Annotated in this window: 62 protein-coding genes (1 of these 62 only partly in view); 17 read left to right on the top strand and 45 right to left on the bottom strand. The window is 54.7% G+C overall.

Features of this window, described 5'->3' with window-relative positions:
* Nucleotides 1–239: 239 nt before the first annotated feature.
* From V5T82_RS15630 to V5T82_RS15640, 3 genes are read right to left on the bottom strand one after another with little or no spacing between them, the layout of a single operon-like run.
* A complete protein-coding gene (locus V5T82_RS15630; RefSeq protein ID WP_332896600.1) occupies nt 240–3707 on the bottom strand; it encodes a hybrid sensor histidine kinase/response regulator in 3468 nt (1155 codons plus the stop codon).
* 48 nt (nt 3708–3755) lie between these two features.
* The gene (gene arsJ, locus V5T82_RS15635; protein ID WP_332896601.1) at nt 3756–4976 is read right to left on the bottom strand and encodes an organoarsenical effux MFS transporter ArsJ; all 1221 of its coding nucleotides are present in this window, start codon (nt 4974–4976) and stop codon (nt 3756–3758) included.
* Between the two features lie 40 nt (nt 4977–5016).
* A complete protein-coding gene (locus tag V5T82_RS15640) occupies nt 5017–5940 on the bottom strand; it encodes an MBL fold metallo-hydrolase (RefSeq protein ID WP_332896602.1) in 924 nt (307 codons plus the stop codon).
* Between the two features lie 188 nt (nt 5941–6128).
* Between V5T82_RS15640 and ggt the strand changes: the two genes are divergently transcribed.
* A complete protein-coding gene (ggt, locus tag V5T82_RS15645) occupies nt 6129–7844 on the top strand; it encodes a gamma-glutamyltransferase (protein ID WP_332896603.1) in 1716 nt (571 codons plus the stop codon).
* Between the two features lie 29 nt (nt 7845–7873).
* On the opposite strand, the gene V5T82_RS15650 is transcribed toward ggt, so the two are convergent.
* Complete coding sequence (locus tag V5T82_RS15650; protein WP_332896604.1) at nt 7874–8398, bottom strand: hypothetical protein; 525 nt, start codon at nt 8396–8398, stop codon at nt 7874–7876.
* 201 nt (nt 8399–8599) lie between these two features.
* Here V5T82_RS15650 and V5T82_RS15655 point away from each other — a divergent pair, with 201 nt between their 5' ends.
* Nucleotides 8600–10723, top strand: a complete 2124-nt coding sequence (locus V5T82_RS15655) for a putative bifunctional diguanylate cyclase/phosphodiesterase (protein ID WP_332896605.1) — start codon at nt 8600–8602, stop codon at nt 10721–10723.
* A gap of 29 nt (nt 10724–10752) precedes the next feature.
* Complete coding sequence (locus tag V5T82_RS15660) at nt 10753–11184, top strand: bacteriohemerythrin (protein WP_332896606.1); 432 nt, start codon at nt 10753–10755, stop codon at nt 11182–11184.
* 11 nt (nt 11185–11195) lie between these two features.
* Here V5T82_RS15660 and V5T82_RS15665 read toward each other — a convergent pair whose 3' ends face one another.
* Nucleotides 11196–11795, bottom strand: a complete 600-nt coding sequence (locus V5T82_RS15665; protein WP_332896607.1) for a TetR/AcrR family transcriptional regulator — start codon at nt 11793–11795, stop codon at nt 11196–11198.
* Nucleotides 11796–11877: 82 nt separating this feature from the next.
* Between V5T82_RS15665 and V5T82_RS15670 the strand changes: the two genes are divergently transcribed.
* Nucleotides 11878–12177, top strand: a complete 300-nt coding sequence (locus V5T82_RS15670) for a DUF1330 domain-containing protein (RefSeq protein ID WP_332896608.1) — start codon at nt 11878–11880, stop codon at nt 12175–12177.
* 10 nt (nt 12178–12187) lie between these two features.
* The gene (locus V5T82_RS15675; protein WP_332896609.1) at nt 12188–12517 is read left to right on the top strand and encodes a TfoX/Sxy family protein; all 330 of its coding nucleotides are present in this window, start codon (nt 12188–12190) and stop codon (nt 12515–12517) included.
* Here V5T82_RS15675 and V5T82_RS15680 read toward each other — a convergent pair.
* Complete coding sequence (locus tag V5T82_RS15680) at nt 12514–14610, bottom strand: YgiQ family radical SAM protein (RefSeq protein WP_332896610.1); 2097 nt, start codon at nt 14608–14610, stop codon at nt 12514–12516. The two genes, V5T82_RS15675 and V5T82_RS15680, sit on opposite strands and share 4 nt — an antisense overlap.
* A 64-nt stretch (nt 14611–14674) precedes the next feature.
* On the opposite strand from V5T82_RS15680, the gene V5T82_RS15685 reads away from it, so the two are divergent.
* On the top strand, nt 14675–15895 hold the full coding sequence (locus tag V5T82_RS15685; RefSeq protein ID WP_332896611.1) for a TIGR03862 family flavoprotein: 1221 nt from the start codon (nt 14675–14677) through the stop codon (nt 15893–15895).
* Here the strand turns inward: V5T82_RS15685 and V5T82_RS15690 are convergent.
* The 30 genes from V5T82_RS15690 to nifH all read right to left on the bottom strand — a co-directional run bounded on the left by V5T82_RS15690 (nt 15885) and on the right by nifH (nt 38091).
* Nucleotides 15885–16679: a hypothetical protein gene (locus V5T82_RS15690; protein WP_332896612.1), complete on the bottom strand. Its 795-nt coding sequence runs from the start codon at nt 16677–16679 to the stop codon at nt 15885–15887. The genes V5T82_RS15685 and V5T82_RS15690 overlap by 11 nt on opposite strands.
* A gap of 84 nt (nt 16680–16763) precedes the next feature.
* The gene (gene greB, locus V5T82_RS15695; protein WP_332896613.1) at nt 16764–17246 is read right to left on the bottom strand and encodes a transcription elongation factor GreB; all 483 of its coding nucleotides are present in this window, start codon (nt 17244–17246) and stop codon (nt 16764–16766) included.
* 64 nt (nt 17247–17310) lie between these two features.
* On the bottom strand, nt 17311–17679 hold the full coding sequence (locus tag V5T82_RS15700) for a 2Fe-2S iron-sulfur cluster-binding protein (RefSeq protein WP_332896614.1): 369 nt from the start codon (nt 17677–17679) through the stop codon (nt 17311–17313).
* 162 nt (nt 17680–17841) lie between these two features.
* On the bottom strand, nt 17842–18708 hold the full coding sequence (nifM, locus tag V5T82_RS15705) for a nitrogen fixation protein NifM (protein ID WP_332896615.1): 867 nt from the start codon (nt 18706–18708) through the stop codon (nt 17842–17844).
* Nucleotides 18705–19172 carry a nitrogen fixation protein NifZ gene (locus tag V5T82_RS15710; RefSeq protein ID WP_332896616.1) on the bottom strand — a complete coding sequence of 156 codons (468 nt, stop codon included), beginning with the start codon at nt 19170–19172 and terminating at the stop codon, nt 18705–18707. The genes nifM and V5T82_RS15710 overlap by 4 nt, the downstream gene beginning before the upstream one ends.
* An 11-nt stretch (nt 19173–19183) precedes the next feature.
* A complete protein-coding gene (gene nifW, locus V5T82_RS15715; RefSeq protein WP_332896617.1) occupies nt 19184–19516 on the bottom strand; it encodes a nitrogenase-stabilizing/protective protein NifW in 333 nt (110 codons plus the stop codon).
* Between the two features lie 12 nt (nt 19517–19528).
* The gene (locus V5T82_RS15720) at nt 19529–20041 is read right to left on the bottom strand and encodes a hypothetical protein (RefSeq protein ID WP_332896618.1); all 513 of its coding nucleotides are present in this window, start codon (nt 20039–20041) and stop codon (nt 19529–19531) included.
* Between the two features lies 1 nt (nt 20042).
* Nucleotides 20043–20834 carry a serine O-acetyltransferase gene (cysE, locus tag V5T82_RS15725; RefSeq protein ID WP_332896619.1) on the bottom strand — a complete coding sequence of 264 codons (792 nt, stop codon included), beginning with the start codon at nt 20832–20834 and terminating at the stop codon, nt 20043–20045.
* Nucleotides 20824–21984 (bottom strand): homocitrate synthase, encoded by a 1161-nt coding sequence (nifV, locus tag V5T82_RS15730; RefSeq protein WP_332896620.1) that lies wholly within the window; start codon nt 21982–21984, stop codon nt 20824–20826. Before nifV ends, cysE begins: the two co-directional genes overlap by 11 nt.
* A gap of 162 nt (nt 21985–22146) precedes the next feature.
* Nucleotides 22147–23358, bottom strand: coding sequence for a cysteine desulfurase NifS (gene nifS, locus V5T82_RS15735; protein WP_332896621.1), 1212 nt, complete (start codon nt 23356–23358; stop codon nt 22147–22149).
* Nucleotides 23359–23362: 4 nt separating this feature from the next.
* Nucleotides 23363–24292, bottom strand: a complete 930-nt coding sequence (gene nifU, locus V5T82_RS15740) for a Fe-S cluster assembly protein NifU (RefSeq protein WP_332896622.1) — start codon at nt 24290–24292, stop codon at nt 23363–23365.
* 29 nt (nt 24293–24321) lie between these two features.
* Entirely contained in the window at nt 24322–24645 is a 324-nt protein-coding gene (locus V5T82_RS15745) for a HesB/IscA family protein (protein WP_332896623.1), read from the bottom strand.
* A gap of 136 nt (nt 24646–24781) precedes the next feature.
* Entirely contained in the window at nt 24782–25810 is a 1029-nt protein-coding gene (locus V5T82_RS15750; protein WP_332896624.1) for an FAD:protein FMN transferase, read from the bottom strand.
* A 37-nt stretch (nt 25811–25847) separates the two neighbouring features.
* Nucleotides 25848–26273: a hypothetical protein gene (locus tag V5T82_RS15755; RefSeq protein ID WP_332896625.1), complete on the bottom strand. Its 426-nt coding sequence runs from the start codon at nt 26271–26273 to the stop codon at nt 25848–25850.
* A gap of 1 nt (nt 26274) precedes the next feature.
* Nucleotides 26275–26598: a (2Fe-2S) ferredoxin domain-containing protein gene (locus tag V5T82_RS15760; protein WP_332896626.1), complete on the bottom strand. Its 324-nt coding sequence runs from the start codon at nt 26596–26598 to the stop codon at nt 26275–26277.
* Nucleotides 26599–26625: 27 nt separating this feature from the next.
* Entirely contained in the window at nt 26626–26949 is a 324-nt protein-coding gene (gene fdxB, locus V5T82_RS15765; protein ID WP_332896627.1) for a ferredoxin III, nif-specific, read from the bottom strand.
* Between the two features lie 27 nt (nt 26950–26976).
* Nucleotides 26977–27192: a CCE_0567 family metalloprotein gene (locus V5T82_RS15770; protein ID WP_332896628.1), complete on the bottom strand. Its 216-nt coding sequence runs from the start codon at nt 27190–27192 to the stop codon at nt 26977–26979.
* A gap of 12 nt (nt 27193–27204) precedes the next feature.
* A complete protein-coding gene (locus tag V5T82_RS15775; protein ID WP_332896629.1) occupies nt 27205–27675 on the bottom strand; it encodes a NifX-associated nitrogen fixation protein in 471 nt (156 codons plus the stop codon).
* Nucleotides 27672–28109, bottom strand: coding sequence for a SoxR reducing system RseC family protein (locus V5T82_RS15780; RefSeq protein WP_332896630.1), 438 nt, complete (start codon nt 28107–28109; stop codon nt 27672–27674). The genes V5T82_RS15775 and V5T82_RS15780 overlap by 4 nt, the downstream gene beginning before the upstream one ends.
* Nucleotides 28102–28581 carry a nitrogen fixation protein NifX gene (nifX, locus tag V5T82_RS15785; RefSeq protein ID WP_332896631.1) on the bottom strand — a complete coding sequence of 160 codons (480 nt, stop codon included), beginning with the start codon at nt 28579–28581 and terminating at the stop codon, nt 28102–28104. Before nifX ends, V5T82_RS15780 begins: the two co-directional genes overlap by 8 nt.
* The gene (nifN, locus tag V5T82_RS15790; protein WP_332896632.1) at nt 28538–29953 is read right to left on the bottom strand and encodes a nitrogenase iron-molybdenum cofactor biosynthesis protein NifN; all 1416 of its coding nucleotides are present in this window, start codon (nt 29951–29953) and stop codon (nt 28538–28540) included. Before nifN ends, nifX begins: the two co-directional genes overlap by 44 nt.
* A 3-nt stretch (nt 29954–29956) precedes the next feature.
* Nucleotides 29957–31345, bottom strand: coding sequence for a nitrogenase iron-molybdenum cofactor biosynthesis protein NifE (gene nifE, locus V5T82_RS15795; protein ID WP_332896633.1), 1389 nt, complete (start codon nt 31343–31345; stop codon nt 29957–29959).
* 129 nt (nt 31346–31474) lie between these two features.
* Nucleotides 31475–32428 (bottom strand): hypothetical protein, encoded by a 954-nt coding sequence (locus V5T82_RS15800; RefSeq protein WP_332896634.1) that lies wholly within the window; start codon nt 32426–32428, stop codon nt 31475–31477.
* The gene (locus tag V5T82_RS15805; RefSeq protein WP_332896635.1) at nt 32425–32688 is read right to left on the bottom strand and encodes a DUF6129 family protein; all 264 of its coding nucleotides are present in this window, start codon (nt 32686–32688) and stop codon (nt 32425–32427) included. The genes V5T82_RS15800 and V5T82_RS15805 overlap by 4 nt, the downstream gene beginning before the upstream one ends.
* On the bottom strand, nt 32685–33380 hold the full coding sequence (locus V5T82_RS15810) for a dinitrogenase iron-molybdenum cofactor biosynthesis protein (RefSeq protein WP_332896636.1): 696 nt from the start codon (nt 33378–33380) through the stop codon (nt 32685–32687). The genes V5T82_RS15805 and V5T82_RS15810 overlap by 4 nt, the downstream gene beginning before the upstream one ends.
* A gap of 74 nt (nt 33381–33454) precedes the next feature.
* Nucleotides 33455–33652, bottom strand: a complete 198-nt coding sequence (locus V5T82_RS15815) for a 4Fe-4S binding protein (protein WP_332896637.1) — start codon at nt 33650–33652, stop codon at nt 33455–33457.
* Nucleotides 33653–33697: 45 nt separating this feature from the next.
* Complete coding sequence (gene nifT, locus V5T82_RS15820) at nt 33698–33910, bottom strand: putative nitrogen fixation protein NifT (protein ID WP_332896638.1); 213 nt, start codon at nt 33908–33910, stop codon at nt 33698–33700.
* Between the two features lie 71 nt (nt 33911–33981).
* Nucleotides 33982–35553: a nitrogenase molybdenum-iron protein subunit beta gene (gene nifK, locus V5T82_RS15825; protein ID WP_332896639.1), complete on the bottom strand. Its 1572-nt coding sequence runs from the start codon at nt 35551–35553 to the stop codon at nt 33982–33984.
* 83 nt (nt 35554–35636) lie between these two features.
* Nucleotides 35637–37112 carry a nitrogenase molybdenum-iron protein alpha chain gene (gene nifD, locus V5T82_RS15830; RefSeq protein WP_332896640.1) on the bottom strand — a complete coding sequence of 492 codons (1476 nt, stop codon included), beginning with the start codon at nt 37110–37112 and terminating at the stop codon, nt 35637–35639.
* A gap of 85 nt (nt 37113–37197) precedes the next feature.
* Nucleotides 37198–38091, bottom strand: a complete 894-nt coding sequence (gene nifH / locus V5T82_RS15835) for a nitrogenase iron protein (RefSeq protein ID WP_442917860.1) — start codon at nt 38089–38091, stop codon at nt 37198–37200.
* Between the two features lie 205 nt (nt 38092–38296).
* On the opposite strand from nifH, the gene V5T82_RS15840 reads away from it, so the two are divergent.
* The 3 genes from V5T82_RS15840 (at nt 38297) to V5T82_RS15850 (ending at nt 40563) form a co-directional block, all read left to right on the top strand.
* Complete coding sequence (locus V5T82_RS15840; protein WP_332896642.1) at nt 38297–39133, top strand: NAD(+)--dinitrogen-reductase ADP-D-ribosyltransferase; 837 nt, start codon at nt 38297–38299, stop codon at nt 39131–39133.
* Nucleotides 39134–39259: 126 nt separating this feature from the next.
* Nucleotides 39260–40111 carry an SIR2 family protein gene (locus V5T82_RS15845; protein WP_332896643.1) on the top strand — a complete coding sequence of 284 codons (852 nt, stop codon included), beginning with the start codon at nt 39260–39262 and terminating at the stop codon, nt 40109–40111.
* Nucleotides 40108–40563: a bacteriohemerythrin gene (locus V5T82_RS15850; protein ID WP_332896644.1), complete on the top strand. Its 456-nt coding sequence runs from the start codon at nt 40108–40110 to the stop codon at nt 40561–40563. Before V5T82_RS15845 ends, V5T82_RS15850 begins: the two co-directional genes overlap by 4 nt.
* Here V5T82_RS15850 and draG read toward each other — a convergent pair.
* From draG to nifL, 7 genes are all read right to left on the bottom strand, one after another.
* On the bottom strand, nt 40554–41516 hold the full coding sequence (gene draG, locus V5T82_RS15855) for an ADP-ribosyl-[dinitrogen reductase] hydrolase (RefSeq protein WP_332896645.1): 963 nt from the start codon (nt 41514–41516) through the stop codon (nt 40554–40556). The two genes, V5T82_RS15850 and draG, sit on opposite strands and share 10 nt — an antisense overlap.
* A complete protein-coding gene (locus V5T82_RS15860; RefSeq protein ID WP_332896646.1) occupies nt 41488–42063 on the bottom strand; it encodes a nitrogen fixation protein NifQ in 576 nt (191 codons plus the stop codon). The genes draG and V5T82_RS15860 overlap by 29 nt, the downstream gene beginning before the upstream one ends.
* 5 nt (nt 42064–42068) lie before the next feature.
* Nucleotides 42069–42353 carry a 2Fe-2S iron-sulfur cluster-binding protein gene (locus tag V5T82_RS15865; RefSeq protein ID WP_332896647.1) on the bottom strand — a complete coding sequence of 95 codons (285 nt, stop codon included), beginning with the start codon at nt 42351–42353 and terminating at the stop codon, nt 42069–42071.
* Between the two features lie 15 nt (nt 42354–42368).
* Nucleotides 42369–42647: a 4Fe-4S binding protein gene (locus V5T82_RS15870; protein WP_332896648.1), complete on the bottom strand. Its 279-nt coding sequence runs from the start codon at nt 42645–42647 to the stop codon at nt 42369–42371.
* Between the two features lie 13 nt (nt 42648–42660).
* A complete protein-coding gene (gene nifB / locus V5T82_RS15875) occupies nt 42661–44169 on the bottom strand; it encodes a nitrogenase cofactor biosynthesis protein NifB (RefSeq protein WP_332896649.1) in 1509 nt (502 codons plus the stop codon).
* Between the two features lie 165 nt (nt 44170–44334).
* On the bottom strand, nt 44335–45933 hold the full coding sequence (gene nifA, locus V5T82_RS15880) for a nif-specific transcriptional activator NifA (protein ID WP_332896650.1): 1599 nt from the start codon (nt 45931–45933) through the stop codon (nt 44335–44337).
* Between the two features lie 10 nt (nt 45934–45943).
* Nucleotides 45944–47530 carry a nitrogen fixation negative regulator NifL gene (gene nifL / locus V5T82_RS15885; protein WP_332896651.1) on the bottom strand — a complete coding sequence of 529 codons (1587 nt, stop codon included), beginning with the start codon at nt 47528–47530 and terminating at the stop codon, nt 45944–45946.
* Between the two features lie 281 nt (nt 47531–47811).
* Between nifL and rsxA the strand changes: the two genes are divergently transcribed.
* Genes rsxA through V5T82_RS15925 form a run of 8 tightly spaced genes read left to right on the top strand, consistent with a single transcriptional unit; the run spans nt 47812 to nt 53616 of the window.
* Complete coding sequence (rsxA, locus tag V5T82_RS15890; protein WP_332896652.1) at nt 47812–48396, top strand: electron transport complex subunit RsxA; 585 nt, start codon at nt 47812–47814, stop codon at nt 48394–48396.
* 4 nt (nt 48397–48400) lie between these two features.
* A complete protein-coding gene (rsxB, locus tag V5T82_RS15895; protein WP_332896653.1) occupies nt 48401–48946 on the top strand; it encodes an electron transport complex subunit RsxB in 546 nt (181 codons plus the stop codon).
* Between the two features lie 32 nt (nt 48947–48978).
* Nucleotides 48979–50487, top strand: coding sequence for an electron transport complex subunit RsxC (rsxC, locus tag V5T82_RS15900; protein ID WP_332896654.1), 1509 nt, complete (start codon nt 48979–48981; stop codon nt 50485–50487).
* Nucleotides 50484–51572: an RnfABCDGE type electron transport complex subunit D gene (locus V5T82_RS15905; protein ID WP_332896655.1), complete on the top strand. Its 1089-nt coding sequence runs from the start codon at nt 50484–50486 to the stop codon at nt 51570–51572. The genes rsxC and V5T82_RS15905 overlap by 4 nt, the downstream gene beginning before the upstream one ends.
* A complete protein-coding gene (gene rsxG / locus V5T82_RS15910) occupies nt 51569–52255 on the top strand; it encodes an electron transport complex subunit RsxG (protein ID WP_332896656.1) in 687 nt (228 codons plus the stop codon). The genes V5T82_RS15905 and rsxG overlap by 4 nt, the downstream gene beginning before the upstream one ends.
* Nucleotides 52252–52995, top strand: coding sequence for an electron transport complex subunit E (locus V5T82_RS15915; protein WP_332896657.1), 744 nt, complete (start codon nt 52252–52254; stop codon nt 52993–52995). Before rsxG ends, V5T82_RS15915 begins: the two co-directional genes overlap by 4 nt.
* Nucleotides 52996–53014: 19 nt before the next feature.
* Entirely contained in the window at nt 53015–53275 is a 261-nt protein-coding gene (locus V5T82_RS15920) for an RnfH family protein (RefSeq protein ID WP_332896658.1), read from the top strand.
* A gap of 2 nt (nt 53276–53277) precedes the next feature.
* The gene (locus V5T82_RS15925) at nt 53278–53616 is read left to right on the top strand and encodes a hypothetical protein (RefSeq protein ID WP_332896659.1); all 339 of its coding nucleotides are present in this window, start codon (nt 53278–53280) and stop codon (nt 53614–53616) included.
* Here the strand turns inward: V5T82_RS15925 and V5T82_RS15930 are convergent.
* Nucleotides 53604–54026, bottom strand: coding sequence for an RrF2 family transcriptional regulator (locus tag V5T82_RS15930; RefSeq protein WP_332896660.1), 423 nt, complete (start codon nt 54024–54026; stop codon nt 53604–53606). The two genes, V5T82_RS15925 and V5T82_RS15930, sit on opposite strands and share 13 nt — an antisense overlap.
* Before the next feature lie 569 nt (nt 54027–54595).
* Nucleotides 54596–54975, bottom strand: partial view of a hypothetical protein gene (locus tag V5T82_RS15935; RefSeq protein ID WP_332896661.1) — the 3' portion only. The gene runs 277 nt beyond the window's last position; 380 of the gene's 657 nt are visible here — the last part of the coding sequence; its start codon lies off the right edge, out of view; its stop codon occupies nt 54596–54598.

The raw sequence follows: 54975 nt of genomic DNA on the forward strand, positions 1-54975 counted from the left end.
CGGCGCGCAAAAAGCCATCGCCACCGGGCACCTGCAAGGCCTGAGCCCCTGCTGGCACCTCCAGCGTCTGCACACTGTCTGGCTTTTGTGTTTGACCCCAGTTGTTTACTGCGCCATCCAAAGCGCCACCCTCCGTCATATTCTATGCGTCAAATGTTCCACCAGGATTCTCCTGATGAGAGGTGGAATCAGTTTAACACATTGCCCGCAAAACGAAGATACAAAATCCCACGAAATGGTTAACTTTGTATTCCCCGAACGGCGCAAACAGCCCGGTCGAGCTCTTTTTCAAAAGAATCAACAAGTTTTGGGATATTTCCACCCCCACCCTTCAAGGCCGAACTTAACGCCGTCGCGACTTGATAGAGGTCTTTCGCCGACAGATTCCCCGAAACACCTTTGACGGTGTGCGCCAAACGGTGTGCGGTATCGCGTTCGCCTTGGGCCAAAGCTTCGCGCAAAAGCACGGCGTCTTCACCGTGGTCGTCCGCCAGTTTGAAAAGGAATTTCAGATATAATTCCGGACGCCCCAGCATACGGTCTAGGCCATCGGTCAGGTCGAAACCATCTAAGGTGCCGGGCAACGACACGCCTTGGTGAGCCGACAAGCCGCCCTGGCCTTGCTCCGGCTGAAGGCGGCTATCTAAACGTTTGACCGCCTGACCTTGGCGCAAACGATAAGCCGGTATCCACTTCAGCAGCGTGGCGTAGAAATGGTCCACGTCGATGGGCTTGGGGATGAAATCGTTCATGCCAGCGTCCAGGCACTTATCCTTCTCCCCACGCATGGCATTAGCGGTCATGGCGATGATCGGCAAGTCGTCGGAGCCATAGTTTTCACGGATCAAACTGGTCGAAACATACCCATCCATCACGGGCATGTGCAAATCCATCAGCACGACATCGTAGTACACTTTTTCAACACAAATTTTGCGATACGCCTGATCGCCGTCTTCGACGATGTCCACGCGCGCGCCTGCGTCTTGCAAAATTTCCTGGGCGACTTGTTGGTTGATGAGGTTGTCTTCCACCACCAACACCTCAGCACCCAGCAAAGCCTTGGACGCGGCTTGCAGAGTGTTGGAGGCGTCCACCCGGTTGTCCGACAACTGATCAACACCGAACACCTCCATGATGGTTTCAAACAACACGGTCGGCGTCACGGGTTTGAGCAAATAACCATCCAGCCCTGCTTCTTGCACATGATCCACCACCAAGTCCCGACCATAGGCCGTTACCATGATGACCGTGGGCGCGCGGGGCAAGGTCAGGTCGGCGCGAATCTGTTCTGTCGTTTCCAACCCGTCCATCTCGTCCATGACCCAGTCCATCAGAACGATGTCATAGAACCGCTGGTCTTCTTCAGCAGCGCGTTTCAGCTCCGCCAACGCCGCTGGGCCGGAGCCCACCGCAACCACATTAAAGCCAAAGGAGCTCATAACTTCAGTCAGGATTTCTCGTGCCGTTGGGTTGTCGTCCACGATCAAGGCCGGAGCCCCTAGCAAGTTCTTGGGCAGCGCAAGTTTGGGACCGCTCCGGCCTTGGCTTTGAAAGTGCGCCATGAAGGAGAAGGTCGAGCCTTCCCCCTCCACACTTTCACATCCAAGGTCGCCGCCCATCAGATTGACCAAGCGGCGCGAGATGGTGAGCCCCAGCCCAGTACCGCCGAAGCGGCGCGTGGTGGAGGTGTCAGCCTGGGCGAAAGCGTCAAACAGGGCAGAGACTTGCTCCTGGCTCATACCAACACCCGTGTCGCGGACAGAGAACTTCAGTTGCAACGCGCCATCTTCATCCGCATGAACCAAGCTTACTGTCAGTACCACCTCTCCGGTTTCCGTAAACTTGATGGCATTGGACGCCAAGTTGATGAGGATTTGTTCCAAACGCAAAGGATCACCCACCAACCAACACGGCACATCTGCATCGGTGGAGAACAGAATTTCCAGTTTTTTGTCTTCAACGGATGCCCCCACGACGTTGGCGACGTTTTCCAAAACTTGAGGCAAAGAAAAGTCCGTTGCTTCCAAGTCCAGCTTGCCCGCTTCGATTTTAGAAAAGTCCAAAATGTCGTTGATGATGCGCAAAAGCGATCGCGCCGAGGCCAGCATCTTGTTCAAATAATCGCTTTGCTGGCGATTGAGCTTGGTCTTCAGCGCCAAATAGCCCATGCCCAAAATCGCGTTCATGGGCGTGCGAATTTCGTGGGACATGTTGGCCAGGAATTCGCTTTTTGATTGGTTGGCGCGATCCGCTTCGGCTTTCGCCCATTCCAAGGCATCGATGATGGCCCTGCGTTCGGTGATGTCCAAGACCATGCCAATCATGCGCACAGGAATGCCGTGTTCATTGCGATAAATCTGGCCACGCTGATGAACGGATTTTTCCGTGCCATCCCCCAGCAAGACGCGATGTTCGAGATCCAACGGCTGTGCACGCTCCAACGCACCCGATATGGCTTCGTCCAGCGATGCGCGATCCTCGGGATGACAGCATGCCTTCAATGCGTCAAGGGACGGTTCCAATTTGCCCGGTTGAGCGCCTACGATGGTGTAGAGTTGCTTAGACCAAACCATTTCGGACGATTTGAGGTCCCAATCCCATGTGCCGACGTTGGCAATGGCTTCGGACAACGACAATCGTTCTTCGTTTTCGCGCACGATGCGCTCAGCCTCAATCCGGTCGGAAATGTCGCGCACCGTTGCGGTGGCGAACGTCTGACCGTCTTGTGTCAAGGTGGACAACGAAATCTCAACAGGGATTTCCCGCCCATCGCGCGCCACGGCGCGCAATTGCATATCCCGCCCCATGGGACGCGGGTGTGGACTTTTGAAGTAGTCAAGGCGTTGTTCCACGTGACCTGAACGTGCTGTCGCCGGCACCAGGTTTTCCACCCACATGGAGCAGAGCTCTTCTTCCGCATACCCAAACATCGCTTCGGCTTGATGGTTGGCACGGACGATCTGGCCTTGTTCATCGACCGTCAGCATCGCGTCCGGGGCTGTGCGCAACAGCTCTTCGACTTCCCGGCGTGCCGCCTGAGCGACTTCGTTGGCTTTCCAGGCCTGCCACAAAAAGCGAACCATAACAGCGGCGGAAAAAAGGACCAGGGGGATGATTGCAACGCCCCAGGTCAAATACAAGACCGTATCGTCCAGCCAGCGCTGGGTTTCTTCCTCGCTCCGCCGGCTACGCTCTAGCGCGGCATCGGACAAAGCTTCAAGGGCAATCAATGCGGGGGTGTCGTCAACTTTGACAACGTTGTCAACGCCGACGCTACCTAAGCCGTCAGCAAAACTTTTGCGCGCCAAAGCCACGTTGCGCACATATTCATCAATAACAGCCAGAAGACGTGACAGGGCTTCGCGTTCAGACTTGGAAATGCTCAAGGCACGATAATCAGCGACGGCAGCAACAAAATCCGCGCGATCAACCTCCATACGCGTCAAATAGTTTTCATCTTGGCGCAAGACGTAGTTTTTGAAATTGTGAATAAAACCGCCATATCCCAAATTTTTGTGGATGCGGTTCATCAATTGCGAGGTGGCCGTAGCCGTGCGGTTATAATCGGACCAAATGCGCTCGGTCTCGTTCACCAAATTAACCGCGTTGGTGCCGTACCAAACCAACGCAAAACTGAGGATGATACCGGCAAGGATGACGGCGGACGCCTTGCCTTTAAACCCGAGATTTCCCCATACCATGGTCATTTTTGTAACACTATATGACCACGCTTGTCATGTGGCTTTGAGAGAGAATTATTTGGTGACGACTTCAGCAGAAGTGCGGGGCAATTCGAAGCTCAGTAGCCATGCCAGCAGCAAGAACACCGCAGACACGCCCAAGCACATCACCAATCCGCCCCACTGATAGGCCAGACCAGACAAAAGCGTGCCGACCAGGCGCCCGCCGGCGTTCGCCATGTAATAAAACCCGACATTGAGCGCCACGTGATCAGCTTCGGTATACGCCAAGACCAAGTAGGAGTGCACCGCCGAGTTCACAGCAAACACAAAGCCAAACACCACCAAACCGAACAGCACCGCCATGGCCGGATAGACGTCCGCCCACACCAGCGCGGCAATGGTGACGGTGACCACGATCAGCGCGAAGATCCAGCGTTGACTCAACGCACCGTCGGGGGCATGTTCGGATTTTCTCAAGACTTTGGGGGCCAAGGCCTGCACAAAACCGTAAGCAATCACCCACGTCGCCATGTACCCGCCGACCTCAGTGTGCCCCCAGCCCAAAGCGGTTGCCAAAAACAAGGGCAAGCCCACCACGAACCAGATATCGCGAGAGCCAAACAAGAACAGGCGCGCGGCGGACAGATAGTTCATATCGCGGCTTTTGGACAAAATCTGGGTAAACTTGACCTTCACCTTCGCTTGTCCAATTTCGCCCGGCAGCAGCACAACAGACGCGGTCAAAACAACCACCAGTCCGGCGGCCATGGTCTGCAGGGCGCCGTGGAACCCCAACGTTTCCAACAGAACGCCACCCATAAAAAAGCCCGCCCCTTTGAGCGCATTTTTCGACCCGGTCAGAACCGCGACCCACTTAAACAACGCCCCTTGCTCGCCCTCGGGCACCAAAAGCTTCACAGCACTTTTGGAGCTCATCTTGGTCAAGTCTTTGGCGATGCCGGACAGGGCTTGCATACCCATCACAAAAGCCACGCCCAGGACAACAGGCCAAGTCTGGTCAAACATGGACAAGCCGCTGAGCGCCACGATCTGCAGCGCCAGCCCGGCAAACAGCGTGGACTTCAACCCCAAACGCGACGCGATCCAGCCGCCGATCAAGTTGGTGACGATGCCGAAGAATTCGTAGAGCAAAAACAACAGCGCAATTTCAAACGCGCTGTAGCCCAGCATGTAAAAGTGCAACAGCACCAACATGCGTAGTGCACCGTCGGTTAGGGTAAACCCCCAATAGGCCGCCGTGACGCATGCGTAGTTTTTGATGTCCTTACTCATGGGCGGCTTCTATCTCATTGAGGTGACGGTTGTGTGACGCCTATTCGAATTCCATTTGCATGAACACGTTTTGGGCGTTGCGTTTGGCGATTTGTTCGGACACAACCAAGTATTCAAATTGGGATTGATCGATGGCGATGGCTTGTTCGACCACGCCACCGCTGTCGATGATCTCCCCAATTTTGGTGCGCAGATACATCAGGTAGTCATAAGTTTCCGCAGTGGCCCGTTTTAAGTCCGTGACAGCACCATGGCCGGGGACGATATATTTTGGATTGTAAGCCGCCATGGCTTGGAAAACTTCAACCCAACTGTCGGAAGCCCGGGCCGGACCGATGCCCAGCATGCGCCCCACATACACAATATCGCCCGTGAACATCACGCGCTTTTCAGGCATCCAGATAAAACTGTCGCCTAAGGTATGAGCGGGGCCAACGTGACGGATTTCAAAGCTTTCGCCGCCAAAACTTAAATCCAGCGCTTCATCGAAGGTCTCATCGGCATAAACCGCTTCGGTGCCAGCCAAGGCATCTTTGCCCATAAAGTTGGTGAGCCGGAAAAAATGGTCGTTCGTGCGGGCTTTGTGATCCTCAACACCTTCACTGGATGCAATGATGCGCGCGCCTAAGGCTTTGAAGTAGCCATTGCCAAGCCAGCGATGATCTTGCCCGCCGGAATTGATGACGATCTTCACGGGCTTGTCGGTGATGGTCTTAATTGCCGCGTGAACTTGCTCAGCCCCTTTGTAGCTTCCGCCCGGGTCGACCAGCAACACACCCTCGTCCGTCACCACCACGCCAAAGGTGGCGTTGTTGGCGAAGTTCGTGGGGTTGCGCTGTTCGTGCGGCCCAACGATGGCGTAGACGTTGTCGACCACGTTCATAACTTTGAGCTCCGCCGCCTGAACGACCGTACTCATTAGTCCAACACACACACCAAATGCACCCAACAGCGCTTTGCTCATCACTCACTCCCTCAATAAAACTAGTTTTATAGTTATATTATTTTGCATTGAACTGCAATCCCTAGCTCATAGATACGCCGACACGCCAAACAAAGAAATTCGGGATATCCCTAGCATCCCTAGAGAGGTGTTCACATTTCGTTATATTATGGCCGTCTGAAACGCCCTCGCATAGGATTGGAGTTTGCATGTATCGATTGATTTTTGCCCTTGTTGTTAGTGTCAGCATCGGCACATCCGCATTGGCGCAAGACCGCACGCCCGAAGCCGCCACGGGGCGTACCGACCGCTCCAGTGTGAGCGCACCAAACTTCATGATCTCCGCCGCCAATCCATTGGCGGCACAAGCCGGATTTGACGTTTTGCAAGACGGCGGCTCGGCGGTGGATGCCATGGTGGCGACCCAGATGGTGCTGGGGCTTGTCGAACCGCAAAGCAGCGGCTTGGGCGGCGGGGCCTTTTTGGTCTACCACGACGCACAGACTGAACAGCCGACGACACTGGACGGGCGCGAGACCGCGCCGTTGGCGGCGACACCGGATCTCTTTTTAAAGCCGGACGGCAGCCGCATGAAATTTTACGACGCGGTTGTCGGCGGACGTTCGGTGGGTACGCCCGGCACAGCGAAACTGATGTATGAGGCCCACCAGAAATACGGCAAACTGAGCTGGGCGCGCGTGCTGCAACCCGCCATCGACTTGGCGGAGACCGGCTTCAAAGTTTCCCCACGATTAGCGAAACTGATTGCCAAGGACCAAAAACGTTTGGCGTCTCAGCCGGGAACGCGGGCTTGCTTTTTTGATGAAAACGGCGCACCGCTCAGTGCCGGTACACTTTTGAAGAACGCGGCCTACGCCGACACTCTCAAACGCATCTCTGCATCCGGCGCGGAAGCGTTTTACACAGGCGCCATTGCCGAAGATATCGTGCACGCTGTGCGCACGGCCTCCAATCCGGGTCTGTTGAGCCTGGACGATCTCGCCCAATATCAAATCGTCGAACGATCTGCCGTTTGCGCGCACTACCAAAACCACAAAGTGTGCGGCATGGGGCCGCCGTCTTCGGGGGCGCTGACGGTGGGCCAAATTTTAGGTCTGGTGGATCAGTTCGACCTGCCCGCACGCTCGCCCCTGGCCCTGCACATTATTGCCGAAGCCAGTCGTTTAGCCTTCGCAGACCGGGGGCTCTATATTGCCGACAGCGATTTTGTGACCATGCCCGAAGGCTTGCTGGACCCAACTTATCTCAAAGCACGCGCGGCCCTCATTGATCCCGCCCGCGCCATGGACGCGGCTGAACCCGGCATCCCGCCCTGGACCAAAGCCGAAGCCCGCAGCCCCGTTCAATCCATTGAGCTTCCCTCCACATCGCACATCTCCATCGTGGATGGTGCGGGCAACGCTGTGTCGCTGACCACCACCATTGAAAATGGGTTCGGATCGCGCATCATGGTGCGTGGTTTTTTGCTCAACAACGAACTCACGGATTTTTCGTTCTTGCCCGAAAAAGACGGCTACAAAGTCGCCAACCGGTTAGAGCCCGGTAAACGGCCACGCTCGTCCATGTCGCCGACCATCGTGTACGACCCGGATGGCCAGTTGAAAATGATTGTCGGCTCGCCCGGCGGTTCGCGCATCATTGGTTATGTGGCCGGGACCGTCATCGGCGTGCTCGGCTGGGGCCTGGATGTGCAAGACGCCATATCTGTACCTCACGCCGTCAAACGGTTTGGCACACTTGACGTGGAAACCGGGTCCGAAGCGCTTGCCCAACAGCTAGAAACGTTCGGCCATAAGGTGAAAGTGCGTGATTTGAACAGCGGCATACACGCCATCGTCAAACAAAACGGTGTATGGGTCGGTGGCGCCGACCCCCGTCGCGAGGGCGTCGTGCTGGGCAAGTAAGACCCGTTCAGGCGTTTAAACGGCAAAACTTACCCGGTCAAAAGCTCCTCTTTGCGCTCTTTGCCTTGTGCCGTTTGGGCTTCGACAGCTTCCGATTCTTGTAACGCCAGCAGAGGCCCAAGCCCCATATTCGACGCGATGTTGGCGCTGACATCGATCTCGGAATACTGCACGCTCATTTCGGTTTGCTGGAACATAATGGCCGTAGTGGAGCCGTTCATGTGACTGTTCGTCGCCATGCGCTCGACCATTTTGCGCGTGATCATGTCTTCGATCTGAGCGCGCTGTTCGGCAGGCATATTTTCCAGATCTTCTTCGCTAAGCCCCATTGAACGCAGGATTTTTTCGCGCAGTTCCTCCTTTTTCTTTTCTTCAAGCTCTTCGAGAAACTTCGAAAACCCCTTCTCGCGAATTTCATCGATAAGGCGTTTATCCTCTTCGATGATTTCGGTTTCAGTGGTTTGGGTTTTAACCTCAACAACAGCAACTTTTCGCGACTGCACCACGGCGGCTGCAGGTCCTGTTGAGTTGTGTGAAATTCCATCCATGTCCATGTGCATCTCCATATTTCACCAAGGACCCTGATCATGGCGTGTTGAACGACTGCGGATTGAATGCAATGGATATGCCACAGACATACAAGATTAACCCCCATACTAAGTTCGGGTATTGATCAAAGCCGCACTTAAGATGTATTATTAATAAAACTAAAGGGGGATTCTGACGGCGCTTGCGCGCCGACGGTATTGTAGTGCATGGGCAAAACTGACATTTCTGGACCACTTAAAGGCATTCACACAACCGATCTCAATTCCGAGGAGCTTCATTTGCTCTCTGTCACGGATGAAGGTGTACAAACTTGGGATAAGCATGGAAACTTGATCTATGCCAACAGGGCATCGGATAAGTATTTTCCCAACATCACATCCCAAATCGATCTGCCGTTTTCAGCCATCATCAATCAGTGTTTGGATGAAAATGGGGACAAGCTCCTCAGCCAGGACTTTCCGATTTCCATCGTCTTGAACGGCGGACAGATTAAGTCCCATTCCATTGTCAGTATTGGAACCGATACGCCTAAGTGGTTGGAGATTTCCGCTTTCAAAGCTGACAAAGGCGACCACTGCGACTGCGCGGTCGTCAGCACCACCCACGATGTGACGGCATTGGTGGAACAGAGCCGGGATTTGGAAAGCCACGCCGCGTTTGATGCGCTGACCGGCCTTCCCAACCGCTCCCTATTGTCTGACCGTTTGGACCGCGCCAAAGCCCGTGCGGACCGGAGCAAGGAAACCTTGGCTATATGCCTATTGGACTTAGATGGATTCAAGCCCGTAAACGACACCCTCGGTCACGGCGCGGGCGATCAGTTGCTCAAAGAAACGGCCCGGCGCTTGGAACATCAACTGCGCAAAGATGATACGGCACTTCGCTTAGGTGGCGATGAGTTCGTGTTGATCATGGGAGGGTTCAAACACGAAGCTGAAATCGACGTGGTTTTTCGCCGGATATTGCAATCCATAGCCACACCCGTCGCCATTGACGGGAACCAAGCCAGCGTCACGGCCAGCATCGGTGTGACGCTCTATCCCCACGACGCAGCGGTCAACGACCAGCTGATGCGCCACGCTGACCAAGCCATGTACAAGGCGAAAGATAGCGGTAAAAACAATTACCACCTGTTCGACCCGACCTTGGAATCGCGCCACAAAGCCAACCTCAGTGCCAAAAAGCAAATCGCCAAGGGCCTGGACAAAGGCCAATTCGAACTGCACTTCCAGCCCCAAGTGGATTGCGCCCGCGGCAAGGTCTTGGGCGCGGAAGCCTTGATCCGCTGGAAACACCCTATTTTGGGCATGCGCCCGCCCAGCGAGTTTTTGCCGCTTATTGAAAACGACGACTTGGTTATCGACATGGGCAAGTGGGTGATTGATACCGCCATCACCCAACTCAAAGCATGGCATGAGGCCGGCTTCCAGCTGTCCATAGCCATCAACATTTCCGCCCGTCACCTGTTGCGTGGTGAGTTTACACGCTACATCGAACAAGAGACCCGCGACCTGCCGCCAAAGCTGTTGAAACACATCGAATTCGAGCTTCTGGAAACCGCAGCGTTAGAAGACCTGAAGTTCGTCGGCGAAACCATCAACCACTTCAAAACGTCCGGCATCGGGTTTGCTCTCGACGATTTTGGCACGGGATATTCATCCCTCACCCACTTAAAGCATTTGGCTGTGGACACGTTGAAAATCGACAAAAGCTTCGTGCGCGATATGCTCATTGACCCGGGCGATCTCGCCATCGTGAAAGGCGTCCAGGGTCTTTCGGAAGCCTTTCACAGCGACGTCATCGCCGAGGGTGTGGAAAGCATCGACCAAATTCTCAAGCTCTTATCACTGGGCTGCACCGTTATGCAGGGCTTCGCCATCGCACGGCCCATGAACGCAGATGCATTTACGAAGTGGGTCAATGCGTTTGAAGAAAATCCGCTGTGGAACGCCGCGAAAGACCGTTATCCCTCACGCCAAGCCTTCGACATTTTGATCCTGGAGGCCACCCAGCGCCATTGGTATACGCGCGCGCTCAATTACCTGCAAAATCAAGAACAACATGACATTGATGTCGCCGACTTTGGCTATGAAAACACCCGTGTCACCAAATGGTACAACGATGAAGGCACGCGGGACATGGCACAACATTCGGAATTCCATGAAATCGATATTCTCAACCGCAAACTCTGTTATCTTTTTGAAAAGCTCGTCGATTTGAAAGGCCAGGATACGGAAGAGGTCACAGCAACACTGAACGAATTCGTCTTAGAGAACGAAAAACTGATATCCGCACTCGGCAGCTTGAGGGTAATGATCAATGACACATAAAAAAACGACCAAATTAAGGAGAGTGGAACATGGCTGAAGTAACAGCACCGTTGGTTTGGAATGAAAATTATGCAACTGGCGTCCCTGAAATCGATGAGCAGCATATGATTTTGGTGCATACGCTCAACGAAGCCTCGGAAAAACTGGCCGAAGACAGCAGCATCGAAAACTTACAAGAGATCACACAAAACCTACTCAGTTATGCCCTTTACCACTTCGATACCGAAGAAGAGCTTATGCAAGAATTCGGCTACGCCGGCGGTTCTGAAGAGGACGCAAGTTCTCACCTCAAACAGCACCGTGCCTTTTCCGCCAAAGTCGTCGCGGTGCGCGATGGGCTCAAATCCAACACACCCATTGCGGCGGAAGATTTATTGGCCTTTTTGAACGACTGGCTGATCAATCACATCTTAAACACCGACAAAAAACTCGGCGCATTTATTTGTGAAAAGCGGGGATAATCCCAGCGACTTCAATTGCGGTTTAACAACCCTTCAAGATGCTGTGTGGCGGCTAACGCTGCAGCACGAATGACCGTGCTGGGCGCTTTGGCGCGCAACATCACGAATAGCCCCAGCACAGAGGCGGTCAGAAAATCGGCTTCTTGGCGTGGGATGACTCCTTTGTTCAATTCACCTAATTTTTGTGCATGGTCGAGCGCACAGCGAAATGCATTCGACAAACGCGTAAAATAACGCTGCACAAACCCAGCCCCGCTAGGGTCTTCAGGCCCAAACTCCACCGCCGTATTGCACAGTAAACAGCCCCGCCCCAGCGCCGGGCTGTCTTCGGCGGATCCAAAAAACGCCAACAAAGTTTTGATTTCGTCGATTCCCGCGCCCGGTTTTTCCAGCGGGCCGAAGTTGCGATCGACAACTTGATCGTCATAGCGCTGCAACACGATATCGAACAATTCCTGCTTAGAACCGAACTCGGCATACAGGCTGTAGCGATTCACGCCCAGAGCCTCAACCAACATTTCCGCTGATGTGCCCGCAAAGCCGTGGTCACGAAAGAGCTCCAACGCCTGCGCAACCAATTGATCTCGATCGTATTTTTTCTTCCGTCCCATTGGGGGTTCCCAAATCTGTTTTTCTTCCTCATAATATATCTAAATGTTCGTTCAGATATAGTAAAAATGGAGGATATCAACAATGGACAACAAAACGACTTTGGTGGTGACCGCCACGCCAGATCCGGATGAAATGGCTACGGTTCAGGAATACCTCCGGGGTGTCATGCCTTTGCTTCAAGGGGCTGGCGGCCAACTGATCAAGCGCTTGAAGGCTTCACAAGGCATCCACGGAAAAACCGCAGCCATGGTTTTGGTGATGGATTTTTCCTCTGCCAGCGCCATATCAGACATGTTTGCATCTGACGAATACGCCGCCTTGGTTCCTGTCCGCGACAAAGGCTTTGTGGATATGAACATCCAACTGAGCCAAGAGATGTAGGAGCCGATCCATGAGTGCGCAAACGGAGTTCAAAACCTATATTTTGGATCAGCTCAGCCCCATGGGCGAGTTTGAGACCAAAAATATGTTCGGAGGAACCGCCGTCCTAAAAAGCGGGGCGGCGTTCGCCAAAATCAAACACGGATGTTTGTGGCTAAAAGTTGATGACCAAACCGTAGACGAGTTTATCGCAAAGGGCATGCCGCAATACACATATGGCAAAGACAACAGCCGCAAGCTCAACTTCTATGAAGCCCCTCCGGAACTTTTGGAAGATCAGGACGCCTTAATTGAATGGGCAAACAAGGCCAGCGATGCAGCCTTGCGCTCGAAGTCCTAGCGTCTGCGTTTGGGCTTAGACGGCTTGCCTTTCTTTTTAGGACCGCCGCGATACGTTCTGCGCCCCTCGCCAGCTTGCTGGGTAACAAACGTTTGATCGCCGCTCTTGCTCCCGGACCGAGAGCCTTGTGCTCCGTGCCCCGTGCCTTTGGGTTGCCAAGCGGGCACCAAGTGCTTTTTGCTGGGGCCGATCAGGTCTTCGCGACCTAAGCGTTTTAAGGCATCCCGGATCAAAGGCCAGTTGTTGGCGTCGTGGTAGCGCAGGAAGGCTTTGTGCAGACGGCGTTCTCTCAATTTTTTAGCCGTGCGAACCTCTTCACCGGAATTTCGGTGAATGGCCTTAATCGGGTTGCGTTCGGAATAGTACATGGCCGACGACAAGCTCATGGGCGATGGCAGGAACGTTTGCACTTGGTCCGCGCGCAGATTGTTTTTCTTCAGCCAAATCGCCAAGTTCATCATGTCTTCATCGGTGGTGCCCGGATGGGCTGCAATGAAGTATGGGATCAGGTAGAACTCTTTGCCTGCACGCTTGGCGGCTTGATCGAACATTTGTTTGAAGCGGTCATAGGTGCCGATGCCGGGCTTCATCATTTTCGAAAGCGGACCGCTTTCTGTGTGTTCCGGCGCGATCTTGAGGTACCCGCCGACGTGATGGGTCACCAGCTCTTTGACATAGGTCGGGCTTTTCACCGCCAAGTCATAACGCAGGCCCGATCCGATGGAAATTTTCTTCACGCCCTCAATGGCGCGGGCTTTGCGATACAGCTCAATCAACGGGCCGTGATCGGTGCCCAGGTTTACGCAGATATCGGGATAGACACACGACAAGCGGCGGCACACGGCTTGGATCTTGTCGTCTTTGCAGGCCAAGCGATACATGTTCGCCGTTGGCCCGCCCAAGTCCGAAATCTGTCCGGTGAAGCCGTCCACTTTGTCACGAATATCTTCGATTTCTTTCAAGACGGAAGCTTGAGACCGGTTTTGGATCACACGCCCTTCGTGCTCGGTGATGGAGCAGAACGAACACCCCCCAAAGCAGCCGCGCATGATGTTGACGGAAAACTTAATCATCTCCCACGCCGGAATGCGCGCCCCGCCATAGGCCGGATGCGGCGCGCGGGCATAGGGCAGGTCGTAAACACCGTCCATTTCCGGCGTGCTCAAGGGTACAGGCGGAGGCGTCAACCACACATCGCGATTGCCATGGCGTTGGATCAAAGCGCGCGCGTTTGACGCGTTGCTTTCTTGGTGCAGGACCCGCGAGGCCTGACCATACAAAACCGGATCAGCGCTGACGGCCTCATAGCTCGGCAGCCGCACCACGGTCTTGTCTTTGTCCGCGTTGCGTTCCGGGTGTTCCAGGTCCAGATCCGACATATCGATTTCGGTGTAGTCGTCGGGCGCACCGTTGGTCATATAGGCGGTGCCACGCACATCGTGCATGTCTTTGGGGTTTTCGCCCTGGGCGATGCGGTGCGCGATATCGATGATGGCGCGCTCGGCATTGCCATAAAGCAAAAGATCCGCCTTGCTGTCGGGGAGAACCGAACGACGCACCTTATCGGACCAGTAGTCATAGTGCGCAATACGGCGCAGAGAGGCTTCAATGCCACCGATGATCACCGGCACCTCTTTAAACGCTTCGCGGCACCGCTGGGCATAAACAACGACAGAGCGGTCCGGCCGCTTGCCGCCTTCATCGTCGGGGGTGTAGCTATCGTTATGACGGATTTTTTTATCCGCCGTGTAGCGGTTGACCATGCTGTCCATATTGCCCGCCGTCACGCCCCAAAACAGGTTGGGCGGACCTAAGGCTTTGAATGCGTCTGCGCTGGACCAGTCGGGCTGAGCGATGATGCCGACACGAAAGCCCTGAGCTTCGAGGAGCCTTCCGATAATCGCCATGCCAAAGCTGGGGTGATCGACGTAGGCGTCCCCGGTGACGATGATGATGTCGCACGAATCCCACCCCAAAAGGTCCATTTCGTCCCTGCTCATGGGCAGGAACGGAGCCGTGCCGAACCGAGCCGCCCAATAGGGGCGGTGGGAAAACAGTCCATCTTTGGATTTTTTTGCACGTTGCTTGACCATTGGGCTCTCTTTTACTGCGCCAGATCGTTTGCGTCCATTCAATTGCGTGTTACACCTCTGGCCTATGGAACATCTCTCAACCCACATTGACGTCGTGATTATCGGCGGCGGCCCCGCTGGCCTGATGGCGGCTGAGGTCCTCTGCGGCCAAGGCTTGAACGTGCACCTGTTCGACGCGCAGCCGTCCTTGGGCCGCAAGTTCTTGATGGCCGGCAAAAGCGGGCTCAACTTGACCCACGGGGAAGAGGTGGAGAAATTCTTGAACCGCTTCGCCGCATCACGTGGTGCGCTACAAGCGTCTCTTCAAGCTTTCAACGCGCAAGACATTCAAAACTGGGCGCATGATTTGGGCGTCGAGACCTTCGTCGGCACATCGGGTCGTGTGTTTCCTAAAGACTTCAAAGCAGCCCCCCTGCTGCGCGCGTGGTTGCGCCGCTTGCGCAAAAACGGTCTCACCGTTCATGTTCGCCATAAGTGGTCGGGCTGGGACGGCGATGCGCTTTGCTTTGAGACTCCCCAAGGTCCCGCACAGGTCACGGCCAAAGCCATCATCTTGGCCCTTGGTGGCGCAAGCTGGCCAAGCTTAGGCTCGGATGCCTCTTGGGTAACACCGCTTCAAAACACAGGGACTGAGATTGCCCCACTGCGCCCCGCCAACTGCGGTTTCGATGTGGCCTGGAGCGATCATATGCGGGAGAAATTCTCCGGCGCGCCACTCAAGTCCGTGCGCCTCAGCTTCAATGGGCAAAGTGCAAACGGGGATGTCACTGTCACCGACACAGGAATTGAGAGCGGCCCGGTCTACCCCCTCTCCGCCACCTTGCGCGATGCCATTGAACGTGATGGCAGTGCCACACTTCTGATTGATGTGCTGCCGGACAGAACCGTCGATCAAATCATCGATGCCCTCAACAAACCGCGCGGCAAAAAATCCATGTCCACGCACCTCAAACGCACAACAAAGTTAGACGGCGCGAAAGCTGCATTGCTGCGCGAGTGCTTAGACAAAGACACGTTTCAAGACCCCACGCGTTTGGCGCTTTCCATCAAAGCCGTGCCCCTCACCCTCACCCGACCGCGCCCCATCGAAGAGGCCATCAGCACAGCTGGCGGTGTGCGCTTTGACGCCATGAGCGCAGACTTCGAACTGATCCATAAGCCCGGAGTCTTTTGCGCCGGTGAAATGATGGACTGGGAAGCACCGACAGGAGGCTACCTGCTCAGCGCATGCTTGGCGACGGGACGCTGTGTGGGTGATGCGGTGCTGCGCCGTCTTAAAGGTTGAGCGCTTTTAAATCGTGACAGCTCCGGCTGGGGCATTCCAGCTTATCCAGCAACGCCCGAATTTGGCCCAAGTACGCCAAGGGACGTCCGTTTTTAAACCCGCGAACCCCCAAAACTTCATGAGACCGCCCGCGTGTGGTCAACACAGCAACAAACCGCCCGGTATCGGGATGGCGCAAAGCCCAAAGGGCGACAATGCGCAATGCAACCTCCTTGGCATATGCACCATTTCGCAAACAGTTGCGCAAATCGTAACCCACAAAAGCAATGTTGGACGCCGGAAGCTTTTCCCAAACAAAACCGTTGGGCAGCTCGACGCTGCACAGCGGCTGGGTCTCATAGCCATTGGGGCCACGCTTTGGCGCATCGTTGAGGCGCATCAGCTCTAAGCGATGCCAGCGTTCAGCCTTGGTCAGCGCATCATGCACGCTCATGGCGGGCAGGCCTTGGACGGAGCGCTTGGCCTCCGCTCCTAAGTTTCCGGGTTTGGAAAACTCACCGACGCAGTAGCACACCCAGACATGCAAACGCTCCAAAGACTGGGCGGCGTCATCGGACAAGTGGAAACGATGCAACGGCTGGCCGTGCACATAGGCCTGTTCCACCCAAGCCGGATCGCCCGGCAAAGGCCAGCTCTCCTTGAGGCAGTCTTCGCGTTTTCTCAACCACTTGGCCACATTTTTGGAAAAGAACGTCTTCGCCGCAGGCTCGTGAATGTCCTGGGTCACTTTGTCGGCCACCTCAGCGGCGGCTTCGGGATCGATGAGGTTGAAGGTGTGTTTCACGTCTCAGACCGTTTGTGCCGTTCTCCTCATTTGCATATGGGAGTTCAAACCGGTCAATTCACGTTCTTTTGAGGAGACGTTCGTTCAGGGGTAGGAAATCGCGAGGATTTCCAGCTCATCCTCGCCGCCCGGGGTCATGACCGGGGCCAAGTCGCCGACGCGTTTTTTCAGCACGGCGCGCGCGATGGGGCTGTCCATGCTGATGTGGCCGTTGGCGGGATCGGTTTCGTCTTTGCCGACAATGGTGACGGTTTGCACTTTTCCGTCTTCGCGTTCGAACTTGACGGTGGCACCGAACAAGACCCGGTCGCGTTCGGTTTGGGACGCGGGGTCGACAACCATGACCGCATCCAGGCGCTTGCGCAAAAACCGCACACGGCCATCAATTTGGCGCAGACGCTTTTTGCCGTAGATGTAATCGCCGTTCTCGGACCGATCGCCGTTGCCAGCCGCCCATGACACCGTGCGCACCACTTCGGGGCGTTCAATGTCCCAAAGCTGGTGAAGCTCATCAGTTAAGGCGGCGAAACCCGCAGGGGTGATGCAATCGGTGGACGCACTTGTCATAGATTGGTTTTAACCAGTCTGGGCCAAGAGTTCCAGACCGAACCACCCCTGCGGGAGTTGTTAATTAAGCCCCACCCGGTTCACCGGTGAATTCGACCAAAAGGTCTTCATCGGTGACAACGCATTGGCAAGCCAAGCGATATTTCGGGGGAAGATCGTTCACTTCGGCACGTTCGCCGTCTTTTGCAGACAGTTTACCAACGGATTGCAGAACGAAGCGTTCTTTGTCCGTGAGCATCATGCCTTTGACGCGGTCCCCGTCCAAATGCGTAACTTCGCAGAGGCAAGAGCCACATTCGCCGTTTTCACATTCGTGAGGGATTTTCACGTCATTGTTTTGCGCAACTTTCAAAAGGGTGTCGCGAGAGCCGGCGACGGCCTCCACCTTTTTGTTTTTACGCATAATGGGAGAGCTGAAATAAACATTCGCCATAAGGTTTCCCCTTATTGAGTTGTTAACAACACCCCCCCTACGCAACCTGCGTGCCAAAATGAAAAATGTTATTTTTCAATATGTTAAAACAGACGAGCCGCAAATAACCTGACTCAATGTCAGGTTATTGAATGACAATGTTTGAAATCGAACAAAGAGTGCTTACGCCCTGCCGCTCAACTTTGCGATCCAGCCTTTTTGGTAAGCTTTGCGCTGCTGTTCGTTCAAGAAGTCTTCCAACTTATCGCGTACGGCAGAGAATTCGACCTTCTCACCCGGCTCGATTTTCTCACACATCAAGATGTGATACCCGGTCTCAGACTCTATAGGACCGGCGATCTCACCGACCTCCATTTTGAACAGCACCCGATCCAACTCCGGGTAGAGCTTTCCAGGCGGCACGCGGCCCAACAGACCGCCTTCGACCGCCGTCGGACATTCGGAATGCTGTACGGCTTGATCGGCAAAGTCGCCGGGATTGTCTTGCAGATGGTCCGCAATGGGCGCAATGCGGCGCAGGGCCTCGGTCTGTTTGTTTTCCTCATAATCATCGTTGATGGTGATGAGGATATGACGCGCGGTGCGCAGTTCAGGACGGTCAAACTGGTCAGGGTTTTCGGTGTAGAACGTCTCGACCTCTTCAGCGGTGACGCGGGACGCCTGATCACCGACCATATTCATCACCGCATCAAACGCCAATTCACGCCAAAGCGCGCGGCGTAAATCCGCCACACGCACGCCACTTTCCATCAGGGCGCGTTCGAACTCTTGCTCGTTTTCATAGCGGTCTTGAATTTGTGCAACGGCGTTGTCGACCTCAGCATCCGGTACGGACACGCGCGCGGCGTTGGGACTGTTCAACACCATGTCTTCCAAGTCGCGAATGTCTTCGCCGCGCTTGGTGGCCTTTTTCAGTTGTTCAGCATCCAGTTTTTCAGGCTGTTGGCCGAAGGTGTCCACCGCTGCTTTTAAAACATAATAGGCGTCCAGACCTTTTTCGTCCGAACCATTTCGTGCAGGCAATTTCATGCCGATTGCTCCAGTTGAGCCTGTTCAGGGTCGGCCCAATCTAAACGGCTTTCGAGAATCTGCAAGGTGTGTCCAGGGAAACGCACGTGATATTGCATTTCGCCTTCGGTTTCGCGCAACACTTTCAAGATTTCGCCCGGCGCACCCGCTTCGGCAATGACCTCACCGTTCACGGCAAAGGTTTTGAGCGCCACGACCTTATCGCGGAATTCAAACTTTGACGGATTCCACGGCGCATCGATGGGGATCAGCTCTTCTTCACGACACCCCACAACACGATCATCGCCGACGAAGTGCACGGTGTAAACGATCTGGTCTTGCAAGAACGTGCCACGGTCGACAATGGTGCCGCAGGTGCCACGGCGCATAATCAGATCGCCCCGCTCCAACCCCGGAAAGGTTCCGTCATTGCGCACGTTGCGCGTGACCCGGACTTCATCCCCAATTTCATATTCGGCAATCATGGTTGAGCTCCTTACTTGACCAAGTCATCCAAGGCCACAAACGCGGGCTCGGCCTCTTGATCTGCGGCTTTGTAGACCTGTAAAACCTTTTCGGTTTTGGGGTCTGAGTCCACAAACGCCTGATAGGCCTTTTGCAACAATTCGGCATACACGCCCCGGCGCGCGGCTTCATCGGCGGGCGGATCGGTGACTTCGCCCAGCAGGTCGTGATAGCGCTGCAAGATGTGCAAGCGATACGCGTGCACTTTGGTTTGATCGAACTCAATTTCGAAGTAGTTCAAGAAGTCCTCTGCCCCTTCCAATTCGGACAGATCGTCTTCCAAGTCTGCGTCAAAGTCGAACATTTCAGTTTTCTCCTAGTGTTTTGCCGCGTCATTGAGCAAGGCTTCGCGGGCGACGTCCGCCAAGGCCTTTGCACCGATGCGATCTTTGGGGTCAAGCTGAGCCACTTTGTCGAGCCGTTCCAGCCCGCGCTCAGGTTCGTTTAATCTCAACAGCAAGTATCCCGCACCTTTGAGGGTGTGCAGATAAAAGCGCACCAGCTCGGGTGTGCTTTCCATATGCGTCTGCACGTCGAGTAAGGTGACGTCTTGCCAATTTTTGGGAAAGTTCAAGCGCTCCGTCACTTTGCGCAACACATCGACGGCGATGCTCAGCGCTTCGGGGTAACGGTGGCTGTAGAAATAGTAGCGGTAAAGCGCCACGAACACTTCTAAGTGATCGGGCTCAATCTCCAACGCCGATTGCAGGTGGCTTTCGGCTTCAGGCTCACCGTAATGGTCGCTCGCTTTTTCGATCAGCTCTTCTGCGCGCGGATCCAAGGGCTGCGCGTAATACATTTCACTGGGTTCGAAAGCCAAAAGATCCATTTCACTCTCCTGCTGCGCGGGGTAAGGGAATATGCACACGACCACGTTTGCGCGCGTCGGGGGAGACGTTTTCACACACCGCCTCGCCTTCACATTCGATGCAATTGCCGTCCGACACGCCGAGGCGGTCTTCCAAAACCGCAATGCGTTCCAAAACACAGCTCATAGCGTCTGCCACCGGATCGGGGATCAGGTGGTGGTTCAAGTCGATGCCCGCCGGGTTCAGATGTGCCGCTTCGGACGTATGCACCACGCGGCCGGGAATGCCGACCACGGTGCGGTTTTCGGGAACGTCGGCGATGACCACCGAGTTCGCGCCAACCTTTGCATTTTTGCCAACAGTTATGGGGCCCAAGATCATCGCACCACCGCCAACCACAACGCCGTCTTCCAACGACGGGTGACGTTTGCCGCGGCTCCACGACGTGCCGCCCAGGGTGACCCCGTGATACAGTGTGACGTCATCGCCAATCTCTGCCGTTTCGCCGATGACGACGCCTGTGCCATGATCGATAAAGAAGCGATGGCCGATGGTGGCACCCGGATGGATTTCGATGCCGGAAAACATGCGGCTGAAAAAGGCCCAAAGGCGCGCGGCGTAGCGAAAACCCTTGGTCCAAAGTTTGTGCGCAATGCGGTGGTTGATAACGGCGTGAACACCGGGGTACGTGGTCAGCACTTCGAACTTCGTGCGCGCTGCCGGGTCACGATCAAACACACAGTTGATGTCTTCGCGGATCATCCCAAACAGGCCAAGTTTTTTGGCGGGAGCTGGAACAACGTCATGCGGCATAACCATGTCCCCCCGCGTGTGAGAGTTCATGATAAAAGCGCAAAAGATCTTGATCGTCAGGGGCGCGTTTAGCTTCGGTCGAAAGTGCGCGCACACGCTGCAAAATCAGTTCCGCCTGATCTTGGTTGATGGGCAGACCTAAGTTTTGATAAGCCAGCAACACCCCGCGCGAGCCTGAGTGTTTGCCCAGCACAATGCGGTGTTCGCGGCCCAATTCAGCCGGATCGACACCTTGGTAATTCAGCGGGTTTTTCAGCAAGCCGTCCACGTGGATGCCCGCTTCATGGGTGAACACGCCGTCACCCACCAAACTTTTTTGCCACGGAATGGGACGCCCCGATGCATTGGCAACCAGCTGGGACAACGCCCCCATTTGACGCAGGTCAATGCCCGTGTCGATACCGTGCAGGTGTTTGAGGCCCATCACAACTTCTTCGAAGGGCGCATTGCCCGCGCGTTCGCCCAAACCGTGGACGGTCGTGTTGGCGTGGGTCGCGCCGCCCAAAATGGCGGCCAAGGTGTTGGCCGTGGCGAGGCCCAAATCGTCGTGGGCGTGGACTTCCAGTTCCAAGTCTGAGTTTTTGCGCATGCGCTCAAAGCTCGCGCGGATGGCGAACGGGTCCAACACACCGACGGTGTCGGCAAAGCGGAAACGACGCGCTCCGGCTTTGGCGGCGACGTCCAGAACTTGGTCGAGGAAATCGGGATCGGCGCGCGAGGAATCTTCACCGCCGACGCACACGTCAAAGCCTTGGTCCAAAGCCTTGGACACCATGCGTTCGATCTCGGCCAAGGCCCAGTCCCGGTCACGGCCCAGTTTGTGGAATAGATGTTGATCGGACACCGGCATGGACAAGTCCACGATGTCGGCCCCGGTTTCGGCGCACAGGCCCAAATCGGCGTCACACATGCGGCACCACACCACCAAATCGGTGTTGAGCTTCAAATCGGCAATGGCGCGAATGGCTTCGCGTTCTTCCGCGCCCATGGCGGGGATGCCGACTTCCAGCTCGGGCACACCCAAGCGGTCGAATTCTTGTGCAATGGCCAGTTTTTCGGCCAATGAAAAGGCGACACCGGCGGACTGTTCTCCGTCGCGTAATGTGGTGTCGTCGATGACTACGGTCTTGTTTTTGATCTCGTTGGTCATTTTGGTTCTCCTAGCCCTTAAGACTAAGCAACCCCTGTGCCAACTTTTAATGATTAAATATCAATCACTTAGCCTGTTGCGCTTTGTCGCATATCCGACAAAAAAAGACGGTGGGGACAAGTCCCCACCGCCAAGTGCTAGGAGGCAACAGCAAAGTTGCGCTTAAGAATAGGCCGGAGCAAACGCCTGATCGGGGTTTGCCACTGGCCCGTTCTCCCCCCAATACGGGGAGAGCTTGCGGAGTTTGGCCACGATGCCTGGCACGACATCAATGACCTTCTCGATCTCTTGGGGTGTGTTGTAGCGCGACAGGGAGAAACGCACTGTACCGTGGGCAGCCGTGAACGGAATGTCCATGGCGCGCATCACGTGCGACGGCTCCAACGATCCAGACGTACAGGCCGAACCGGAAGAGGCAGCGATCCCGTCTTTGTTCAGCAACATCAAAATCGCTTCACCTTCGATGAATTCGAACGCGATGTTCAAGGTGTTGGGCAAGCGGTTTTCCGGATCGCCCGTCACAAAACAGTTGGGGATGGCTTCCAAAAGCGCGTCTTGCAAACGGTCGCGCATAGCCATGACTTCGGAATTTTCGAAGGCCATGTGCTTTTGTGCAAACTCGCACGCCAAACCCAGGCCGACGATGGACGCTGCGTTTTCCGTGCCGGCACGGCGTCCGCGTTCTTGGTGACCACCGCGCAATAATGGCCGATAGCGCGTCCCGCGTTTGAGATACAACACACCGATGCCTTTGGGGGCATGCAGTTTGTGGCCCGAGAGCGACAGCATATTGATCTTGGTATTTTTCAAATCCATCGGAATTTTGCCGACGGCTTGCACCGCGTCGGTGTGAAACATCACGCCCGCCGCATGAGCCATTTCAGCCATTTCGATAACAGGGAAGTAAGAGCCTGTTTCGTTGTTGGCCCACATCACAGATACAATGGCAACGTTGGGTGTAAGCAAGCTTTTGTATTTTTCCAGATCCAAACGGCCCTTGCTGTCCACTTCCAAATAGTGAACTGTGTAGCCTTCTTTTTCCAAATGCTTGCACAGCTCCAACACCGCCGGGTGTTCGATCACAGTGGTGATGATTTCACGACGTTTGGGATAAGCTTTCAGCGCCGATAAAATGGCGGTCGAGTCCGATTCCGTACCACACGACGTGAACACGATTTCACTGTCGTATTCCGCACCCAGCAAATCCTGGATTTGACCGCGCGCTTTTTTGATGGCGTGGCCGACCTTGTTGCCGAATTGGTGCATGGAGGACGGGTTGCCGAATTGCTCCGTAAAGTACGGCAACATGGATTCGACGATTTCCGGGTCCACCTGCGTGGTGGCGTTGTTGTCGAGATAAATGCCGTCGGTCATATCCTTAAGCCCCCGCCACTTGAACGGGTTTTTGTTTTTTCTCAACCGGGATCAGCTGGATAAACTCACCCAACTCTTCCATCAATTGTTGCTGCACGCCGCCCAAGGTCATGCCTGCCATTTGACAGCCGGAGCATGCTCCGACCAAGTGAACCATGACGCGGTTCCCTTGGATGTCAATCAGTTCAATGTCACCTTTATCGGCTTGCAGCATGGGGCGTACTTTTTCGATGACGGCTTCAATTTTTTTGACCCGTTGGAACTCGCTCATACCGGACGGGGCGGCAGGCGGCGTATCGGCCGTTGGCTCTTCCAACGGTGCGGTTTGCGGTTTCGGCGCGGCTTCGGGGTCGAACTCAATGCCTTGTTCCGCCAAAACTTTGGTCAAGATTTCTTCAATGCCTTCGTGGCAAGACGAACACCCGCCACCGGCTTTGGTGTAGTTGGTGACATCTTCAACAGAAGTCAGGTTGTTGGCCCGCACGGTGTCTTCGATCATGACGGCGTCGATGGCGAAACACTTACAGATCAGCTCGCCTTCTTCGTGATCGTCTTTCCATTCTTCACCACGGTAATCGGCAACAGCCGCTTGCAAAGCTTCGCGTCCCATGACGGAGCAGTGCATTTTTTCCGGCGGCAGACCTTCCAGATAATCGGCAATGTCGTTGTTCGACACCTTCAAAGCTTCGTCTAAGGATTTGCCCTTAATAATTTCGGTGAGAGCCGAACTCGATGCGATTGCAGAGCCACAGCCAAACGTTTGAAAACCCGCATCTTCGATGATTTCCGTTTCGGGGTTCACTTTCAACTGCAAACGAAGCGCATCGCCGCAGGAAATGGAACCAACATCACCGGTGGCGTTGGCTTCACCAACTTCGCCAGCGTTGCGGGGGTTGAAAAAGTGTTCTTTGACGGTATCGGAATAATCCCACATTGGACCATACTCACTTTTCTTTTGATTGCTTAAGCACAGAAAGATTTGCCGCAGCCGCAGGACTGCTTGGCGTTCGGATTGTTGAAGGTGAAACCAGCACCCTCGACGCTTTCGGTGAAATCGATGGTGACGCCTTCGAGATATTGAGCGTTTTCGGGGTTCACAAAAACGGACAGCGCGCCCGCTTCGATGACGGTGTCGCCTTCGGGGGCTTCTTCTTCCAAGCTCAAGGCGTATTGAAAACCGGAACAGCCACCGCTGCTGACTTGAATGCGCAATCCCTTGATGTCCTTTTCGGACCCGGAAATCACTTTGGACAGGGCATTTTGGGCGTTTTCCGTAAGCTCTAACATGTTGACTCCTATTTGTTCGGGTTGGCGCCTTCAGACGCTTCTGCCCAAAGAAGGAGCAATTAGCATGCCAGTTTAAAGTCGTTCAATTTCAATGAATTGGATCGAGGGAGCTTTGTCGCATGTGCGACAAAGAACATTAGCGCCCCTCTAAAATGTCCAGCTTTTTGTCCGTTTCAAACGTCACACGGTCCTTCATGGCTGGAGTGATGAACACACGGCCTTCGGTATCGACGATCATGGCGTATTTGAGCCCCATGCTTTCGACGACTTTTTCCCACTCTTGTGGCCCCGCGACGACCAAAGCCGTCGCTGCTGCGTCCGCCAGCGCACCATTTTCGTGAACGACACTGGCCGAAGCCGTATGCTCCACCGGCATGCCCGTGCGCGGATCAATGATGTGCGCGTATTTCACGCCTTCGGACATACGAAAGCGTTCGTAATTACCGGAGGTATAGAGGTTCTCCCCCCCGGTCAGCTCAACGGATGCAATCACGCCCCAGTCACGCGGATCGCGAATGCCGACAGTCCACAAGCGTTCGCCAGGTTTGCCGATGGTATTTAAATCGCCACCCGCGTTCACAATGGCGTTTTGAATGCCCAAGGACTTAAGCTTTTCCACCGCCATGTCCAAGGCCACACCCTTGCCAAAACCGCCAAAGTCGAACGACACGGTTCGGTTGATGGTGGAAACCTGGTTGCCTTCGACCATGATGTCCAACATGGACGCTTGGCGTGACGCCAGCCTCTTGATCTGATCAAAATCCGGCAACGAGCCCGTGGGCAGTTCGTCTGCGTGAAAACCCCAAGCGTCAATCAGCTTGCCGATGGCGGGATTAAACAGACCGCCGCTCATGACCTCATACTGCTGACCTTGAAGAAGCAACGGCAGCACGAAGTCTGAGACCTCTACGGTTTCACCCTGGTCCATGGCGCGGTTGATGTCGTACAGTTCACCGCCCGGCTTCCACGCGTGCCAGTCCTTGTGCATGCGTTGAAAATCGCGGTCAACTTCGGTGATGGCGTGTTTGGCTAAGTCTTCGTCGGCGCCACGGATGATGAATTCCACCAATGTGCCGAAGACATAACGTGTTTCTTTGTACTCAGCCGGTTGGTCAGAGCAAGCCGTGACGAAGATGAGAACAATAAGGGTAACAAGACGTTTCATGGGGCAACCATGACAAAGAATGCTGCCAAAGGCAAAGTCATTCCATGACGCATTGATAGGCGCGGCGCAAAAGCTCCAATTCGCTGGGCGGCAAGTCGCGCCCATCAGTGATGGCGATGAATTCACCACCAACTTTTTCAGCGGCTTCAAAGGGCGGGTCCATGGTGGTAATCCGCCCCAGATAGATGGCAGAGACACCTTCGGGCGTGTCCACGAACGAACTGAAATCCGTTTCCAGTTCGATATCGTCCTTGGACAGCCCCAGTTTCCCCACCACCTGGTTCACCGCCATAGCCGGATGAACGACAACATCACTGTCGCGAAAATCTTCATCTTCTCCCAACACTTGGGAAAGTTTGGGAAACGCGTCAGGCGCAACCACACCATCGGCGAACCGCAAAAAGCGGATTCGCGCGCTGGTGCGTTGCTTGTGAACCAAAATCAGTCGAGCGGGAGCGGGCATCTTACCAAATGTCTTCCGGAGCCTGCAGACGTTCGACGACTTCGCCGCCTTTGATGTGCTTTTCGACGATTTCACCCACGTCAGAGGGCTGAACCTTCAAATACATCACGCCTTCGGGGTAGACCAAGACACTGGGGCCGGTAAAGCACGGGCCGATACAGCTGGAGGATGACAGCTTGTGTACACCCCACAGATCGTGTTCTTGGAACGCCGCCAAAAATGCGTCCATGACAGCCGGGGAATTGGCGGATGCACAAGACCCACGCGGGTGGCCTTCGGGACGAGATTGCACGCAAACAAAAACGTGTTTATCAGGACGGGGCATATTCTTTCCTTCTTCTTATCTTCTATCTTAGGCAGGTTCTTGGGGGGCGTGGGACATGCAGGCTTTGGGGCAAACCTTGATGCAGGCTTTGCAACCGATGCAGTCCATGGGGTCTTTCAAAGACATGACCATGGCAGTGTCATCGGAGAAACCGTCATCATCGTCATCCCAATCGTCATCGTCTAAATCGTCGTCCAGATCCAAGTCTTCGCGATCGACCAAGTCGAACACATCGCGCGGGCAGGTTTTGAAGCAACGACCGCAACCGATGCAGTTTGCTTGGTTCAATTCCGTGACGAACTCAGGTGTGAACTCGGTGCCGCCACGGGTAATTCCAGTAATAAAAGCCATTGTCTGATCCTCTCGTCAGGTGTGTGTTTAGGCTGACGCGTCTTCTGCGGCTTTCAAAGCCGCTGCGGCGTCTTGCCATGCTTTACAAGCGTCATAGGTGTCTTGGGCGATTTGCGGCAGCTCTTCAAAGGCTGCGGGCAGGCGGTCCTCCACCAGATCGTGGAGTTCCATCGCTTTTTCGGATGCAATGCGTTTTGCTCTGCGTTCGGCCTTTTTTATGGCCTTCATTTCATCGTCAGTCATCGGTCTTTCCTCTTACATACCTGCGACTTCAGGGTGTGAGCCGACGATGCCCGTTGCCACGGACAAAAGCTTGTCGGCTTCGTCTTTCATTTTCGACAGCGTGGCAAAGCCAAAACGGTGCACATCGCGCAAGGACTTATCCATCACCACAAGCTTGCCAACGGTAATGATGGCGCGCCCAAACCCTTCGTGGGAGATGTTGATCATGGGCACCGCCATTTTGCCGCACTCGGCTTCGGTTTGGGCGGCAATGGCGTTGTAGAACGCTTTGACCCGTGCCAAGGTTTCTTCGTCCGGATCGCCGACGATGGGAATTTCGCGTTTGCGTTCCTTGGTCATAATCAGCGGGTCCAAAATTTCAATGTCGGCTGCCGTGTCATAAACGCCGTAGCTATCTGTGGCGCGGATTTGGCGAACCATTTCTTTAACAAAATCTGTATCCAAGACCGGATCTTTCGGGTCGATCACAAAATCTTCGCTCATGAACTTGCTCCTTTGAGAATATGCATTTTCGGCAGACGGCTTTTCGCCGCCAGCCCGCGTGTACACAACAAACCAATAATCAATCCGCCCAGCGCACCAAGGGCCTGGACGCCATCGCCTGCACCGTTCAGGGCCGCAGTCGACGCACCAATCACCAAGCCCAGTGCGGGCGGGGCGTAAGCAATAAATGCGGCCTTCACCAAACCGTCTTGGCTGCAGCCCAGTTCCAACGTGTCGCCCACTTGGGCCACGCCGGGTTTTAATTCCATCTTCATGCTCTGCGTGGCGGTGAGACCACCCAGCAAAGACATGCCGCAGCCATCCGTTTTCGAACAGCTTTTGCAGGCCGATCGACGCGGCACGTTCAACACCAAACCGCCGTCTTTATCTTCGACGACGGTGGCCGTAACGGAGCTGATGCGCTCTTCACTCATCCCAACCTTCGTCCTCCATGGCGTCAAAACGGGTGGCGTCTTTTTCACCGTCCAACGCACGGGCGATCCAGGCACTAGGGCCTTGGCGAATTTCGTCTTGCAGCTGACCCACCAACTGATTGATCGGCGTATTGGGCGCAACCTTCATGGGCTGCACACCAATGCGAGCCAGCTTGGATATGGCGGAGCCGCCGATGGCTTGCACATAAACGGCAGAGCACGTCGACAAAGCCTCTATCTTCGCTTCCAGCTTGTCTTCGTTGCCATCCTGGGACAGCTCGCCAAATTCAACCGCGTCGGTGATGGTGGCGTTGTCCATGTCCACGTCATACATGACGAACGACTTGGCCGAGCCGAAGTGCTGATCCACATGGCGGCGATCGGTAGACGCAAATGCGATTTTCAAAGCACCGGGCATGGCGTCCTCCTCAATGGCTGAGTCCAGAACCCGGAGATGCCGAGCTATGGGCATGGCTTCCGTCTCCTTCTTCAGATTGGCCATAGGTGTGCTGTGCGTAAGTGGAGGCATAGGGTTCGACTTCGCCTTTGTGCGTGGACAGCATCAAGTTGCCCAGATCAAAGAACGCATCGCGCGTGCCCGCGTAACCCATCCATGTTTTGCGGAACCCGCCCAGAATGTCGAACTGCGGAAATCCTGCACGCAGCAGCGGAACACCTAAGCGTCCTGCTGACTGCACACAGTGCGAATTGCCCAAAAGCAATTCGACCTCCCCCTCGCTCGATAACTGTTCCAAATCTTCCAAGTCGCCAACTTTGACGGTGTCGCAAGGCAAAGCCTTCAAGACATTGGCCGCAGCGGGTGCCACGGCGGCGATGACTTCTGCGCCCAAGCCCGTAACCCAGTCGGCCAAGGTTTTGAGCAAATCGGGATCGGCAGCAATGGCAATGCGCGCTTGGCCGATGGAAAAATGTGCGTCCAACATGGCGTCTTGCAACTGCGCGCGTTGACGCATCAGCTTTTTGGGTGCGGCGTTGCCACTGATCTTCATCAGTGCGGCAACGAATTCGTCCATTAAATCGATGCCCATCAGGTGATCGAAGCGAAAGTCTTCAACACCCGTGCGTTCTTTTAGGCGATCCGCAGCAGGTGCCAAAGACGCACCGATGACGATGGTCGCCTGGGCGCTGCCTGCCGAACGAATATCGGCGATGTCCGTTCCGCCCGTCGTCAACGGGTTGAAATCCGTTTCTGGCAAATGCCCGTCGAGACTGCCGGAAATGTCCGGAATGACAACCGGGTCAAGACCGAACATCTCAACAATATCTTTGATCTCTTCAATATCGCCAGGCGTCAGGTGCGCGCCCACCAAGATGTTGACGCGGTTTTCAACCTTTTCTGACACGGGCTGAACCAACGCATCAATGACAGCATCGACGGCCTTGGCATAACCGCTTTCGAAACACCCGGTGAAGTCCGGGGTGTCAATGGGAATGACAGGGATGTCGTCGTATGCGGGATGCTTTTTACGGAACTCAGCAATGGCCAAGCGAATGTCGGAGCCTTGGGTTTCCGAAAGCCCGGTGGTCGGCAGGCCGATGATGGCCGGTTTCGACTTTTCGCAAATGGTCGCCAAGCCTTCGACAACGTTGTCTTCAGAGCCCATAACCGTGGACACCTGATCCATCGCCGTGGTTTGCAGCGGAATCGGTTCGCGGAAGTGACGCACGAAAAAGACTTTACCGAACGCCGTGCAGCCTTGTGAGCCATGCAACATGGGGATCGCCCGGTCAAGGCCGAGGAACACCAGCGCCGCACCAATGGTTTGGCTGGATTTCAACGGTTGGACGGACAGTGCTTTTTTGCGTTTGATCAACTCAACCATAACTTAAGCCTCCCCTTCCAAATCCCAGGGGGCGGGCTTGCGCACCGCATCCCACACCGGGTTTTCCAAAGACAGAGCAAGCTGGCGTGCCAACTCGACCATGCCTTCATAACCGGCGTAAGCGAATTCGCGTTCTTGGTTGATGTCCAAGAACGGCACGCGGGCTTTCAAAGCCGTGTACATGTTGCGACCACCGGCAATCAAGATGTCGGCTTTGAGTTCGGCAACCGTGTCCAACAATTTGCGCGGATTGCCGTCTTCGATCATCACGGCCTCTTCGCCCATGAGATCGCGGATGCGCGCCTTGTCTTCTTCGGTAGATTTTTTGGTGCCCGTCGCGACCACTTCCAGACCAAGGTCTTGAAGTGCAGCCACAATGGACCACGACTTCACACCGCCCGTATAGAGCAACACGCGTTTGCCTTTGAGGCGTTCGCGCCAGGGTTCCAAGCGTTCGTCCAAACGTTTTTCTTCGCGTTCGATCAGAGCTTCTGTGCGCGCACTCAAATCATCATCACCGATGATCTCGGCAAATTTGCGCAGCGCCATGTTCATGTCAGACGTTCCGTAGAAGCTGCCTTCGAACCATGGCGTGCCATAGGTGTCTTCCAGCTTGCGCGCCACATTGATCATGGCTTTGGAGCACACCATCATGTTGACTTCGGCGCGGTGCATGGTCTGCACCTCGGAAAAGCGTGTGTCGCCAGACAGCGAGCCCAAGATGCGCAGGCCCAGCTCATCCAAGATGGGCGTAACATGCCAGAGTTCGCCGGCAATGTTGTATTCACCGACCAGCGTAATGTCGTGAACTTGGATGCCGTCGCGTTGCAGGTGATCAGGAACCGGATCCGGTTCGCGGGTGCCGATGACATGTTTGACCATGGCCTCGCCCGCGATGCGGTTACCTAAGTTCTTGGTGCCGTAAAAGCCTGCGCCGTCCACCGGAATGACCGGAACCCCCCAACGTTCTGCGGCTTCTTTGCAGATGGCGTCCACATCGTCACCGATGAGGGCAGGAATGCAGGTGTTGTAGACAAACACAGCCGCCGGGTTGTGACCTTCGACGGCTTGTTTAATGGAGTGGAACAGGCGCTTTTCACTGCGGCCCATAATAATGTCTTGTTCGGTGAGGTCCGTGGTCATGCCCACACGCCACATCTTCGGTCCCGAAGAGCGCGTGCCGCGGTTGTCCCAACTGGACCCTGCACAAGCGATCGCCCCGTGCACCACATGAGCCACGTCGGCGATGGGTAAAAGCGCGATTTGAGCCCCGTCAAACGAGCACCCGCCCGCTGCAGCACCCGGTTTGGGCCGAGCACAACCGGACTTTTCCTTGTGGTTGTGACCACAAGCAGGTTCGTCTAGAAGTTCGGCGATGTCTTGTGGCTTCATTTTTCCGTCCACTTTGTTGCTGTTGCTGGGCTCAGCTTTGCAACTCTTGTACCAACACTTAACATGTTGATATTGTGAACCTTTCCCATTTTCAGAATTGTCACCTTTGCGACAAAGACAACAAACAGCCTAGAAGGTGTAGTTGTCCTCAATCCAGCCCTTCAAGACCTTTACATCGCGTTCAGGCAGGTAGTCGTAAGGCCCGGTGACGTCTTCATAGACCGCGCGGGCGACCCCTTCCAAGTTCTTGTCCAAGCCCGCGACCATGCAGAAATACCACGCCATGGGGTATCCTGCCGCACGGTCATAGGCTAACAAGAAGTTGTGCAAATCGACCCCACGCTCCGCCATATTCGGGAGCGGCGGCAGGCCTTCTTTAGCGGTGCTGACCGGGGTGGCTTGCAAGCGGCGTTCGCCAAAGCGGTCTTTAAAAATCGACATCTTCAGAACAAAGCGCCGCATGAACTTGCGAGACGCCGCGCTGGACGCCAGCCAATCTTCGAAAAAGCGCAACGTGAACAAAGAGCCGCCGTAGCTGCCTTCGCGCATATCGTTATAGGCTTCCGCAATGTCCCAAGTCTGGCGCAATTCATAAATCGCAGCACCCAGAGACGTCGGATCGACTTTGACCGGCTCGTCGGGGCTCAACAAGTCTTCCACCGCGTCGGGCGGATTTTCAGGATCGAACAGAACACGGTCGGTAATTTCGCGTAGTTCATTGACTTCGACTTGGATGAAGTCCCAAGGCTCATCCCCCGTTTTGGCCGTCAGATAATGCGTGGTGCCGCACATTTTGGTGGCGAGCAGGCCATCGTCTTCGTGGCGGATGAACAGATCCATCAGATCGTCCGCGCCTTCATGTTCGATCCAAGCCAACAAGTTGTCGGAAATGCGATTGCCTTGGGCATCGACAACACCACCCACCCGGTGCCAACCTTTGCGCGATGAGACCAGTTCCCATTCACGGTCCGGAAAAACCGTGCTCAACACTTGCACCAGCTCGCCGTGCCCCGGCTGCGGACGGGTGTTAGAGATTTCACGCTCTAGCTTTTCAAGCGGTTCGGGGGGCAGTGCCGCGTTCATTCGCTCAGCTCCGCAATCAAAACGCCGGTAGCGGATTCAGGATACTTGGTGATTTTGAGACAATGCTCGGAGCCGTCCACCACATATACGTTGGCTTTTTCGCCCTCGCGCACAGGCTCTTCCAGGCACAGCTCGTCTTCGAAGCAATGGGTGAAGTGCAAGTCCGGCCATTTGGGGCGCATCTCTTTGATGCAGTCCGCTTCACCACCCAGCTCGTCGGCCATAGCCATAATGTCGTCTAGGACTTTGTCTTCGATCATGAGCTTTGGATCCTTGCGCGTTCTTCCGCACTCACGCCCATGACTTTTGCCAACCAAGGCGGCGGATTGGAACCGATGACGGAGGACAGTTCTTCCAGAACCTCGCGTGCCTTGCCACCGTTGGGCTTTTTGATGGGGTGTACGTCTTGGCGCACCACCTTGGCCGCAGCGGGGCCGCCAATGGACACAATGAACAGAACTTGGCAATCGCTGATCAGGTCTGCGCGGAATTTGTTTTTGTCATCGGCTTCGATGTCGTCTTCGGTCAAGCGCACATCAATCAAGCGAATTTCTTCGCTGGACACTTGGTAGACCAAAAAGCGCGAGCACGATCCGAAATGACCGTCCATATCTTCTGCACCATTGGAGGCAACCGCCACACGGATTGATCCGGGCATGTCGCCATCTTCATAAGGGGTGGTTTCAGGCAGCTCAACATCCGCAGATCCGGCTTTGCCTTTGAGGATCAGCAGCGCTTCTTTCAAGGCACCGCGCGGGGCACCAAAAAGCTTGCCGCCGTCAGCTGTGCGCAATTTTTCAATGCTGAGACCCGCAATTTTCTTTTCGCTGGGCGGCAAGCCTACGGCTGCGCCGACAATACCCAACATATCTGCAGGCGAAACATCCGGGAGAGCCTTGGAAGCCAAGCCAATGCGCAGGGCCATATTCTGAGTAAGTTCTGTTTCGCTCATATCATTGCTCCTAGGATGTTTTGTTTTTTTAGGGGATGAGAGGCCGCCCCAAACAGTGAGGCGGCCAGGCTCAATCAGTCGAGGAACACGATGCAATCGTCTTCCATGCACACGTCAATGCACTGGGGCATATCGGCTTCGCCGTCGCATTCCGTGCAAGTGTCGGTCGTCACGGTGTACAGACCTTTGTGCGGAACAATTGCGTTGGTCGGGCAAACCGGTTCACAGTCGCCGCAAGCGGTGCAGATGTTGGAATCAATTTGAACAGCCATGGGAGAAATCTCCTCTTATTTAAAAACACAAAAACCCAGGTTCGCTTAAGCGCGTTTGAACCTGAGCGTCGTTGGAAATGTAGGGGGCGGACTAATGGGATCTACATACCACTTAGAGCCTTCGCCGATTTCAACTTCACCACCCCAAGCTTCGGGTGTGTCCGTTTCGACCGAGACAACGATGTCTTCCAAGTCTTTTTTGGCGACGTAGAACAGCAGTTCGCCTTTTTCGTTCTTGCGTAACATAACGCTGGGCATCGGAAACTCCTTATCACCAGGTTTCAAAAGGCAGTTGGGCGGCAGAGCTGATGCCCTGCCGCCCCAAGGCCTTAGCGAACCAGGTCGTAGTTGTAGTCCGTGGTACCCATGCCGCGCGTTTCTTCGTCGAGACGTTCCAGAACCGCGTTGACCAAGGTCGTGAGGATGTACATAGCACCCTCGTAGCCCATGGTGGTCATGCGGTGCATGTGGTGACGATCGAAGATCGGGAAGCCGATGCGGATCAGCGGAACTTCAAATTCTTTACCTTTGTGAAGCGTGTCACGTTGGATGAATTTGCCGTAGCTGTTGCCGATCATGAAGTCCGGCTTGTTGGTGAACATCAAGGAACGGAAGTGCCACAGATCTTTACCAATGTGAACTTCGGTGTCTTGACCGTACGGGCTGTCCGACAAGATTTTATCAAGATTTTTCTTGAAGCGCTTGTTGGCGTGGTTGACCAGCACGTCGGTCGGTTCAGCACCCAGTTCGAGCAAGAACTTGGTCATGCCCAAGACATAATCAGCATCGCCGTAGAGAGCGAACTTCTTACCGTGCAACCACGTGTGGCTATCGGTGATCATGTCAACCAAGCGACCGCGTTCTTTTTCCAAGCTGGCCGGGATTTCTTTGCCCGTCAACTCAGCGACTTTCATCAAGAAAGCGTCGGTGCCTTCCAAGCCCATCGGAATTTCGATGTCGGAAACCGGCTGTTTCCAAGTGTTCTTGGTGAACTTTTTGGACTTAACAGATTGCCACTTTTGCAAGAACAACGTGTCAATGGCGTTCGGTGCATCTTTCACTTCGTCGATGGTCGTGCCACCGTCGTACATGCGGTATTCACCATCAGCCGGCGTGTCCAAAACTTCGGAAGGATCGCACAGAAGCGTTGCATCAACACCCATTTCGCTCATCATGCGTTTCATGACACGGTAGTTGCCAAGATACGTTTCAAAGCCCGGTACGATGTTAATCTTGCCGTTGGAACCGACTTCTTTGTCGTCCATGTGGTTCAGCGTGAAGTAACGCTGAATGCCTTCGAACATGTTGTCCCAACCGGTGGTGTGGGAACCGACGAAGCTCGGCGTGTGCGCGAACGGAGTCGGGTACTCTTGTTCGATGTGACCTTCTTTCTTGGCGTTGCCGATGAAAGCGTTCAAGTCATCACCGATGACCTCTGCCATGCACGTGGTGGAAACAGCGATCATTTCCGGTTTGTACAGAGCTTTGGCGTTTTCGAGACCGTCGAACATGTTCTTCTGGCCACCGAACACAGCTGCGTCTTCGGTCATGCTATCGGACACACAAGCAACAGGCTCTTTGAAGTGGCGGTTGAAGTAGGTGCGGAAGTAAGCGACGCAACCTTGCGAACCGTGAACGTACGGCAGGGTCTTTTCAAAACCCAGGGCGCACAGAACGGAACCCAACGGTTGGCAAGCTTTTGCCGGGTTAACGGTCAGAGCTTCACGTTGGAAGTTCAGCTCTTGGTATTCTTCCGTGGTGGTCCATTGAAAGACTTCGTCGATCTTTTCAGGGGCGTGCGCCTCTTCAAAGCTGTCTTTCTTGTTTTTCAGGCTTTCTTTGTAATCGTCATCGCGAAACAAAGGGTAGCTCGGTTTGATGTCTTCTACGACTTGTGACATTTTCTTTCCTCCTCCCGCTCACCAATCTGTGACAACGGGTTAAAGGTGAATGTTTGAGCGTTCCTTACGAAACGTTCGGGGGGTTATTCAGCGGCCAGAGCCTCGTCCGTGCCGGCTTTCTTCCAAGGCGGAGTCAAGGTGTCCCAGCAGGGGTTGTTCAAGGTCATGTCCATGTCGCGGGCAAAGATGGCGAAGCCGTCATAGCCGTGATACGGGCCGGAATAATCCCATGAGTGCATTTGACGGAAAGGAATGCCCATCTTTTGGAAGATGTATTTTTCTTTCACGCCAGAACCGATCAGGTCAGGCTTCACTTTCTTGACGAACTCTTCGAATTCGTAGCCAGTGACGTCATCATAAATCAGCGTTGCGTTGCCCATTTCTTTAATGGTGCGGTCATAGTCATCGTTGTGTGCGAACTCGTAGCCCGTACCGACGATTTCCATACCCAGATCTTCGTAAGCACCGATCACGTGGCGCGGACGCAGACCACCGACGTACAACATGACTTTCTTGCCTTCCAAACGGGGGCGATACTTGTCGATAACAGATTGATATTCTGCTTTGTACTTTTCGATAACCTTCTCAGCACCAGCCTTGATTTTGTCGTCAAAGTGAGCAGCGATAGCACGCAGGCTTTCTTCAATTTTGGTCGGACCGAAGAAGTTATATTCCATCCAAGGAATACCGTACTTCTCTTCCATGTGACGGGAGATATAGTTCATGGAACGGTAGCAGTGCAGAAGGTTCAGTTTAACCTTCGGCGTCAATTCCATTTCAGAGATGGAACCGTCACCGGACCATTGAGCAACAACGCGCAGACCCATTTCTTCGAGAAGAATACGAGAAGCCCATGCGTCACCACCGATGTTGTAATCGCCTAAGATGGCAACGTCATAATCGGTAGCTTCCCAAGTGTCGTCGTCGTCACGTTTGTCCAAAGCCCAGTCACGAACGGCGTCGTTGGCGATGTGGTGACCCAAGGATTGGGACACACCGCGGAAACCTTCGCAGCGAACCGGAACAACGGTTTTTTCGACTTTTTTGCCGTGCTCTTTCGAAACAGCTTCGATGTCGTCACCGATCAGGCCGATGGGGCATTCGGATTGAACCGTGGTGCCTTTGTTCAGCGGGAACAAGGTTTCGACTTCGTCCAGCAACTTGGCGAGTTTTTTGTCGCCACCGAACACGATGTCTTTTTCCTGGAAGTCCGACGTGAAGTTCATCGTACCGTAGGTGTTCACACCGGTGGTGCCAACATAGTAGTTACGACGACCGGCACGGGAGTATTGGCCGCAGCCAACCGGACCGTGGGAAATGTGGATCATATCCTTAATCGGACCCCACACCACACCTTTGGAACCAGCGTATGCACAGCCACGGATGGTCATCGCGCCCGGAACCGATTTACGGTTGGATTTGATGCATTTTTTGGACTGTTCGATTTCGTGATCGTTCACCGTCAGGTGCTTTGCGCGAATGTCTTTCGCTTTTTCGGGATAAACCTCGAGAACCTCTTCAATCAGGCCCTGGGTTTCTTCGCGAGTCATATCAGGCATGACTTTCTCCTCTCAGAGAGTTGATATTCGCTTTCGTGTCGGGCCGAGACCGAAGCCCGGCCCGACACAGAAGCATTCAGCGACATTAAGCGGAAGCAGCTTCACCTTCGGTGTCGGCCGTTTGACCGATGATGCTTTCGTCTTCTTCGTCCATCAGGCCGAATTCCATCAGCAGGTCTTCCAAGTCGTCCATGCTGATCGGGGTCGGGATCACGAACAACTCGTTTTCGATGATCTTTTTCGCCAAAGCGCGGTATTCGTCGGCTTGGTTGGCTTTCGGATCGTATTCGATAACGGTCATGCGGCGGATTTCAGCGCGTTGCACAACGTTGTCACGCGGAACGAAGTGGATCATTTGCGTGCCCAGTTGGCGAGCCAGTTCCATGATCAGTTCGTCTTCACGTGCGGTGTTGCGAGAGTTGCAAATCAAACCAGCCAAGCGAACGCCGCCGGAGTTTGCATACTTCACGATACCTTTGGAAATGTTGTTGGCAGCGTACATAGCCATCATTTCGCCGGAGCAAACGATGTAGATCTCTTGAGCTTTGTTTTCGCGGATCGGCATAGCGAAACCACCGCAAACAACGTCGCCCAGAACGTCGTAGAACACGAAGTCCAGATCTTCCTCATACGCGCCTTCTTCTTCCAAGAAGTTGATGGCGGTGATCACACCGCGACCTGCGCAGCCAACCCCTGGTTCCGGGCCACCGGATTCGACGCATGCGATATCGCCGTAACCGACTTTCAGAACGTCTTCAAGTTCGAGGTCTTCCACAGAACCCGCATCAGCAGCCATTTGCATGATGGTGTTTTGTGCTTTGGAGTGCAGGATCAAACGGGTGGAGTCCGCTTTGGGATCGCAGCCCACGATCATAACTTTTTGGCCCAGCTCTGCGAGTGCAGCAACAAGGTTCTGGGTGGTGGTGGACTTACCAATGCCCCCCTTCCCGTAAATGGCGGCTTGACGAAGTGCCATGATGGTGTCTCCTTAAGTTTCTCTAACAATGGCGCATTGGCGCCGGAAAATCGTTGGTCGGACCCAGAGGAGCAAAAGGTGTGCCAGACTCGAAAATGCACCTTAATCAATTGATTTTGTTAGAAAACAATGACAATGTCGCATGGACACAAACCCGACAATCGGGTACCTCACACGACAAAGCCGTAATTTTTGTGTGGTTACTGACATGAACACGACACTGCCCCCACAAGCCCCCAAGACCACCCTGCCCGCAGCTGCGCGGTTGGGCATCAACCGTTGCAATTTGCCAGCCGTCATCTTGGGCAGCCTGACGTTCCAAGATCACCCGGAGCCTTTACACATCGACGGCGTTAAGTCCTTTCATGGGGACTTGTTCCAACGCCTCGACGCGTTAAACGATTTCAGCGAGCGCGCTCAGCAGTTTCAGGACTATATGGCCGTCACGTTCCGTTTGGACGCGCCCGAAGACGTTGGGGCTACAAAAGATACAGCCCGCACAAATGCCGACTATCTGCGTCTGTTACGCGGTTGGTTCTTCAATACGGATGGGCGCGAAGGCGCGGTGATCAAAAGCTGGGTGGAATCGCGCTTTGGCCTTCTCACCCGCCACCACGGCGGTCCCGTCTATGAAAATAACGCGCCAGCTATGTCGTCCTTCCTCAAAGACCGGGCACACGGTTTGCACAACACCAACGCTTTAGAAGCCCAGTTGGACCTTTTATATACATACACCCAGTATGAACTGAGCCGTGCTGAACCTTTCCAGCCCTACCTCACCTTATATAGAGGTGTGAACAAGCTCGACGGGTTTGAGGTTCTGGACAAGATTGAACGCTCCAAACAAGTCTTGCTGCTCAACAACGTGAATTCGTTCTCTACGGATCGCGATATGGCTTGTGCGTTTGGCGATTATATCCTCACAGTCAAAGTCCCGTTCAGCAAAATCGTTTTCTTTTCCGGACTGTTGCCGGGATGCATGAAGGGGGAGAACGAATACTTGGTCTTGGGCGGTGTATATGAAGTGGGTGTTGCCGTCTTTTAGCGACAATTGTCGCAAACCCTCCATGCGACATTCCCCAAAACCCCTAGTTTTATAAGGCTTATAAACTGGTTCGGTTTTTGCAATACCGCTCATAACACAGTCCAGTTCCCTCTTAAGAGGTATGTTATGAGCTCAGAAATTCTCAAGACCATTTTGTCACAAATCGAAGCCGGTACAGCCGTCCCCTATTTGGGTGCAGGTGTGTTGGCTGGCTGCAAAAACGTTGAAAGCGATGCGGACATGCCCGCCGACAGCGACAGTTTGATCCTGGCCATGAACAACGGCCGCCCCATGGCGCCGAAGTTGATGTACGAATTTCCCCGCGCGGCCATGAACTTAGAGCTCAAAAAAGGGCGCAGCTTCCTCAACCGCTTTTTGAACGAGCTTTACGGCAAGCAGTCTTGGACTCGCGCGCCCCTGCACGATTGGATTGCAGCGAAGAAGCCCGGTTATGTCATCGACATCAACCGCGACACGCAACTGCAAGACACCTACGCCGACACGCCGCACACCTTGATCCGCGGCATTGCGCGTTTGGCTTACGATTACCGCTTTGAAATTCACAGCTACGACGGTGAAAAATACACCGAAGTTAAACAAGAAGAGGTCGATCCCGCACTTCCCATCTTGTTCAAGCCCATGGGCAGCCCGCTTCCCGAACCGACGTTTATTGCGTCCGACGCGGATTATGTGGACTACATCACCGAGCTCATGGGCGGCTTTGCCATTCCGTCCTTCTTGAAGGAAAAACGCAAAGGCCTGAAATACGTGTTTTTGGGCGTGCCCATGACGCGCGACACCGAACGCATGGTGCTGAGCGACATCATCTATGACGCTGCAGATCCCAAAGGCTGGGCTTTGATCCCCGACGCCACCGACAAAGAAAAACGCTTTTGCAAAAAAATCGGTTTAGAAGTTGTGGACCTCGGCGTTGACGACTTCTTGGCGGCCAGCCCCATCCTTGAGGCTGCCTCATGAACGAACTGAGCCCCACCATCATCAATGAAATTTCAGGTGAGGCTCAGCCCTTGCTCACCTGGTCCGAAGACCGTCTCGGCGTCGGCGTTCCCGTGATGGACGGCTACCATCAAGAATTCCTCAGCATCTTGTCGGCATTGACCACGGTGCCCGACAGCGTGTTTCCCAGCTTGTTTTCGGAACTGGTGCGCCATACGCGGGCGCACTTCACCCAAGAAGAACAGCTGATGAAAGAAACCGACTTCCCGGCGGCGCAAGAGCACATCGACGAACACCGCCGCGTGTTGCGCGATTTGGAAGCCTTGCTGTCACGGGTCAAACGGGGACGTTTAATGATGCCGCGTGAATTCGTGAAAAACGGTATGCCGGAATGGTTCGGCCTACACCTGTCTACCATGGACAGCGCCCTGGCAGCCCACGTCAAGACGACCTTAGATCTGGATCAATCGTAAAATTTAAGCGCTTCGCCCGTGACCAATGGAGAACGCTTGAGCAACCGAAGTGCCTGGGCTTCGCAGTGCGTCTTCACGTCTGCGTCCAAGGTTTTGAGCCAGCGCGCAGGGATTGCGTCTTTGCCATATTGCGCGCCGGCAATCATGCCGAGGATCGCGCCGGTGGTGTCCGCATCCCCGCCCCGGTTCACCACATCAATGAGGGCAGATTCAAAATTGTCCGTGCGCGCAAACGACTGAAACACGGCACGCAAGGTGTCGGGCAAAAAACCGCTGGGATTTTCTTGGCGTTTTTTGGTGAAGATATAGCTCTTGTGAATCCGTCCCAAAGTGTGCGCCATTTGAACGGCGTCTTTGTACGAACACTGCGGCTGCAGCAAAGCACATTGCACCATCTCAACCACAGTCAACATGCCGTCGTCGGCAAGTGGGGCATTGTGGGTGATGTGGGCCTGAACTTCGCAAGCACGGCGCACCTGGATGCCCGGTGCGCCTATGGTAAACAAAGCCATGGGCAAAACCCGCATCACCGCACCGTTGCCGGCGTCATATTCATCAACCGGACCTTGCGTTGTGCCTTGATTGCGATAGCGCACGATCCCGCGGCGCACAGTGCTGCCGACGTCCACAGGTTTGGATTTGAGCCAGTCGTCAAAGGCCTCTGCAATGGCTGTGGCTTTGACGCCGCCGACGTTTAAGAGGGCCGAGCCCAAAGCCAAGCTCATTTGTGTGTCGTCGGTGATTTGCCCCGCCTTCAGCTTAAGCCAGCCGCCACCTGTGATGTCACGGTGTTTACCATGCTTCAGTTCAATTTCACGCGGTGTCATGAATTCAACCGTGGCGCCTAAGGCATCACCGACAGCGAGCCCTAAGTACGCCCCAACGGCGCGCGCTTGCAGGTCTTCTAAATGCGGGGAGATCCCGTCAGTCTTCCGGGCCGAAGCAGATGTCATATTCGGTGCATTCCTCACAGGTCGGGGCGCGGCACACGTATATACCTTCTGCAATGCAGAGCTGCTTGTACAGGAACTTCTTCCACTTCATGTCCTTGTCGTTGCGCGCCGCCAAGGTGGGGAAGTTGCGCTCCATCAGTTCTGAAAGCTCTTTGCGGTTAAACAGGCCTAAGTCTTCCCATAGGTGATCAGACCCCAAACAGCCCGAACAGACAATGTTAGCCATCAGAACTTCGGACTCGTCGCGCCCGGCGCGGTGCGTCAACAACATGTGGCGCAGCTCGTCCCATTCTAAGGACCGGGTCGGCGGGCGTTGGCGTTTGGAGCGAATACCCAACGGCACTTTAACGCCGGGGAAGTGGCGGTTCATAAGTTTGCGAAACTCACCTGCCGACAACCCCATCCAACCGCCCAACGCACTTTTTCCCTGCGACGCATTGAGCGCCATGGCGGCAAACGCCATGTCATTGCCGTGGCCGCGCGCACGCGACATCATTTTTTTGCGGGGACGTTCTTTAATGAGGGGGGCACGTTTCGCTGCAGGCATGGAGGTTACCTCGGCTTCACCGTGACTGAGCCCAACACCTGGGCCTGACAGGCCAACCTGTCCTTGCGTCCTGCGAGGTTGTCGCGCAATACGCGTTCTTCCAACACGGAAGGAGTGGATAGGTTTTCATGCCCCTCCGTGACTTCCATCATGCAGTTGCCGCAATCGCACTCACGACAGCCGTACAAAATGCTGGACCCGGCTTCTTCGGACACCTCGATCACACGCGTTCCAACGGGAACGATGATGGTCTTGTCGATGTCGGCAAAGGTGATTTTTGCTCTCGCCATGGGGGTCTACTTTTCCTAGCGTGCTTGAATTTCAGCCATGGCTTCGGCCAATTTCAACGGCGGGATGCCGGTCAGCGATCCCGGTGCGTTGATGGCTTCACCCGCCGCGTCCAAAATCGCACCTTCGATGGGGCAAATGCTGGCGCATTGCGGATCGGCAAAGTCGCCGTCGCATTCGGTGCATTTTTTGGCGTCGATCAAGAAAATCTCTTCGCCCTTAAAAATGGCGTCAGACGGGCAGAGCGGTTCACATGCGTAGCAGTTCACACAGCTCTCAATAATGCTTAAAGACATTTCCGATCCCTCCTTAGACAGCTTGGGCGGTTAAGTCTTTGGCCGCCCAGCCTTGTTCGATGAGTTCTGCGTACATGGCTTTGACGGCGTCTTCGATCAGGTCCATGGCATATTCGCCGCTAGGCGTAATGCCGGCCGCTTCCAATTGGGACCACGGCTCAATACCGACCTTCGCCGACAGCACAGCGGAACAATCCGACAGCGCGTCCAAAATCGCGTCCAATACCGTGCCCTTGTCGTCGCCCGACGGGCAAACGTCCGGGCCGACACAGTAAGCGTTGTCGACTTTGCGCGGTCCGATAAAGCGCACACCTTCGGGCGAGGCTTCGTAGACCAAGTATTCTTTGGCATGGCCGAAGTGTTCGTTAATCACACCACCGCCTTTGGTGGTGACGGCAATGCGTGCAGCCGGGGTGCCTTCGGGAGCGATGAAGTTCGCCACGTCACTTTCGGCTTGTTGCGCGCGCAGTTCGTCACGATGGGCTTCGATGCCCGCGTGAACATTGGCGCGACGCTCCATGGCTTCGGCGTAATCGATTTTCATCTGTTCGATTTTTTCGACCGTAAATTCTTCGCCACGATCTTCGCCCAACAGGCCAACCGCGTCCGCACGACATTGGCGGCAGTGGCGCATCATGTTCATGTCGCCCGCGCAGGCGTCTTGCAGATCCGACAATTCTTGTTTCGACGGGCTGCGTTGGCCCATGACACCGTAGAACGTGCCGTGTTCTTTTTCGGCGATCAGCGGCATGACGTTGTGCAAGAACGCACCTTTGCCTTTGACGATTTGCGACACTTCTTTCAAGTGTTCGTCGTTTACGCCGGGGATCATGACCGAGTTTACTTTGACCAAGATGCCGCGTTCGATCAGCATCTCCAGACCTTTTTGTTGGCGTTCGATCAGGATTTTGGCACCCTTCGCACCATGGATGCGACGGTTGTTCCAGAAAATCCAGGGATAGATCTCAGCACCGATTTCCGGGTCCACACAGTTGATGGTGATGGTCACGTGATCGACGTTGAGCGCGGCGATCTCATCCACGTGGTCGGGTAAGGCCAAACCGTTGGTGGACAGACAGAGTTTGATGTCGGGAGCTTTGTCGGCAATTTCGCGGAACGTTTCAAAGGTGCGTTCCGGGTTGGCCAAGGGATCGCCCGGACCCGCAACACCCAAAACGGTCATTTGCGGAATTTCACTGGCGACGGCCAAAACTTTTTTGGAGGCCTGATCGGGGCTTAACAATTCAGAGACCACACCCGGACGGCTTTCGTTGGCGCAGTCGTACTTGCGGTTACAGTAATGACACTGAATGTTGCAAGCGGGCGCCACGGCGACGTGCATGCGGGCGTAAAAGTGGTGAGCTTCTTCACTGTAACAAGGGTGGTTATTGACCTTTTCGCGGACGTTGTCGGGCAGATGCGACATCCCGTCTTCGCTGGACCCGCACGTTCCGGAGCTACATCCACCGCTGGGAGCCGCTTGAGGGGCCTGATTGTCTTGACCTAACACCTTGAGTTCCATGTCTCACCCTTTCCTGAGCAAAATCTTTGCAGATAATAAAGCAAGGGGTGTGCCACTTCTCAGAAATACATAACTAATTGTTTTCATTGGGCTTTGAAACAGGAAGGGCGGTGTCATATGCGACAACACCGCCCTGTTTCGTGTTACATGTGCGACAAAATGCCGTCAAATTTGGCGGACTTTGATATTGAGTGTCTGAATCCGGTACGCCACTTGGCGCGGCGTCATGTTAAGCAAGCGCGCAGCCTTGGCCTGAACCCAGCCCGCTTCTTCCAACGCGGCGATGACGCGTTCGCGTTCATCAATATTGGGATCGCTGAAATCGATGGTTGGCCCTGTTGGCGCAGCGGCAGCGGGTGCGGCGGGGCTGGCCGTCACGGGCGGCGGGCCGGAGTGGTCTTCCAAGCCCGTCATCACCACGGCGTCGCGATCAATATTGCCCGACGGGCTCATGATGGCGGCACGCTCCATGATGTTTTCCAGCTCACGCACGTTGCCGGGCCACGCGTGGCGCAACAAAACACGCAACGCGCTGTCGGTGATGGTGAGCTCACGCCCTTGTAGTTTTGCGATCTTAGAAATCAAAAAGCGCGACAAATCCGGAATATCTTCGGTGCGTTCGCGCAAAGGCGGCATATTGATGGGCATGACGTTCAAGCGATAGTACAAGTCTTCGCGGAACTCGCCGGTTTCGACTTCGGCTTCCAAATCGCGGTTGGTCGCGGCGATAACGCGCACGTCGACCTTCATGGTTTTGGTGCCGCCGACGCGTTCAAACTCGCCTTCTTGCAGGACCCGCAACAGTTTTGCTTGGAAGGCCGCTGTAATCTCGCCGATTTCATCTAAGAAGAGCGTGCCGCCGTGGGCCATTTCAAAGCGGCCTTTGCGTTGGGTGCTGGCCCCCGTAAACGCACCTTTTTCGTGACCGAACAGTTCGGATTCCAACAAATTGTCGGGAAGGGCTGCACAATTCAGCTTGATCATCGGGCCGCTGGCGCGCGGAGAATTGTAGTGAATGGCGTTCGCCACCAGCTCTTTACCCGTACCCGATTCACCGCGCACCAACACGGTGGTGTTCCAGGCCGAGACCAAACGGATTTGTTCGAACACCGTGCGCATCACTTCGGAGCGTCCGACCATATTGTCGAAGCCGTGTTCGTGTTTGACTTTGCGGCGAAGCGTGTCGCGTTCTTCCTTCAATTCCCGCTTTTCTTTGTCCAGTTGCACCCACAACCGCACGGTTTGTGCAATCAGGTTTGCGATCATCTCCATGAATTTCGCGCGGCCGTTTAAGTCGTCATCGCCTGCAGACGGTTGCGCGGCAAAAACGCCCAAAGCTTCGCCTCCGGAAAAGATCGGCACACCGATATAAGGCAATGCCGGATCAAAAGCCCCGGAGCGGCCTAAGAATTTCGGTTCGCGCTGGATATTGGGGACAACAACCGCAACGCAGGTTTCCATAATTTCGCCCACAACACCTTCGCCCGGGCGGTAACTCACGGCGCCTTCGGTGACCAAACCTTCTTTTTGCGAAACGCGCAGGTTCAGATTTCCGGTGTCGTCGTCCAACAGACTGATCATGCCATTTTTCAGCTGTCCCGCGTCGTGCATCACGGCAATGACTTGTTCCAACGTTTCGCGCAGGTTCAAGCTGTGACCCAAAATCTGGCTCACCTTATAGAGCGTATCGATGTCGGTGCGTACCAAGCCGCAATTACACGTCTTGCACGCCTCCACAACCGGTAAGTTTTCGCCTTCGCTCACGGCAATCTCCTTATTCGTACCCGGATGAGCCATGCCCCAGGCTTGCAGCAGCGAACACGACCTCAACGCGTCCGCCACCCGTCATGGCATTGCCGATTTCAATGGATCCACCTTGGTCGGTGATGATTTGACGCGCCAGTTGAAGGCCTAAGCCCGGGCGCGATTTGGTTTTTTTCCAAGCCGTGAAGAACGGCTCGTAGGCTTTAATCAAAATGCTGTCGTCAAAGCCCGCGCCCGTATCGCGGATTTCCATGGCCACATCGCTAGCGTCGGTCACCCGGGTGTCGATGCGAATTTCACGCGCACCGCTGCCGTCCTTCACCGCCATAATGGCGTTGTCGACCAGATACTTCACCATAGAGCGCAAAGCGTTTGCACGCCCCGGAACATTGGGCAGCACAGCCACGGGATGCCATTCAACCATCACGCCTTCACGCAGCAAATCTTCGATGGTGATGTCCAAAACTTCCCGGATAATCTCATTGATATTGATGGGCTCAATGGGTTCGTCTGCGGTGCGTGGCATGGAGGTTCTTAAACGATCCAAGGCCTGCTCACCGGCGCCCAGAACCTGTTTGATGGGTTCACACAGGCCATCCGCCTCGCGGCCTTGGCGCTTCATCATGCCGACAGCGGCGCTCATCACATTGAGCGGGCCTTGCAGTTGGAATATGGCCCCAGACATCACTTCACGCATGCCCTGGACCATTTGTTGTTCGGCCATCATCGCCCGCACGGCATTGGTCCGCGCCTGTTCGTAGCGACGCCGTTGATGGGTGATGTCGCTTGCCACCAGCAACACGCCGCAATAGCCAACACCGTCGAAATAGCCCGTTGCTGACATGTCTTGTTCTTCGACTTTGGTGGCGGAGCACGCGAACCATCGCGTTTCGCCGCCGGGCATCTTCAAGCCCACTTCCGCCGCCGAAAATGTCGATCCGCGTTGGCAGAGATCTTCCAAGCTCATGCCAAAAGTGGCAGTGAAACCTTCAATAAATTCGCCAGACGCGTCCGTTTCCCCAAGCTCGCGGTTGAGCTCTTTATAAGCGGGGTTGGAAAACCCAACACGCCCAGCCATATCGACCAAAACAATCACCACAGGGGCCGCTTCAACCACGGACGAGATCAACGCGTCTTGATTTTTGACCTTGCGCTCCAACTGGTGCAGGTCTGTCACATCGCGGTGCATGCCCATGAAGTGAAGAACGTCGCCGTTGTCGTCTTCCACGGGAACCACGGTGAGCTCCGCCAAATAACGCGAACCGTCCTTGCGCTGGTTAACCAAGCGCCCTTTCCAGACCTTCCCGGATGTAATGGTGGACCAGAGCGTTTTGTAGATTTCGACCGGGGTCGCTTTGTCCGACAAAACGGATTCATTTTTGCCCAAAATGTCGTCGCCGTAACCCGTCAACTCTTCAAACGCGGGATTGACGTAAAGGATGTTGGCCTTTGTGTCGGTGATGGACGTGGCGATGGGAGAATGTTCCACCGCGTAGTGGTAGACCGCATCTAAAATGGGCGAACCGCCACCCGCCACATCATCAGGTGCGGGAGAGGTGCTTAATTCAGGCGCAGTTTCGGGCGTTTTTGTTGTCATTTGCCATTGAATTCGCAAACCCCGTGCCAAATGCATAAGTGTGGCAAATCAACCATCCCAAACCACCGGATTTGTGGGCTTTGCAACAAACACCCTCCAATAAAGGTCGCCGTGTCACCAAAATGACAGGGATTGTCGGCGCTTAATAATTAGGCAATGGGTCAAAAACCGCACAAAAGCTAGGCCCATTTTTCGCACAAATGCTGCAAAGCAAACTTGGTACGGTTGATGCATTTGAAAACCGTAAAAGCCCTCCATTTGATCCTGGAGCACCCCGATTTATGCAAGAACTGTTGATGATCCTCATCGGCACCGCCCTGGTCAACAACGTCGTGTTGGTCAAGTTTTTAGGCCTTTGTCCCTTCATGGGCGTATCGAATAAAGTCGATACCGCTTTGGGCATGGGGCTTGCCACCACGTTTGTTTTGACCCTCGCCTCCGTGTCCGGCTGGGCTTTGGAAACGTTTGTCCTAATCCCCTTCGACATCGGCTTTTTGCGCATCCTGAGCTTCATCTTGGTGATCGCTGCCGTTGTGCAGTTGACCGAAATGCTGATCAAAAAGACCTCGCCTGCGCTTTACCAAGTGCTCGGCATCTTCTTGCCGTTGATCACCACCAACTGCGCGGTGTTGGGTGTGGCGATTTTGAACATTCAAGAAGAACACTCCTTTTTGCAAAGCCTGCTCTACGGCTTTGGTTCCGCCGTCGGTTTCACTCTGGTGATGGTTTTGTTTGCAGGCTTGCGCGAACGCTTGGCCTTGGCCGACGTGCCCAAAGCCTTTGAAGGCGCGCCCATCGGCTTTGTGACGGCGGGCTTGCTGTCCTTGGCATTCATGGGCTTTGCCGGTCTTGGCGGCGGAGGTTGAAGACATGATCAGTGCAATCCTTTCCCTCGCCCTGCTCGGCCTTGGTCTTGGTGTCATGCTCGGCTTTGCGGCCAAATACCTAAAAGTCGAAGCCGGCGCCATGGTTCAAGAAATTGAAGACATGCTCCCGGGTTCGCAATGCGGACAATGCGGCTATCCGGGCTGTGCGCCTGCGGCTGAAGCCGTTGCAAACGGCCAAGCCCCCGTGACCATGTGCCCGCCGGGCGGTCGCGCGTTGGCACAAGCCCTGGCCGACAAAATGGGTGTGAGTGCAGATTTGAGCGGCATGGAAGACAAGGGTCCCCAAGTCGCATTTGTGAACGAGCAGCTGTGCATCGGTTGCACCAAGTGCTTCAAACGTTGCCCCACCGACGCTTTGGTTGGCGCAAACCGTCAAATTCATGTGGTGATCAAAGACGCGTGCACAGGCTGTGGCCTGTGCGTCGAAGTTTGCCCCACCGAAAGCGTGCTCATGCGCGATGTTCCGGTCACGCTGGAAACCTGGCATTGGCCCAAACCTGAAGAAGAAGAATTGCCCTTAGCGTCTTAAGTGAAGACGCTAAAAAGGAGACGACTGGCGATATGAAACTGTTCCGCATCCGTGGCGGCGTTCATCCCGAGGACAAAAAGAGCCTCAGCGAAGATAAGCCGATTGAGGATTTGCCTCTGCCCGAATTGTTGCATGTTCCCCTGCAACAACACATCGGCGCGCCCGCTGTCGCTATTGTCAAAAAAGGCGACGTGGTCAAAAAGGGCCAAATTATCGCCACGGCTCAAGGCAACATTTCCGCCCCCGTACACGCGCCGACATCCGGCCAAGTGGTGGGCCTGGGCCGTTATAAGGCGCCGCACCCCTCTGGTCTTCCGGGACGCACCATCACCATTCGCACCGACGATGACGAAGAGTGGTGCGACCTGCCCGAGCCTATGGATCCGCTGAGCGCCGATCCCTCAGACATTGCCAAGCGTGTCAAAGACTGCGGTATTGTCGGCATGGGCGGCGCGACGTTCCCGTCGGCCGTCAAACTGAACCTAGGTGCGCGCTATGAGCTCGACACCTTGATCATTAATGGGGCCGAGTGTGAACCTTACCTGACCTGCGACGACCGTTTGATGCGTGAATTCACGGCAGATGTCTTAATGGGCATTCGCATTATGGGACGCACCTTAAACGTCAAGCGCACCTTGATCGCCATCGAAGGCAACAAGCCCGACGCCATCGCCCGCATGACCCAAGCGGCGAGCGATTTGGATGATGTCACCGTCGTCAAAGTGCCCACCCGCTATCCCATGGGGTCTGAAAAGCACCTGACCCAAACGCTCACGGGCAAAGAAACACCTGCGCGCGCACTCACCGCCGACATCGGTGTGGTGGTACACAACCCCGCCACCGCGTTTGCCGTGTTTGAAGCCGTGACCAAGGGCATCCCTTTGGTTTCGCGCATTGTCACAGTCAGTGGCGAGGCGATAACCAGCCCGAAAAACTTGCGCGTGCCCATCGGTACGCGGATTTCGGAACTGGTCGAATTTGCCGGATCGTTCAAAGTTGATCCCGAACGTTTGTTGTTGGGCGGCCCGATGATGGGCCAGCCTCTGGCCGATTTAAAAGTCCCTGTGGTCAAAGGCACCAACGGTGTATTGGCGTTGGCGGATTTACAAGCTGCCACAACAACGCGCACGTCGTGCATCCGTTGCGCCAGCTGCGTCGATGCCTGCCCGTGCGGTTTGGTGCCGCTGGAAATGGCTGCCGCTATTCGCAAGGAAGAAATGGAAATCGCCACCCAATCGGGGCTGATGGATTGTGTCGGCTGCGGGTCTTGCGCCTATGTCTGCCCGTCGTCCATCCCGCTGGTGCAGTACTTCAACTACGCCAAGGGCAAGATCACGGCGACCCAGCGCGCGGAACACAAACAAGTGGAAACCAAGCGTCTGGCCGAAATGCGCAACGCGCGTATGGAACGCATCAAAGCCGCCAAGCGCGAAGCCATGGCCAAACGCAAAGCCGAACAAGCCCGCAAAAAGGCTGAAAAAGAAGCCAAAGAAGCCGCACAAGCGACAGAACAACAAGACCAAGAGAAAGCCACAGCATGAGCACCACACCTCCCCCAATTGGTGGCCCGTTCCTGAAAAAAAGCCTCACGGTCCAGCAGATCATGATGGTGGTGATGCTGGCACTCACCCCGGCGACGATGTACGGCCTGTTCCAATTCGGCTGGCCTGCGGTATATTTATTCCTCGTAACGGTGGGCTCGGCCCTTGTGTTCGAAGCCCTGTGGTTGAAAATGGCCGGGCGCCCCATTGCCCCCGCACTTTCCGATGGGTCGGCAGCGCTGACGGGGTGGCTCCTTGCCATGACGTTACCGCCGTGGGCACCTTGGTGGATTGGTGTCCTGGGATCTCTCATCGCCATCTGGCTGGGCAAACAAGTGTTTGGCGGCGTCGGCCAAAACCTGTTCAACCCGGCCATGGTCGCACGTGTGGTTCTGCTGATTTCGTTCCCCGTGCATATGACGTTCTTTGTCGACCCCAGCCCCATTTTGAATACTGGTGCGCCGGGTTTTATGGAAAGCTTAGCCGTCACGTTTGGTTTCGGCACGGCCCCCGCCATGGACGCTGTCAGCAGCGCATCGGTTCTGGGCTATCTCAAAACCGAAGTCGGGCGCGGCAACGAATGGCTTCAGGTCTTCAACAACTCCTACGATATGCAAAGCGTCTTGATGGGCGCCGTTCCGGGCAGCCTGGGTGAAACCTCTGCCCCGTTGATTTTGTTGGGCGGTGCCTTGTTATTGGCGCTGCGGATTATCAGCTGGCACATTCCTGTCGCCATGATCGGAACCTTGGCCGTCTTGGCGACACTCTTTAACTTCTCCAATCCCATGGCTTATCCCAGCGCCGCCATTCACGTTTTGTCGGGCGCGACGCTGTTGGGGGCGTTCTTTATTGCGACGGACTTGGTCACCTCCCCGGTTTCGCCCCTGGGCAAGCTGGTGTTTGGCTTTGGTTGCGGTTTGTTGGTTTATGTCATTCGCACCTGGGCCGGCTATCCCGAAGGTTTGGCTTTTGCGGTGTTGATCATGAACGCCGCGACCCCGCTGATCGACCGCTACACCCGTCCACGTGTCTATGGCCGCGATCGCAAAGGCGAACCCTTGGCCGCTGAGGAGGGGGCACAATGACCGAAGCCGTGCAAGACCAACCAAGCAGCTCCCCGAAGTTCGACATGAAGCCGCTTTTGTTGGCTTTGACCCTGACGGTATTCTCCACCGTTGCCGCAGGCTTGTTGGCCGTGGGCGATACAAAAACGCGCCCAGAAATTGCTTTGCGTCTGCAAGAAGACCTCAACGCCATTTTGGCCCAAGTGGTCCCACCAGAACTGCATGACAATGAACTGTCCAAAGACTTATTGACTATGCCCGGTGTTCATGGCGAGGACATCACCGTCTACCGCGCACGCAAAGACGACCAGATCATCGGTTTTGCCTTTCCAACCACAGCCCCCAATGGCTACGCCGGTCCGGTTGAATTGGTCATGGGGGTCAGCAGCCAAGGTGAAATCCTAGGCGTGCGCGTGTTGTCCCACACCGAAACACCGGGCCTGGGTGACAAAATTGAAGTCGCCAAAGATGATTGGGTTTTGAGCTTCAACGGCAAATCCTTCGCCAACTTGGCTTATGAGCTTTGGGGCGTGAAAAAAGACGGCGGTGTGTTCGATCAATTCAGCGGTGCAACCATCACACCGCGCATCGTTGTGGCGGCTGTCAAAGAGGGCTTGGATTTTTTCCACAACAACCAAGCCAAATTGTTCGCAGCTCCAAAACCTGTCGAGGTCAAACCTGCTGAAGACGGAGAAAAACAATGAGCGATCTGACTCCGGAAGCAGAAGTTGAAGAAGACGCACCTGCGCGCGAAAAGCACGACTACAAAACCATCGCAATGGACGGGTTTTGGGACAACAACGTTGTGTTTTCCCAACTGTTGGCGCTGTGCCCTCTTCTGGCGGTTACGGGCACAGCGACCAATGGTCTCGGCATGGGATTGGCGTCTACGGCTGTGATGATTGGTTCTGGCTTTGCCATTGCGGCGCTTCGCGGCGTCATTCCGTCGGACGTGCGCATCCCTGCGTTTATCTTGGTGATCGCGACGTTGGTGACGTTGGTCGATATGGCTATGAACGCCTGGGTGCACGAACTGCACAAAGTCTTGGGCCTGTTTATCCCGCTGATCGTGACCAACTGCGCCATCTTGGGCCGAGCAGAAATTTTTGCCTACAAAAAGCCCATTGCGCCGTCAACGTTTGACGGCTTGATGATGGGCGTCGGGTTTACCTTCGTCCTGGTCGTTTTGGGCGCCGTGCGCGAAGTTTTGGGCGCAGGCACCTTATTTGCCGGAGCGTCTTTGTTGCTGGGTGATGCGTTTAAGGTCATCGAAATGAACATCCCCGAATTTGACGGCATGCTGTTGTTTGCCCTGCCGCCCGGCGGGTTCATCGTTTTGGGTTTCTTGCTGGCCGGCAAACGCGTTTTGGACGAACGTATGACGGAATGGCGCGATGGCCGCAAAGCTATTCAGAACGACACGCCCGCGTGTCACACGGTCTAATTATTGGAGGTACTGATCCATGATCATCGGTGTCGCTTATGCCAAAGCTTCTCAGCAAGTTTGGACCAACATTGAACTTCCCGACGGTGCAACGGTGAAAGACGCCATCGAAGCTTCTGGCATTTTGGGTAAGTTCCCCGAAATCGATTTGGAAGAACAAGAGGTCGGTGTGTTCGGCAAGCTGACCAAGTTGGATGCTGCCCTGAACGATGGTGACCGGGTCGAAATTTACCGCCCCATCATCGCCGACCCCGATATGGTGGAACGTCGCGACCAATAATCATGCCCTTGCCCCCGCCCACATTGGAAGATTACGTGCGTTTGTTCGAGCCCTATGGCGAGGATTTAAGCACGGCTTATCTCAAACCCAATGACGAACGCTATCTGTTTGTCTTTGAGCAGGCCGTTCGTATGTTGGCGACACCGTCCCAATTCAACGCTTCGCTGCCCCGCCCGTTCTGCATCACGGCACAGAAGTACCTCGCAGGCGATGAGCGCACCACGCGGCACATGAACTACCCTGAGAACCAGCATTTTATGTTGAGCGACTTATATGATTTTGTGATGCTTAAAAAAGCGCGAGCAAAACACAGCTCAAACGAACACGATCAAGAAGCTTGAGCCTTCACTCTCTTCACCATCATGTCGGCTAAGGTGTAGCTATCCAGAACATTCATGAAGCTTTTGCGCGCTTCGGCGAACACACCCGTCAAACGGCAATCCCCCATTAAGGGACATTTGCTGGTTTCAGGGTCGAAACATTCTTGAATGTTCATGTGAGGCTCAGTCAATTTGACAACTGCCGCAATGCTTATGTCTTCAGGCGCCTTCGCCAACCGGACACCACCCGATTTCCCACGCACCGTTTTGATGTAACCATTGGCACCGAGGTTGTGCACGACTTTGACCATGTGATTTCGCGAAACACCATAGTGTTCGGAAATCTCTGTTACAGTCACCAAACGGCCCGGTTGATCTGCAATGTAGAGCAGCGCGCGCAACGAAAAGTCGGTGTAAGATGTCAATTGCATGCCAGGAGTATAGAGCTCTTCATCAAGCTTTCAACACAACTGTTATAGGTTGATGACCACTAATTCACACAGGCTTTGGTGATGGCCGTTCCGAGTGCCAAACTGTCACCGTTAGATATGATTTTCAAATCAATCAAAACAAGACGGCAAATGTCCAGCACGAAACAAAGAGCCCTGGACGCTCTGTCTCGAACGCGTTTCATAACGCTCAACAACAAGCCTCTACAGGGGGTAAGAAAGGCTGGTTTGCATAACGGATTTGTGAATAAAAAAACGCCCGCAAAGCGAATTTTGCCTGCGTTTTCTTGCATTTTCTAACCGATTTAATGCGCAGCAGCACCTTCCGCGCCTAGCCCCGTTTGCCACCGTCTTCAAATTGACAGTCGAAATTCCAGTATTTTCGAAAGTGACTCGTTTTAAGGAGAGATGGTGCGGGCGGCCGGACTTGAACCGGCAAGGCCTTGCGGCCGACAGATTTTAAGTCTCGACTGTGCACAGTAACATATTGATACAAAAAGCGTATTTCCAGCACACGAAAAACTGTATCGAAACAGTGTACTGAACGATCATTATTTGAATAGCGTGAGAATTACCGACACGAACGTATCAAGTGCGGGTACAGACAAAAGTGTAAAGCCAATCGCATAAAAAGCAACTGCTGCATGACGAACGTAATAGTTTTGATCTGTTAAAGCAGCATACTCTTCTGCCATAACATAAGCTGTACCCCCACTATACAAATCCTCATGCCTTTCGACATAATGAGCAATAGTCAACTCAATATCTTTTCTCTGACCATCCGTTTCAATGTGCTTATCAATTAAATTTGCAAACACTTCCTGGTAATCACTAAACACAAGACTACCATTTTTTTGAGCTTCGGCCTTGCCATTTTCCTTTTCCTCGCATGTTTCAAAAAATACAAACGAAGTTAGATTATATTTATCTG

It is taken from the genome of Magnetovibrio sp. PR-2 (assembly GCF_036689815.1).
In the GTDB taxonomy this organism is placed as follows: Bacteria; Pseudomonadota; Alphaproteobacteria; order Rhodospirillales; family Magnetovibrionaceae; genus Magnetovibrio.

What these genes read in the sequence shown, in the direction of transcription:
- V5T82_RS15630 (WP_332896600.1), bottom strand. Translation starts at nt 3,707, where the DNA reads ATGACCATGGTATGGGGAAATCTCGGGTTTAAAGGCAAGGCGTCCGCC.
- arsJ (WP_332896601.1), bottom strand. Translation starts at nt 4,976, where the DNA reads ATGAGTAAGGACATCAAAAACTACGCATGCGTCACGGCGGCCTATTGG.
- V5T82_RS15640 (WP_332896602.1), bottom strand. Translation starts at nt 5,940, where the DNA reads ATGAGCAAAGCGCTGTTGGGTGCATTTGGTGTGTGTGTTGGACTAATG.
- ggt (WP_332896603.1), top strand. Translation starts at nt 6,129, where the DNA reads ATGTATCGATTGATTTTTGCCCTTGTTGTTAGTGTCAGCATCGGCACA.
- V5T82_RS15650 (WP_332896604.1), bottom strand. Translation starts at nt 8,398, where the DNA reads ATGGACATGGATGGAATTTCACACAACTCAACAGGACCTGCAGCCGCC.
- V5T82_RS15655 (WP_332896605.1), top strand. Translation starts at nt 8,600, where the DNA reads ATGGGCAAAACTGACATTTCTGGACCACTTAAAGGCATTCACACAACC.
- V5T82_RS15660 (WP_332896606.1), top strand. Translation starts at nt 10,753, where the DNA reads ATGGCTGAAGTAACAGCACCGTTGGTTTGGAATGAAAATTATGCAACT.
- V5T82_RS15665 (WP_332896607.1), bottom strand. Translation starts at nt 11,795, where the DNA reads ATGGGACGGAAGAAAAAATACGATCGAGATCAATTGGTTGCGCAGGCG.
- V5T82_RS15670 (WP_332896608.1), top strand. Translation starts at nt 11,878, where the DNA reads ATGGACAACAAAACGACTTTGGTGGTGACCGCCACGCCAGATCCGGAT.
- V5T82_RS15675 (WP_332896609.1), top strand. Translation starts at nt 12,188, where the DNA reads ATGAGTGCGCAAACGGAGTTCAAAACCTATATTTTGGATCAGCTCAGC.
- V5T82_RS15680 (WP_332896610.1), bottom strand. Translation starts at nt 14,610, where the DNA reads ATGGTCAAGCAACGTGCAAAAAAATCCAAAGATGGACTGTTTTCCCAC.
- V5T82_RS15685 (WP_332896611.1), top strand. Translation starts at nt 14,675, where the DNA reads ATGGAACATCTCTCAACCCACATTGACGTCGTGATTATCGGCGGCGGC.
- greB (WP_332896613.1), bottom strand. Translation starts at nt 17,246, where the DNA reads ATGACAAGTGCGTCCACCGATTGCATCACCCCTGCGGGTTTCGCCGCC.
- V5T82_RS15700 (WP_332896614.1), bottom strand. Translation starts at nt 17,679, where the DNA reads ATGGCGAATGTTTATTTCAGCTCTCCCATTATGCGTAAAAACAAAAAG.
- nifM (WP_332896615.1), bottom strand. Translation starts at nt 18,708, where the DNA reads ATGAAATTGCCTGCACGAAATGGTTCGGACGAAAAAGGTCTGGACGCC.
- V5T82_RS15710 (WP_332896616.1), bottom strand. Translation starts at nt 19,172, where the DNA reads ATGATTGCCGAATATGAAATTGGGGATGAAGTCCGGGTCACGCGCAAC.
- nifW (WP_332896617.1), bottom strand. Translation starts at nt 19,516, where the DNA reads ATGTTCGACTTTGACGCAGACTTGGAAGACGATCTGTCCGAATTGGAA.
- V5T82_RS15720 (WP_332896618.1), bottom strand. Translation starts at nt 20,041, where the DNA reads ATGGATCTTTTGGCTTTCGAACCCAGTGAAATGTATTACGCGCAGCCC.
- cysE (WP_332896619.1), bottom strand. Translation starts at nt 20,834, where the DNA reads ATGCCGCATGACGTTGTTCCAGCTCCCGCCAAAAAACTTGGCCTGTTT.
- nifV (WP_332896620.1), bottom strand. Translation starts at nt 21,984, where the DNA reads ATGACCAACGAGATCAAAAACAAGACCGTAGTCATCGACGACACCACA.
- nifS (WP_332896621.1), bottom strand. Translation starts at nt 23,358, where the DNA reads ATGACCGACGGCATTTATCTCGACAACAACGCCACCACGCAGGTGGAC.
- nifU (WP_332896622.1), bottom strand. Translation starts at nt 24,292, where the DNA reads ATGTGGGATTATTCCGATACCGTCAAAGAACACTTTTTCAACCCCCGC.
- V5T82_RS15745 (WP_332896623.1), bottom strand. Translation starts at nt 24,645, where the DNA reads ATGTTAGAGCTTACGGAAAACGCCCAAAATGCCCTGTCCAAAGTGATT.
- V5T82_RS15750 (WP_332896624.1), bottom strand. Translation starts at nt 25,810, where the DNA reads ATGAAACGTCTTGTTACCCTTATTGTTCTCATCTTCGTCACGGCTTGC.
- V5T82_RS15755 (WP_332896625.1), bottom strand. Translation starts at nt 26,273, where the DNA reads ATGCCCGCTCCCGCTCGACTGATTTTGGTTCACAAGCAACGCACCAGC.
- V5T82_RS15760 (WP_332896626.1), bottom strand. Translation starts at nt 26,598, where the DNA reads ATGCCCCGTCCTGATAAACACGTTTTTGTTTGCGTGCAATCTCGTCCC.
- fdxB (WP_332896627.1), bottom strand. Translation starts at nt 26,949, where the DNA reads ATGGCTTTTATTACTGGAATTACCCGTGGCGGCACCGAGTTCACACCT.
- V5T82_RS15770 (WP_332896628.1), bottom strand. Translation starts at nt 27,192, where the DNA reads ATGACTGACGATGAAATGAAGGCCATAAAAAAGGCCGAACGCAGAGCA.
- V5T82_RS15775 (WP_332896629.1), bottom strand. Translation starts at nt 27,675, where the DNA reads ATGAGCGAAGATTTTGTGATCGACCCGAAAGATCCGGTCTTGGATACA.
- V5T82_RS15780 (WP_332896630.1), bottom strand. Translation starts at nt 28,109, where the DNA reads ATGAGTGAAGAGCGCATCAGCTCCGTTACGGCCACCGTCGTCGAAGAT.
- nifX (WP_332896631.1), bottom strand. Translation starts at nt 28,581, where the DNA reads ATGCCCATAGCTCGGCATCTCCGGGTTCTGGACTCAGCCATTGAGGAG.
- nifN (WP_332896632.1), bottom strand. Translation starts at nt 29,953, where the DNA reads ATGGTTGAGTTGATCAAACGCAAAAAAGCACTGTCCGTCCAACCGTTG.
- nifE (WP_332896633.1), bottom strand. Translation starts at nt 31,345, where the DNA reads ATGAAGCCACAAGACATCGCCGAACTTCTAGACGAACCTGCTTGTGGT.
- V5T82_RS15800 (WP_332896634.1), bottom strand. Translation starts at nt 32,428, where the DNA reads ATGAACGCGGCACTGCCCCCCGAACCGCTTGAAAAGCTAGAGCGTGAA.
- V5T82_RS15805 (WP_332896635.1), bottom strand. Translation starts at nt 32,688, where the DNA reads ATGATCGAAGACAAAGTCCTAGACGACATTATGGCTATGGCCGACGAG.
- V5T82_RS15810 (WP_332896636.1), bottom strand. Translation starts at nt 33,380, where the DNA reads ATGAGCGAAACAGAACTTACTCAGAATATGGCCCTGCGCATTGGCTTG.
- V5T82_RS15815 (WP_332896637.1), bottom strand. Translation starts at nt 33,652, where the DNA reads ATGGCTGTTCAAATTGATTCCAACATCTGCACCGCTTGCGGCGACTGT.
- nifT (WP_332896638.1), bottom strand. Translation starts at nt 33,910, where the DNA reads ATGCCCAGCGTTATGTTACGCAAGAACGAAAAAGGCGAACTGCTGTTC.
- nifK (WP_332896639.1), bottom strand. Translation starts at nt 35,553, where the DNA reads ATGTCACAAGTCGTAGAAGACATCAAACCGAGCTACCCTTTGTTTCGC.
- nifD (WP_332896640.1), bottom strand. Translation starts at nt 37,112, where the DNA reads ATGCCTGATATGACTCGCGAAGAAACCCAGGGCCTGATTGAAGAGGTT.
- V5T82_RS15840 (WP_332896642.1), top strand. Translation starts at nt 38,297, where the DNA reads ATGAACACGACACTGCCCCCACAAGCCCCCAAGACCACCCTGCCCGCA.
- V5T82_RS15845 (WP_332896643.1), top strand. Translation starts at nt 39,260, where the DNA reads ATGAGCTCAGAAATTCTCAAGACCATTTTGTCACAAATCGAAGCCGGT.
- V5T82_RS15850 (WP_332896644.1), top strand. Translation starts at nt 40,108, where the DNA reads ATGAACGAACTGAGCCCCACCATCATCAATGAAATTTCAGGTGAGGCT.
- draG (WP_332896645.1), bottom strand. Translation starts at nt 41,516, where the DNA reads ATGACATCTGCTTCGGCCCGGAAGACTGACGGGATCTCCCCGCATTTA.
- V5T82_RS15860 (WP_332896646.1), bottom strand. Translation starts at nt 42,063, where the DNA reads ATGCCTGCAGCGAAACGTGCCCCCCTCATTAAAGAACGTCCCCGCAAA.
- V5T82_RS15865 (WP_332896647.1), bottom strand. Translation starts at nt 42,353, where the DNA reads ATGGCGAGAGCAAAAATCACCTTTGCCGACATCGACAAGACCATCATC.
- V5T82_RS15870 (WP_332896648.1), bottom strand. Translation starts at nt 42,647, where the DNA reads ATGTCTTTAAGCATTATTGAGAGCTGTGTGAACTGCTACGCATGTGAA.
- nifB (WP_332896649.1), bottom strand. Translation starts at nt 44,169, where the DNA reads ATGGAACTCAAGGTGTTAGGTCAAGACAATCAGGCCCCTCAAGCGGCT.
- nifL (WP_332896651.1), bottom strand. Translation starts at nt 47,530, where the DNA reads ATGACAACAAAAACGCCCGAAACTGCGCCTGAATTAAGCACCTCTCCC.
- rsxA (WP_332896652.1), top strand. Translation starts at nt 47,812, where the DNA reads ATGCAAGAACTGTTGATGATCCTCATCGGCACCGCCCTGGTCAACAAC.
- rsxB (WP_332896653.1), top strand. Translation starts at nt 48,401, where the DNA reads ATGATCAGTGCAATCCTTTCCCTCGCCCTGCTCGGCCTTGGTCTTGGT.
- rsxC (WP_332896654.1), top strand. Translation starts at nt 48,979, where the DNA reads ATGAAACTGTTCCGCATCCGTGGCGGCGTTCATCCCGAGGACAAAAAG.
- V5T82_RS15905 (WP_332896655.1), top strand. Translation starts at nt 50,484, where the DNA reads ATGAGCACCACACCTCCCCCAATTGGTGGCCCGTTCCTGAAAAAAAGC.
- rsxG (WP_332896656.1), top strand. Translation starts at nt 51,569, where the DNA reads ATGACCGAAGCCGTGCAAGACCAACCAAGCAGCTCCCCGAAGTTCGAC.
- V5T82_RS15915 (WP_332896657.1), top strand. Translation starts at nt 52,252, where the DNA reads ATGAGCGATCTGACTCCGGAAGCAGAAGTTGAAGAAGACGCACCTGCG.
- V5T82_RS15920 (WP_332896658.1), top strand. Translation starts at nt 53,015, where the DNA reads ATGATCATCGGTGTCGCTTATGCCAAAGCTTCTCAGCAAGTTTGGACC.
- V5T82_RS15925 (WP_332896659.1), top strand. Translation starts at nt 53,278, where the DNA reads ATGCCCTTGCCCCCGCCCACATTGGAAGATTACGTGCGTTTGTTCGAG.
- V5T82_RS15930 (WP_332896660.1), bottom strand. Translation starts at nt 54,026, where the DNA reads ATGCAATTGACATCTTACACCGACTTTTCGTTGCGCGCGCTGCTCTAC.